General features: G+C 45.4%; 46 protein-coding genes, 3 tRNA genes and 1 rRNA gene. 9 read left to right on the top strand and 41 right to left on the bottom strand.

Annotated elements, in window-relative coordinates; translation table 11 throughout:
* Nucleotides 1-2,595, bottom strand: a 2,595-nt coding sequence (locus FFM73_RS06025) for a MucBP domain-containing protein (protein WP_137630883.1), incomplete at its 3' end; no start/stop codon positions are given.
* A gap of 480 nt (nt 2,596-3,075) precedes the next feature.
* On the opposite strand from FFM73_RS06025, the gene cbpA reads away from it, so the two are divergent.
* Entirely contained in the window at nt 3,076-3,717 is a 642-nt protein-coding gene (gene cbpA / locus FFM73_RS06030) for a cyclic di-AMP binding protein CbpA (protein WP_137630884.1), read from the top strand.
* A 101-nt stretch (nt 3,718-3,818) separates the two neighbouring features.
* On the opposite strand, the gene FFM73_RS06035 is transcribed toward cbpA, so the two are convergent.
* The 7 genes from FFM73_RS06035 to FFM73_RS06065 all read right to left on the bottom strand — a co-directional run bounded on the left by FFM73_RS06035 (nt 3,819) and on the right by FFM73_RS06065 (nt 10,283).
* Entirely contained in the window at nt 3,819-4,205 is a 387-nt protein-coding gene (locus FFM73_RS06035) for a type II toxin-antitoxin system PemK/MazF family toxin (RefSeq protein WP_089137320.1), read from the bottom strand.
* Nucleotides 4,206-4,231: 26 nt separating this feature from the next.
* Nucleotides 4,232-4,489 (bottom strand): hypothetical protein, encoded by a 258-nt coding sequence (locus FFM73_RS06040; RefSeq protein WP_137630885.1) that lies wholly within the window; start codon nt 4,487-4,489, stop codon nt 4,232-4,234.
* A gap of 106 nt (nt 4,490-4,595) precedes the next feature.
* A complete protein-coding gene (gene alr, locus FFM73_RS06045; RefSeq protein ID WP_137630886.1) occupies nt 4,596-5,708 on the bottom strand; it encodes an alanine racemase in 1,113 nt (370 codons plus the stop codon).
* Nucleotides 5,705-6,067, bottom strand: coding sequence for a holo-ACP synthase (gene acpS / locus FFM73_RS06050; RefSeq protein WP_089137296.1), 363 nt, complete (start codon nt 6,065-6,067; stop codon nt 5,705-5,707). The genes alr and acpS overlap by 4 nt, the downstream gene beginning before the upstream one ends.
* A 171-nt stretch (nt 6,068-6,238) precedes the next feature.
* A complete protein-coding gene (cshA, locus tag FFM73_RS06055; RefSeq protein WP_137630887.1) occupies nt 6,239-7,804 on the bottom strand; it encodes a degradosome RNA helicase CshA in 1,566 nt (521 codons plus the stop codon).
* Nucleotides 7,805-8,012: 208 nt separating this feature from the next.
* Nucleotides 8,013-9,383, bottom strand: coding sequence for a UDP-N-acetylmuramoyl-tripeptide--D-alanyl-D-alanine ligase (locus FFM73_RS06060; RefSeq protein ID WP_137630888.1), 1,371 nt, complete (start codon nt 9,381-9,383; stop codon nt 8,013-8,015).
* Nucleotides 9,384-9,497: 114 nt separating this feature from the next.
* A complete protein-coding gene (locus FFM73_RS06065) occupies nt 9,498-10,283 on the bottom strand; it encodes a hypothetical protein (RefSeq protein ID WP_137630889.1) in 786 nt (261 codons plus the stop codon).
* A 170-nt stretch (nt 10,284-10,453) separates the two neighbouring features.
* On the opposite strand from FFM73_RS06065, the gene FFM73_RS06070 reads away from it, so the two are divergent.
* Nucleotides 10,454-10,918 carry a low molecular weight protein-tyrosine-phosphatase gene (locus tag FFM73_RS06070; protein ID WP_137630890.1) on the top strand — a complete coding sequence of 155 codons (465 nt, stop codon included), beginning with the start codon at nt 10,454-10,456 and terminating at the stop codon, nt 10,916-10,918.
* Between the two features lie 95 nt (nt 10,919-11,013).
* On the opposite strand, the gene FFM73_RS06075 is transcribed toward FFM73_RS06070, so the two are convergent.
* Nucleotides 11,014-11,715 carry a class A sortase gene (locus FFM73_RS06075; RefSeq protein WP_137630891.1) on the bottom strand — a complete coding sequence of 234 codons (702 nt, stop codon included), beginning with the start codon at nt 11,713-11,715 and terminating at the stop codon, nt 11,014-11,016.
* A 164-nt stretch (nt 11,716-11,879) separates the two neighbouring features.
* Between FFM73_RS06075 and FFM73_RS06080 the strand changes: the two genes are divergently transcribed.
* On the top strand, nt 11,880-13,118 hold the full coding sequence (locus FFM73_RS06080; RefSeq protein ID WP_137630892.1) for a multidrug efflux MFS transporter: 1,239 nt from the start codon (nt 11,880-11,882) through the stop codon (nt 13,116-13,118).
* 237 nt (nt 13,119-13,355) lie between these two features.
* Here the strand turns inward: FFM73_RS06080 and FFM73_RS06085 are convergent, their stop codons facing one another.
* The 5 genes from FFM73_RS06085 to FFM73_RS06105 all read right to left on the bottom strand — a co-directional run bounded on the left by FFM73_RS06085 (nt 13,356) and on the right by FFM73_RS06105 (nt 18,187).
* A complete protein-coding gene (locus FFM73_RS06085) occupies nt 13,356-13,607 on the bottom strand; it encodes a type B 50S ribosomal protein L31 (protein ID WP_054656412.1) in 252 nt (83 codons plus the stop codon).
* A 103-nt stretch (nt 13,608-13,710) separates the two neighbouring features.
* Nucleotides 13,711-14,991: a UDP-N-acetylglucosamine 1-carboxyvinyltransferase gene (gene murA, locus FFM73_RS06090; protein ID WP_137630893.1), complete on the bottom strand. Its 1,281-nt coding sequence runs from the start codon at nt 14,989-14,991 to the stop codon at nt 13,711-13,713.
* A 213-nt stretch (nt 14,992-15,204) separates the two neighbouring features.
* Nucleotides 15,205-16,815 carry a CTP synthase gene (pyrG, locus tag FFM73_RS06095; RefSeq protein WP_137630894.1) on the bottom strand — a complete coding sequence of 537 codons (1,611 nt, stop codon included), beginning with the start codon at nt 16,813-16,815 and terminating at the stop codon, nt 15,205-15,207.
* A 235-nt stretch (nt 16,816-17,050) separates the two neighbouring features.
* The gene (gene rpoE / locus FFM73_RS06100; protein ID WP_054656413.1) at nt 17,051-17,692 is read right to left on the bottom strand and encodes a DNA-directed RNA polymerase subunit delta; all 642 of its coding nucleotides are present in this window, start codon (nt 17,690-17,692) and stop codon (nt 17,051-17,053) included.
* 45 nt (nt 17,693-17,737) lie between these two features.
* The gene (locus FFM73_RS06105) at nt 17,738-18,187 is read right to left on the bottom strand and encodes a YwiB family protein (RefSeq protein ID WP_137630895.1); all 450 of its coding nucleotides are present in this window, start codon (nt 18,185-18,187) and stop codon (nt 17,738-17,740) included.
* Nucleotides 18,188-18,426: 239 nt separating this feature from the next.
* Here FFM73_RS06105 and FFM73_RS06110 point away from each other — a divergent pair, with 239 nt between their 5' ends.
* From FFM73_RS06110 to yidA, 3 genes are read left to right on the top strand one after another with little or no spacing between them, the layout of a single operon-like run.
* Nucleotides 18,427-19,251, top strand: a complete 825-nt coding sequence (locus FFM73_RS06110; RefSeq protein ID WP_137630896.1) for a lipoyl protein ligase domain-containing protein — start codon at nt 18,427-18,429, stop codon at nt 19,249-19,251.
* Between the two features lie 23 nt (nt 19,252-19,274).
* Nucleotides 19,275-20,612: an HD domain-containing protein gene (locus FFM73_RS06115; protein WP_137630897.1), complete on the top strand. Its 1,338-nt coding sequence runs from the start codon at nt 19,275-19,277 to the stop codon at nt 20,610-20,612.
* A 19-nt stretch (nt 20,613-20,631) separates the two neighbouring features.
* Nucleotides 20,632-21,438 carry a sugar-phosphatase gene (gene yidA / locus FFM73_RS06120; RefSeq protein WP_137630898.1) on the top strand — a complete coding sequence of 269 codons (807 nt, stop codon included), beginning with the start codon at nt 20,632-20,634 and terminating at the stop codon, nt 21,436-21,438.
* 77 nt (nt 21,439-21,515) lie between these two features.
* Here yidA and FFM73_RS06125 read toward each other — a convergent pair whose 3' ends face one another.
* From FFM73_RS06125 to trpS, 23 genes are all read right to left on the bottom strand, one after another.
* Nucleotides 21,516-21,866, bottom strand: coding sequence for a DUF3899 domain-containing protein (locus tag FFM73_RS06125; protein WP_137630899.1), 351 nt, complete (start codon nt 21,864-21,866; stop codon nt 21,516-21,518).
* Between the two features lie 153 nt (nt 21,867-22,019).
* On the bottom strand, nt 22,020-24,350 hold the full coding sequence (locus FFM73_RS06130) for an ABC transporter ATP-binding protein/permease (RefSeq protein WP_137630900.1): 2,331 nt from the start codon (nt 24,348-24,350) through the stop codon (nt 22,020-22,022).
* A 302-nt stretch (nt 24,351-24,652) separates the two neighbouring features.
* Nucleotides 24,653-25,402 carry a glucose 1-dehydrogenase gene (locus FFM73_RS06135; protein WP_137630901.1) on the bottom strand — a complete coding sequence of 250 codons (750 nt, stop codon included), beginning with the start codon at nt 25,400-25,402 and terminating at the stop codon, nt 24,653-24,655.
* Between the two features lie 171 nt (nt 25,403-25,573).
* A complete protein-coding gene (locus FFM73_RS06140; protein ID WP_137630902.1) occupies nt 25,574-26,551 on the bottom strand; it encodes a ribose-phosphate diphosphokinase in 978 nt (325 codons plus the stop codon).
* A gap of 59 nt (nt 26,552-26,610) precedes the next feature.
* Nucleotides 26,611-27,990 (bottom strand): bifunctional UDP-N-acetylglucosamine diphosphorylase/glucosamine-1-phosphate N-acetyltransferase GlmU, encoded by a 1,380-nt coding sequence (gene glmU, locus FFM73_RS06145; protein WP_137630903.1) that lies wholly within the window; start codon nt 27,988-27,990, stop codon nt 26,611-26,613.
* Nucleotides 27,991-28,035: 45 nt separating this feature from the next.
* Nucleotides 28,036-28,881 (bottom strand): pur operon repressor, encoded by an 846-nt coding sequence (gene purR, locus FFM73_RS06150; RefSeq protein ID WP_137630904.1) that lies wholly within the window; start codon nt 28,879-28,881, stop codon nt 28,036-28,038.
* A gap of 231 nt (nt 28,882-29,112) precedes the next feature.
* Complete coding sequence (locus FFM73_RS06155) at nt 29,113-29,904, bottom strand: metal ABC transporter permease (RefSeq protein ID WP_137630905.1); 792 nt, start codon at nt 29,902-29,904, stop codon at nt 29,113-29,115.
* Complete coding sequence (locus FFM73_RS06160; protein WP_137630906.1) at nt 29,897-30,592, bottom strand: metal ABC transporter ATP-binding protein; 696 nt, start codon at nt 30,590-30,592, stop codon at nt 29,897-29,899. Before FFM73_RS06160 ends, FFM73_RS06155 begins: the two co-directional genes overlap by 8 nt.
* Nucleotides 30,593-30,698: 106 nt before the next feature.
* Nucleotides 30,699-31,622: an alpha/beta hydrolase gene (locus FFM73_RS06165; protein WP_171001221.1), complete on the bottom strand. Its 924-nt coding sequence runs from the start codon at nt 31,620-31,622 to the stop codon at nt 30,699-30,701.
* Between the two features lie 13 nt (nt 31,623-31,635).
* The gene (ispE, locus tag FFM73_RS06170) at nt 31,636-32,487 is read right to left on the bottom strand and encodes a 4-(cytidine 5'-diphospho)-2-C-methyl-D-erythritol kinase (protein ID WP_137630908.1); all 852 of its coding nucleotides are present in this window, start codon (nt 32,485-32,487) and stop codon (nt 31,636-31,638) included.
* A gap of 306 nt (nt 32,488-32,793) precedes the next feature.
* Nucleotides 32,794-33,867: a hypothetical protein gene (locus FFM73_RS06175; RefSeq protein ID WP_137630909.1), complete on the bottom strand. Its 1,074-nt coding sequence runs from the start codon at nt 33,865-33,867 to the stop codon at nt 32,794-32,796.
* A 153-nt stretch (nt 33,868-34,020) separates the two neighbouring features.
* Nucleotides 34,021-34,278 (bottom strand): Veg family protein, encoded by a 258-nt coding sequence (locus tag FFM73_RS06180; RefSeq protein ID WP_137630910.1) that lies wholly within the window; start codon nt 34,276-34,278, stop codon nt 34,021-34,023.
* Between the two features lie 170 nt (nt 34,279-34,448).
* Nucleotides 34,449-35,336 (bottom strand): 16S rRNA (adenine(1518)-N(6)/adenine(1519)-N(6))-dimethyltransferase RsmA, encoded by an 888-nt coding sequence (gene rsmA / locus FFM73_RS06185; RefSeq protein WP_137630911.1) that lies wholly within the window; start codon nt 35,334-35,336, stop codon nt 34,449-34,451.
* Complete coding sequence (rnmV, locus tag FFM73_RS06190; protein ID WP_089137311.1) at nt 35,333-35,902, bottom strand: ribonuclease M5; 570 nt, start codon at nt 35,900-35,902, stop codon at nt 35,333-35,335. Before rnmV ends, rsmA begins: the two co-directional genes overlap by 4 nt.
* Entirely contained in the window at nt 35,889-36,680 is a 792-nt protein-coding gene (locus FFM73_RS06195; protein ID WP_137630912.1) for a TatD family hydrolase, read from the bottom strand. Before FFM73_RS06195 ends, rnmV begins: the two co-directional genes overlap by 14 nt.
* 89 nt (nt 36,681-36,769) lie before the next feature.
* Entirely contained in the window at nt 36,770-38,821 is a 2,052-nt protein-coding gene (gene metG / locus FFM73_RS06200; protein ID WP_137630913.1) for a methionine--tRNA ligase, read from the bottom strand.
* A gap of 158 nt (nt 38,822-38,979) precedes the next feature.
* On the bottom strand, nt 38,980-39,825 hold the full coding sequence (locus FFM73_RS06205; protein ID WP_137630914.1) for a DUF72 domain-containing protein: 846 nt from the start codon (nt 39,823-39,825) through the stop codon (nt 38,980-38,982).
* 30 nt (nt 39,826-39,855) lie between these two features.
* Complete coding sequence (locus tag FFM73_RS06210; protein ID WP_137630915.1) at nt 39,856-40,440, bottom strand: TMEM175 family protein; 585 nt, start codon at nt 40,438-40,440, stop codon at nt 39,856-39,858.
* 53 nt (nt 40,441-40,493) lie between these two features.
* Nucleotides 40,494-41,192, bottom strand: coding sequence for an NAD-dependent protein deacylase (locus FFM73_RS06215; RefSeq protein WP_137630916.1), 699 nt, complete (start codon nt 41,190-41,192; stop codon nt 40,494-40,496).
* 27 nt (nt 41,193-41,219) lie between these two features.
* Nucleotides 41,220-42,179, bottom strand: coding sequence for an IpaB/EvcA family protein (locus FFM73_RS06220; protein WP_137630917.1), 960 nt, complete (start codon nt 42,177-42,179; stop codon nt 41,220-41,222).
* Between the two features lie 3 nt (nt 42,180-42,182).
* Nucleotides 42,183-43,451, bottom strand: coding sequence for a hydroxymethylglutaryl-CoA reductase, degradative (locus tag FFM73_RS06225; RefSeq protein WP_137630922.1), 1,269 nt, complete (start codon nt 43,449-43,451; stop codon nt 42,183-42,185).
* Nucleotides 43,452-43,470: 19 nt separating this feature from the next.
* Nucleotides 43,471-44,397, bottom strand: a complete 927-nt coding sequence (locus FFM73_RS06230) for a Ppx/GppA family phosphatase (RefSeq protein WP_137630923.1) — start codon at nt 44,395-44,397, stop codon at nt 43,471-43,473.
* A gap of 35 nt (nt 44,398-44,432) precedes the next feature.
* The gene (gene trpS / locus FFM73_RS06235) at nt 44,433-45,449 is read right to left on the bottom strand and encodes a tryptophan--tRNA ligase (protein WP_137630918.1); all 1,017 of its coding nucleotides are present in this window, start codon (nt 45,447-45,449) and stop codon (nt 44,433-44,435) included.
* 398 nt (nt 45,450-45,847) lie between these two features.
* On the opposite strand from trpS, the gene helD reads away from it, so the two are divergent.
* The gene (gene helD, locus FFM73_RS06240; RefSeq protein WP_137630919.1) at nt 45,848-48,157 is read left to right on the top strand and encodes an RNA polymerase recycling motor HelD; all 2,310 of its coding nucleotides are present in this window, start codon (nt 45,848-45,850) and stop codon (nt 48,155-48,157) included.
* Nucleotides 48,158-48,221: 64 nt separating this feature from the next.
* On the opposite strand, the gene FFM73_RS06245 is transcribed toward helD, so the two are convergent.
* Entirely contained in the window at nt 48,222-49,409 is a 1,188-nt protein-coding gene (locus FFM73_RS06245) for a cation:proton antiporter (RefSeq protein WP_137630920.1), read from the bottom strand.
* An 83-nt stretch (nt 49,410-49,492) separates the two neighbouring features.
* On the opposite strand from FFM73_RS06245, the gene FFM73_RS06250 reads away from it, so the two are divergent.
* On the top strand, nt 49,493-50,047 hold the full coding sequence (locus FFM73_RS06250; protein ID WP_137630921.1) for an NUDIX hydrolase: 555 nt from the start codon (nt 49,493-49,495) through the stop codon (nt 50,045-50,047).
* A gap of 15 nt (nt 50,048-50,062) precedes the next feature.
* Here the strand turns inward: FFM73_RS06250 and FFM73_RS06255 are convergent.
* Nucleotides 50,063-50,147: transfer RNA gene (locus tag FFM73_RS06255), tRNA-Leu, on the bottom strand.
* A gap of 65 nt (nt 50,148-50,212) precedes the next feature.
* Nucleotides 50,213-50,286: transfer RNA gene (locus FFM73_RS06260), tRNA-Pro, on the bottom strand.
* A gap of 164 nt (nt 50,287-50,450) precedes the next feature.
* Here FFM73_RS06260 and FFM73_RS06265 point away from each other — a divergent pair.
* Nucleotides 50,451-50,523, top strand: a tRNA-Thr gene (locus tag FFM73_RS06265).
* Nucleotides 50,524-50,667: 144 nt separating this feature from the next.
* Here the strand turns inward: FFM73_RS06265 and rrf are convergent.
* Nucleotides 50,668-50,766, bottom strand: a 5S ribosomal RNA gene (gene rrf / locus FFM73_RS06270); the annotation flags it as partial.

The following is a 50,766-nucleotide window of genomic DNA, read 5'->3' on the forward strand; positions in this document are numbered from 1 at the left end:
CGTGCCATCCGGATTAACCGTGGCCGGGACTGTTGTCTTATCTGGTGTGTACCCTTCAATTGGCGGCACATCAACATCAACATGCTCACCCGTCTTACCTGTTATATCAGGGACCGTTTGGTCACCTTGATTACTTGGAATCGTCACATTTGCTTTGGCATCATTTGGTGTGTAGTTAACTTTACCGGTTGTCGTTGGATTATCAACTGTAATTGTGCCGTCAGCATTTACTGTCGCGGGTACCGTCGTCTTATCTGCCGTGTAACCTGGCTTTACTGGTACCGTCATATCAACATGCTCACCCGTCTTACCTGTTATATCAGGGACCGTTTGGTCACCTTGGTTACTTGGAATTGTGACATTTGCCTTGGCATCATTCGGTGTGTACGTTACTTTACCGGTTGTTGTTGGATTATCAACCGTAATTGTGCCATCGGCATTTACTGTCGCCGGTAACGTCGTCTTATCTGGTGTATAGCCTTCAAGCGGTGGCACATCAACAGTGACTTTATTCCCACTCTTACCAGTTACGTTGGGGACCGTCTGATCACCCTGGTTGCTTGGAATCGTCACATTCGCTTTAATATCTTTAATATACTTAATCGTCACCGTTTGAGGGGAATCAGTAGCTACTTTATATGAAGTTTGAGCATCTGGGGCAATTTCATAACCATCCACGTTGTAATTTTTATCAGCCGTTGGCAAATCCAAGGTTGTATTGAACTTGGTCTGAATTGTTGAATCAGTTCCAATCGCTGCACCATCTTGATCAACATGTTTGACGGTAACAGTTTCAGAATTGGCTTTGTAGTGCAAAGTTACAGTGTTGGCATTGGTAAGATTTTTCACAGTAAATGAACTGGCATTGTCAGTGTCAGTTTTTGTAAAACTAGTATCGTAGGTATATCCAGATATTTCTGGTTGTGGAATTGTTGTTGCAGAATTAAATGAGCCATTGACTGTATCATCAGGCTGAATCGTGTTGCCTTTCTCATCAACATACTTAACGTTCACGTGCACTTGTGCAGCATCGTAAGTGTAAGTAATTGTTGTTGTTTGAGGAATGTATGGATTGATAATAGTATACGATTTGCCATTAAATGTTGTCGACCCCTTAACGCCCATTGCCAGTGACCCAGAACTCTTTGAGTTCGGATCCGGCTTACCAGATGGCAGTATTGATTCTGATTCCCAATCCATAGTACCGTCTTCCAAGTTTTTAACAGTGTAAGTCATCTGCCCCGTTTTCGTTCCATTCGCGGCATGAATAATTTGAACAATTTGCTGCCCATCACTTGTAAATGGTGACATATACCCATTTGCATTATCGGTCGCTTTAGGTGTATATCCGCTGATTTCATTAGAAGCTACAGTCGTATATTTTTGACCAGAAAGTCCTTGAATTGAGGCAGATTTAGCAACTTGTTTCCCACTACCATCCACATAATTAGTGATCTGTGTTTGAATAACTGGCTTGGTGACAGCATCCCCACCCCAAGTACCAGGTTCACCATTCAAATAATTATAGACATTGGAAAAAATGGTGTAATCAGATCCACTCGCATAGATACTAGTTGGGTCGTTATAAATTGTCATGCCTGAATGCGGATCCTTATAGCTGGAGTTATCAGCAACTGTTTTTTGATCCACAACTGTCCAAACACCATTTACTTTCTGAGTTACAGTCACAATTGTTTGCTTTGCAGTAGCACGGTCTGTTGAAACAGAAACATGGTAACCGCCATCTGAAGCTTCAAAATACACATAATCAGAAGGCTGCGTAGTTTCTTTGGAATGCTGAGCTGCATACGTATCTGGATTATATTCTGGATCAGTCACAGTAAATCCTGTTGGCAGTTCCGGACCGCTTTTCGGCGAACCCTGCTCAAGCTTTTTCACGGTTGTGACGGTATCAGCTATTTTGGATGTGCCCGTTGCCGCATTCTGAACTTTTCCGGCATTGTCTGCAGCATTAGTAGTATCGCTAACAGGCGCGTCACCATCAGTTGATTTAGCCGGTTGGTCACTTTCGCCATTAGCGGTATTTTTATTACTGTCTTCCAAGTTTGTACCATTTACGGAACCGCTTTCAGATTTTTGTTGATCAGCAGTTGCTGCATTGGTTTTGTCACCGATGCTGGTTGGTGCAATCTGGTCTTTATTAGTAGTTGATGGCTGAGTCACACTCGCATCAGTTTTGTTAGTTGATGCTGGTTGTCCTTTATCATCTGCTGACTGAGTAACAGTCCCATCAGTTTTGTTACTTGAGACAGGTTGTTCTTGATCAGTTGCTGGCTGATTTGCAGCCGCGTCAGTTTTCGACACACTGCTCCCATTATTACTATCAGTATTAGCTGGCAAAACAACTTTAGGCTGCTGCAAAGACTGCGTAGTTGTCACCTGCGCTGTTTGATTCTGTTCCGCTGTTGCATCGGCCTTAGCCTCAGCAGTAAAACCAAATTGAGCTAATCCAAAACTAAGTGTTGTTAGTCCGGCAATTAACCATAGTTTTCCAGCCTTATAAAGTTTATAATGTTCCTTTTTTGTACTGCAGTCTTGTTTTAAATCATGATTATCTTTTCCGAGATTCCCCATCAATGTCACGCCCCTTTTTAAAGCCTAAAAATTAAATCATCATACCAACTTATCCCCGATTACCAAACATAAACACCATCTAGCTTCCTGCATTGCTATTAATTTATGTCCTTAATAAGTTTTAAAGCCAAATCTTAACTGGTTTAAATGTATAGGGTAATAACTGTTGTAAGCTATTGCTAAATTTAATAGAGTTATTACGTATGCCTACTACCAGTAAAATAACCATAATACTTAAACCAAAAATTTACAATAATTAACCTCTTTTTCCTTTAAAGATTTACATTTATCACTTTTTGTCACCTGCATAGTCGCCCAATTTAAGTTTTCAAACGCAATAGTTGCTTACCTAGAATTTTAATCTAAATTAATCCTGACTTTTTGGCTCTAAGGCGCTATTCAAGTTGTTTCTACGCCTAATTTTATGGTATGATATTTTTAGTTTATTAGAGAGTTCTAATTATTAGGAGGTTACACCCAATGTTGTTGAAATCCTTGATCAAGCCTAAGGAGCGGCTGGTGACCGTTCAGGAAAACGTCACCTTAGAAGACGCTCTGAAGATACTTGAAGATTCCGGTTATCGTTGCGTACCAATTTTAGATGAAACCGGAACGATTTTCCGGGGTAACATCTATAAGATGCATATCTATCGGCACAAGTCGCGTGGTGGTGATATGCAGTTACCAGTCACGACCCTATTGAAAAATGCCACCAAATTCATCAAAATTGACGCTGCTTTCTTCAACGTCTTCTTCTCGATCAAGGACCTGCCGTATATCGCTGTTCTCGATGCCGAAAACAAATTTTACGGGATTTTGACGCATACTCGGTTAATGGATATGCTGTCACAATCGTGGAACGTTAATATTGGTTCTTATGTCCTCACCGTTGTTTCACCAGGCACTCGTGGCGACTTAGTTGGTATTTCGAAGATCATTACTAAATACACCAGTATCGCCAGTGTCATCAGCCTTGATGCTCGTGACGGTGAATTAGTTCATCGTATTATGTTCACTTTACCTGCCGATGTTGATCAATCAAGGCTCGACCGCATCGTACGCGCACTGAAACGTAAAAATTTTGAAGTGCCAGAAATCGAAAATTTAAACCACGAAATATAAGTTTTAACAGGCATCTCTCGTTTGAGACGCCTGTTTTTTTTCAAAAAAAGACGTCATCCTGTTTTAAAGGGTGGCGTCTTGCACTATGTAATTGACCAAAACTAGACTCGCTTATGCTGCTTATAATCACTTTTTTTATTTAAGCCGATACTGACTTCTAAACCGTGGTCAACTTGTTGCATCGTGACCTCATCCAGTTGGGCAACGTGGTCTTTAAGCCGCTGCTTATCAATCGTTCGAATTTGCTCCAGCAAAATGACCGAATCTTTTTCAATTCCTGTATGATGGGCCTTGATTGCCACATGCGTGGGCATTTTCGGTTTAGAGATCCGGGCCGTGATTGCAGCTACAATCACGGTCGGACTGTAGTGATTACCAATGTTATTCTGAACAATCAGCACCGGTCTCACGCCACCTTGTTCCGACCCGACCACGGGTGATAAATCGGCGTAATAAATATCCCCCCGCTTGATCTCATCATTTGCCATCTCTTCATCCCCTATCTTAACATCGCTCACAGTTGCGGGTCTTCTAAATATAACCGGGCAACTTCATTTTCACACGACAGATATTCTTGTGCAATTGCCGCGTTAACTTCGCTCATCTTCTGGTAACCGGCAATCAAAGATGCCGTTACGCTCACCAGATCAGCAGTCAACTGGCAATCAGGGAAGTTAGAGTTAGCTTTCAAATGTTTAAATTGTCGCAAAGATAGCCGAGAATGATAAACGCGCTGTTTGGTAATCATACCCGGTATGTTATAACTTCTCATGATCGACCCCTATTTCCCCGTTACTTATTCATATAATTCTACCATTGACGTCAACAAAAAAGAACCCCTTACCTAGTTTTGACTGGATTAGGGGGTTCATTTAACTTTAATTAATATAAGTTCGCTTTAATCGCTGGGTAAATCCGCAAGCAATTTCGTAATGGATGGTGCCGCAATAGTCAGCTACATCCTGCAGACTGATCTGCTGGCCATGATCTTCACCAACGAGGGTTACTGGCGTCCCAACCGGATACTGCCGTGGTAAGCGAATCATTAGCTGATCCATGCAGACCCGACCAATAATTTCACAAAAATCACCGTTGACTAACACATGAAAGCCTTGAAGCCGTCGCTCATAGCCGTCAGCATACCCAATTGGCAGGGTCGCTACCCATTCATCCTGCTGGGCAGTATAAGTCGCACCATAACTTACGGAGTAGCCCTTCGGCAGCTGTTTAACGTACACCATTTTAGTGGTCAGACTCATCGCTGGCTTTAACGTAAAGGGCGCAGTTAATTCCGTACCGGAAGGGTTCAGTCCATACGCTGCCACACCGTAGCGAATCATGTTGCCATTGCAAGCAGCGTGCCATAGACTGGTTGCTGAATTCGACACGTGCACGTATTTAGGACGCTTAGGTAAAACTTCCATAAAGGCTTTCCACCGGTCAATCTGCTGTTCAAAGTAGGCCGTGTCGGCTGCATCCGCCTTCGCAAAATGGGTAAAAATCCCTTCAAAATTAAATTGCGCTTGTTCATCAAGGTACTGAACCGTGGCACGTAACTCTGCGGGATGTTGAAAGCCAATGCGTCCCATCCCAGTATCCAGTGCTAAATGAACTGCTAATTGGTGATCCGCTGACAGAATATTAGCTGCTGTCTTTAGCCAGTCGATCGAACCCACCGTTGCTGAAATATGGTGGGCCGCCATTATGTCAGCATACTGCGGTTCAGTAATCCCCAACACGAGGATTGGCTGCATGAAGCCTGCCTCTCGTAGCGTTAACGCTTCATCTAAAATCGCCACACAAAACCCGGTGGCGCCTGCTTTTTCAGCTATTCTTGCTACTTGAATGATTCCGTGACCATACCCATTAGCTTTAACCACTTGAAACAGCTCAACTCCGGGCTTTAACCGGGCCTTCTCCGCTGCAATATTATGATAAATAGCCGCCTGATCGATCACGAGCTGAGTCGGTCGATGAATCCCAATTGTCATTTTGTGAACTCTCCTTCTAGCAAGACTTGCGTCATCACTAATTGACGTGTGTGCGAGATCGAAACAAACCCCTTACCTTTAAACGGCTGTTTCACCAGTTCGGGTTTGCCGAACTCATTATCCAGTATTTCCACATCTTGAAACGATACCGCTTTACCAATACCGGTTCCAAACGCCTTGCTATAGGCTTCTTTAGCAGACCAGCGACCGGCCAAAAACTCCGCACCGCGTTTATCATTCAACGTTTGATAAACTGCAACTTCATTTGGTGTCAGCACTTTTTTAACGAACCGTTCCTGATCAGCAACATCGACGATACGGCCGATTTCTTCAATATCTACACCAATTCCGTATATCAAGCCGAAACCTCACTTTCGCACTGTTTTCGTAGCTTTAATTTTACCACACTCACACATGGGGTAACATGACACCTACTCACGCTTGGTTGATGCTTTTTCACTCGCGGATTTTTAACGGCTAAACAAAAAATCCCTCAGGCAAATTGCCTAAGAGATTTCCTTTGTTATAGATTAGTCTTTTTTACGGATCGTAAACCCGTGCTTGTTGCCACCGCTGCTTCTATGGTCGCGGTGATCACGATGATCACGGTTACCGCCACGATCACGACGGTCCTTGCTAGAAGAACCATAGCGATGATGGGAATCGTTATTGCGACCACCATAATGACGGCTGTTACCGCCACGTCCATGGCCACCGCCATGACCGCCTCGGCCGCCACGATAGTTCCGGCTACCACCACCGCCACCTTTGTGACGAGGTAATGGACGTTCTGGAGTGATCTTAACGGGTACTTGGTTAGAGTTGTCTTTAGTTAAGTCGTTCAAAAGAGCAGCAACTAAGTCAACTGCTTCATACTGGTCAAGCAATTTAGAAGCCATATCAGCGTATTTATCAGTATCGGTCTTTTCAACCAGATCCTTAACCGTTTCTTCGGCATTGCTTAATTGTCCGGTGAAGGCATCTTCTTCCGAAGGTGGCTTCATTGGCAGCATCCGCACCTTAGTTAACTTTTCAATTTCACGCAGGTAATCCATTTCGTTTGGTGTGACGAAAGTCAATGACACACCATGGTGCCCGGCACGGCCAGTACGACCAACACGGTGCACATAACTGTCAGGATCTTGAGGAATATCGTAGTTAAAGACATGGGTAACATCTTCAACATCGATCCCACGAGCAGCAACATCGGTTGCCACTAAGATATCCAGTTTACCATGTTTAAATCGATTCAGAATTTGTGAACGGCTCTTTTGAGTCAGGTCACCGTGAATCCCGGCAGCGTTATAGCCACGGGCTTCAAGGCCACGAGAAATTTCATCCACCCGACGCTTAGTCCGAGTGAAGACGATACTCAAATCAGGTGCTTGCACATCAAAGATCCGAGTCATCACGTCAAACTTTTCGTAGTCTTTAGCACGAACATAGTACTGGTCGATCAGATCAGTGGTTAATTCTTTAGCTTTGATCTTTACGTGGTGTGGTTCGTGCATGAACTGCACACCAACCCGCTTGATTTCTGCTGGCATCGTAGCTGAGAACAGCATTGTTTGTCGTTCGTCTGGTGTTTCCTTGATAATCGATTCAATGTCATCTAAGAATCCCATGTTTAACATCTCATCGGCTTCATCCAAGACCAGCATCTTAACGTGGTCTAGTTTAACTGTCCGCCGGTTCATGTGATCCAGCAGACGGCCAGGGGTTCCGACTAAGACTTGGGGTTGGTTCTTCAAGCTGTTGATTTGGCGACGAATATCGGCACCACCGTAGACAACCTGAACCTTAGCATGTTCTTCTTTACCCAATTGGAAAATTTGTTCCTGGGTTTGAATGGCCAATTCACGCGTTGGTGAAATGACTAATGCTTGAATGTGGGGATCATCCCGGTCGATGTTTTGCAAAATAGGTAATGCGAAGGCCGCAGTCTTCCCAGTTCCTGTTTGTGCCTGACCAATAACGTCTTTACCTTCCAATACCATTGGAATGGTTTCTGCTTGAATGGGGGTTGCTTCCTCATAACCGTTACGTTCAACGGCTTTGAGTAAAGGCTTTGTTAACCCGAGTTCTGAAAACTTCAAATAAGTATCCTCCTAATAGGCTTTTGCAAAGGGAATAAGACTGTGAGAAATCCGTCTCGTGTTGCGTCATATTCCCCGTTAGAAATGTTTTAGTTCGAAAAAATTACAACTAGAGTATCATACATCACGCTACTGATAAAAGCAACAACTAATATTCATAACAATTGAAAACAACCGCTCCCAATTATTTTGGGGGACGGCTGTTAACTTATTTTAAGGCGGCCAACACGTTTTCAAGGTGGATGCCATGGCTGCCCTTGATCAACACAATATCGGTTGGTTTGATATCATCATTCAGCTGGGCAATTAACTTCGCCTGTTCATCGGTGCCATACAAATGAAGGTGAGCCGCGTCGAATTCATCCTGTAAGGCCGTGTACAAAGCTTTCATATGAGGACCAACTAAGTAAACATCCTGAATCAACTGTGGATCAAAAGCAGTTTGAAGTCCGGCGTGTAAGGCATCCGCCTGATCGCCTAATTCCAGCATATCGCCTAACACAACGCGGCGTTGACCCTGAGTTGCGACCTTAGAAAAAGCGGCCATGACTTCTTTAACGGCTGTCGGATTAGAATTATAAACGTCACTAAGAATCCGCTCACCAGCACTGCCGTCGATCCATTCAGCTCGGTTCTCCGTCAGATTAAGGTTCGTAAACGCCTTAGCAGCAGCTTGCGGTGAAATACGGTACAGTTTGGCAACACTTAAAGCTGCCAGCGCGTTATTCACGTTATAGTCCCCGATCATGGGAACGGTCATTTCCTGATCTGGCCACTCATTAGCGGTAAACGTTGTCTGGGTATCCGTGTCCTTAACAGTTATCGCATACATATCGTCATCTTTGGAACGCCCAAATGTCCGTTGCCGCTGAGCGACTTTTTTAGCCCGTTCAACTAGTAGTGGTTCGTCACCGTCATAAATAAACGTGCCGTCCTCTTTTAGACCGTGAGTGATCTCCATTTTAGCGTCAGCAATTTTATCCCGCGTACCAAAGAATTCAATGTGGGCTTCACCGATCATCGTAATAATCGCAACGTCGGGTTCCACTAAGCGACTCAAAAAGTCAAGCTGCCCGGGTCGATCCATCCCCATTTCAATCACCAGTACCTCGGTATTAGGTTCCATTGACAGAATCGTTACCGGAACCCCAATTTCGTTATTGAAATTATCCATGGTTTTTGTGACGTTAAACTGGGCAGAAAGAATCGCCGCCACCATATCTTTGGTCGTTGTTTTACCATTAGAACCAGTAATCGCCACTACCTTAGGATTGATTTTTAATAAATAATGTTGACTAAGCGCCTGTAACGCCTTTAAAGGATCGTCAACGACCAAAACCGGTAAATTCGTCGGTGCTTCACCGTGATCAGTCTTCCAAAGTGTCGCTACGGCACCATTTTTCAGTGCGCTTTGAACGTATTCATGACCATCACGTTCACCTTCCAAAGGCACAAACAATGCCCCGGAATTGAGATGACGACTGTCAAATGCGACACTGGAAATCTCAATTTCATTCCAAGCGCTCGTATCATTTTGAGCCGAAACTGCTTTTGCAATTTCACCAAGTTGCATCTTCATTGAAAACAATCTCCTATTTTTGTCTCGTTTTATATTGCACATCGCTTATCATTATACCACGACCAAGTCACCAAAAAACGGCGTATATCAAGCTGTAACCTTGACCAACTCCGCTTATAGATCCATTTCGTTTTCGGTAAAGGGCGTTTCATCAGTAATGGTAATTCCCCACTGTTTCTGTTCAACATCGTAACTCAGTGTACCGATCTGCCGGGTAGTCTCATACACGTCCATGCGATCATGCCACCAGTTTTGCCGTTCCGGATGCTCCTGCAGCCGCAGTGGGATCAAGTAACGCCGGTGTCGTTCAACCGCCTGATCAAACGCAAATATTAGGCCTTCCGAAAAAACCGTTTTTAGTTTCCGAATGATTTCATCGGGCACGTCGCTGACTGAGAACGGCCGGTTAAACATCATCCAGCGATTACTGTGCAGTAATCTGAGATGCCGCTTTAGTGACACATCTAAAACGTGCTCGAAAGTCTCCATTTTCCGGTAATAGACTTTTATGAACCCGCTATTGGTCGCCAAATAAGCATATTGATTTTGCAACTTCGAATAAAGCGGCAGATGATAATGCGTGCCCATATGCGCCATATATAATAGTTCCGCGATTTCACTGGGCATCATTAAATCAAGATCATCACTTTCATGATAATCTAACCACATCTTTGGCGAATCGGTTCTGGACAGTAAAAATTCACGCACCGAATTTTGACCGGTCACCGTTTGAAAGCGGGTATGGCCGTTAACTTGATTGCCCTCAAGCCGACCATCGATCAGTACGATTCGCTGCGGAACATCGGGCATGCCATTCACAAAGTCAGCCGATGTAATGCCATACGAAATAACGAGATTATTCACCTGTTCCCAGTTGATATAGATAAAATTACCTTGCATCACTTTTCCCACATTCTCTCACATTATAGACACTTTTATTGTACTACGAAACAGTGTTGAAATGGACGCTAAACAATTAATCCGCTTAAATTTGTCCCCTTACACAAGCGCTTGACGTTCCGGTCATTATCCAATAACATGGGGGAAATTACTCTAAAGGAGCCATCATCATGACCAACGTACTTTTTGTCTGTTTAGGGAATATCTGCCGCTCACCAATGGCTGAAGCTATCTTTAAAGACCTCGTTTTAAAAGCGGGACTGCAAGACCAAATTCAGGTGGATTCTTGTGCCACCAGTAGTGAAGAGGAAGGCCACAAGCCCCATCCCGGTGCCTGCAAAGTAATGGCCGCCCACGGACTGGACTACAGTAATATGCATTCCCGGCCGATTACCCGGCAAGACTTCGACTGGGCCGATTACATTATTACCATGGACAGTCAAAACCTCTTTAACCTCAACCAAATGGCACCCGCTGAAGATCGTAGTAAGATTCAGCTTTGTTTAGATATTCTGCCAGGAAAGCAGGGACAAGAGATTCCCGATCCCTGGTATACTCACCGCTTTGAATATACTTACCAAGTTCTATGTTCTGCGCTACCAGCTTGGCTGGATAAAATTAAGTCCGCTCGTTAATCTAAAAAGCCACCTAGTCAGTCAATTTTGACTGATCAGGTGGCTTTTGACTTGAAATAATGTTTACTCTTTGAACTGTTGGCTTTAAAACAGCATTACTTATTATTAAATTTAGAAGCAAATTCTTTTTGAACCTTGACCGGTGTGTCTGATAACTTAGCCGTATGTGTCAAGCGCCCACGAATCAGTAATCGCCGCGCTCCAGTAGCGTCACAGGTGACCAACGTAATGATGTTTGACTTCGTTTGGTCCACCACGTCAACCCGCGTTGCAGCAATGAATTCCCGCCGATAGACTTTAAACGTGTAGACCTTTTTCATATCCGTCGTATAGATCGTATCGCCCACCCGGGTCTTAAAATACAGCGGTGAAAACAGAATGTCTTTACGAACCATATGGTGCCCAGCTAGCGGGTAGTTGCCGTGACCCATCTTTTGATCAGCCCGCATGGTTCCAGCCGAAAGGGCTAACGTTGTGTTTGCTACCCCCTTGGCAATTGGCAGGTGAATTTGAGACTTAGGCACGACGATCTGACCCACTGGCAGGATCTTTTGCGAATTCAGCCGGGCGTTTGCTACAGTTGAAAAGTTCAGCGATTTCGCGTTTTTAAAGTTAAAATTGGCCTTTTTGCGGTCATTATTAGCGGCCGTTTTTGCCGTAATTTTCGGCTGATAGGAACTAACCATGTAGTTTTTGATCTGCTGGTTAAAGATCAGTCCCAAAGAAATCAGTACCAGTATTGTAAGACCAATTCGATACAGCCACTTTGTAAATTGGTTTCGCCCTTTATTTTTCATTAATATCCCCACTATCCCTATTGAACCGTTCATGTAAGCGATCCACATCATTTAGCACTTAATTGGTATACCTTGGTTATCAACAAGAAAAGTGCTACTCTTTATCTTACTGCTATATTTTACTCGATTGAAGAATTTTTTGAAAGAAAGAAGATTGATATTCATTGACTGAACCAGAACCTGCTGCCGTCAAACCGAAACGTCCTGTCTGGCGTCGCAACTTATTCGTCCTGTGGTTTGGTACCTTTATGGCTGGCCTTGCATTTAGCGAAATCATGCCGTTCTTATCCCTTTATGTGGATACGTTAGGTCACTTCACCAAAGATCAACTTAATTTATATTCTGGAATTATCTTTTCGGCAACCTATTTAGTTACTGCCATTGCTAGTCCAATCTGGGGCCGGCTGGCTGATCGTAAAGGCCGCAAGTTAATGTTATTGCGCGCCTCGCTTGGAATGGCTCTTGTCCTAGGACTCATGGGCGCCGTGACCAACGTGTGGGAATTAATGGCCCTGCGCTTTATTCAGGGAATTTTTTCCGGCTACATCAGTAACGCCAATGCGTTGATGGCCACTCAAGCTCCCAAGAGCAAAAGCGGTCAGGCACTGGGGACCCTATCCACCGGTTACGTTGCCGGCTCACTATTCGGCCCATTAGTTGGTGGTGCCTTAGCTGAAGTCTTCTCCTACCGGGTCACCTTCTTTATTACCGGTATCCTGTTATTATCCGTCTTTTTTGTCAGTTACTTTTTCGTTACGGAATCGTTTACCCCGGTTAAAAAGGAAAATATGCTGTCAAGCAAGGCTGTTCTGGGAGTGATCAACCATCCTAAATTGATCTTAGGGATGTTCATTACGACCTTGATTATTCAGGCCTCCAACATGTCGATTTCCCCAATCCTGTCACTGTATGTCAGAGAAATTATGCCGAAGGGGTCGGCAATTACGCTGTTTAGCGGAATCGTTGCTGCTATTCCAGGGGTCGCGACCCTCTTTGCGGCACCGCAGCTGGGCCGGTTAGGTGATAAGATCGGGACTGAATTGATTTTATCGATCGGGTTTATTTTTGCCATTCTGGTCTATCTGCCGATGGCCTTCGTGACTAACGTCTGGCAGTTGATGTTCCTGCGGTTTCTCATCGGTATTTCTAACGCAACGATGCTGCCAGCGGTTCAAACTATCCTGTCGAAAAATACGCCGCCGCAAGTCACTGGCCGAATCTTTAGCTGGAACCAATCCTTTCAAGCGGTGGGCAGCGTGCTGGGGCCCATGATCGGTTCAACGGTATCAACGGTCTTTGATTACTCGGGCGTCTTCATTTCAACTTCGATCCTGGTCCTGCTCAACTTCTTGTTAGTTTGGCATAATACGGCAAGTTTGAGGAGAGGGCATTTGAAACATTAGAGTGTGGAAGCAAGCGATTAGAGAGTGGAGTGCAAGCTGGCTTAGTCAAAAATCCCGAACTTGGATTTATGGCTAAGTCAGCTTGCATGCAACTCTCTGCTTGCTGGAGCACGTTTAGTCCATATAAAATAGAAGAGCCACATCTAACAAGTAACAGTGTGTTAGATGTGGCTCTTCTATTCTCTAAAAAGTCAAAAAAAGCCACCCACACCAAGTGTGAGCGGCTGATGATTAAGATTAGTCGTTTTTGAGACCGTACTTCTTGTTGAAACGATCCACAGCACCATCTGCTTGGGCAAACTTTTGCTTACCAGTGTAGAAAGGATGTGAGTCAGAAGAAATTTCAACACGAATCAATGGATAAGTGTTGCCATCTTCCCATTCGATAGTTTCGTCAGAAGTTGCGGTTGAACCTGACATAAATTTGTAACCGGTACTTGAGTCTTGGAATACCACTTGGTGGTAATCTGGATGAATTCCTTTTTTCATAATTACATTCTCCTTTGCCCTGAATCATGTACTGAAACAGAGATTGATTATTATCGTCAACCTAAATAGAATATCATAAGAATTAACCTAATTCAAGTCAGTCTTATAATTCTTCCACGCGATCAGTGTCTTCAATTTTCACGTCAGCATTCAGTGCCGTCAGCTTTTCAACGATACTGCCATAGCCACGTAAAATATTTTCGGCACTGGTGATCGTCGTTGTCCCATCTGCCATCAAAGCCGCAATCATTAACGCAGCACCGGCGCGAATCTCGCCGGCATCCACGGTAGCGCCGGTTAAATGGTCAGTATGATCAACAATGATCATATCTTTTTCAGGACGGATCTTAGCCCCCATTTTTTTCAATTCAGGGACGTGTTTTAACCGCTGCGGATAAATCGTATCAACGATGACACTGCTTCCCTTGGCCATCAGCAGCAACGGTGTAATCGGCTGCTGCAGGTCAGTGGCAAAACCGGGAAAAGGCAAGGTCTTGACCTGAATGGCTTTCAAATTTTTCGAAGGCCCCACGTAGGCAGAATCCTCACCGATCTGCAGATCAACACCCATTTCGATCAGTTTAGCCGTAAATGATTCCAAATGTTCCGGGATAATGTTATGAATCTCGACACCATCACCCATAGCGGCGGCCATGGCTAAATAAGTCCCGGCTTCAATCCGATCCGGAATAATGGTGTGTACGTTAGTAGCCCGTAAAACAGGGACACCTTCGATACGAATCACGTCAGTTCCCGCGCCGCGAACATGGGCACCCATATTATTCAAAAAAGTGGCGATATCAATAATTTCAGGCTCTTTAGCTGCATTTTCAATTGTTGTAAGGCCATTGGCTTTAACGGCTGCCAAAATGGTGTTGATCGTCGCCCCAACGGAAACCACGTCCAAAAAGATCCGTGCCCCGTGCAGCCCAGCTTCACCCGTCGTGATTCGAACAGTCCCGTGACTGTCCTCTACTTCAGCACCTAGGGCTTTAAAGGCCTTGATGTGCTGATCGATTGGCCGAGGACCGATGTTATCGCCACCGGGAAAGGTCAGGGTTGCCCGACCAAACCGCCCCAGCAGTGCGCCCATAAAGTAATAAGAAGCGCGTAAGCTCTTAATGGCTCGGCTAGGCATTGGTGCTTCCACGATTTCAGTGGGATCGATCGTCAAAACGCCGTCAACAAACCTAGAGTGCACGTTCATGGACTCTAGAATCAGCATCAGGTTGTGAACGTCTAAAATATCTGGTACCATATCAAATTTAACTGGTGTATCTGCCAGGATTGCCGCTGGTATTAGTGCGACCGTACTGTTTTTAGCACCACCGATGTTGACGCTGCCTGACAGGCGCTGTCCACCGTGGATTATCATTTTTTTCATGACATAATTTCCCTCTACTATAAAATCGTGCTTCGCTGCAGTCTTAACTAATGATAAATAATGAACAGTTAAAATACAATAGTTTACTGCTGATTCCCTTAAATTGTAATATTTGAAGCACGAATGTCATTGAAAATTATCCCAAATAACAAGCAAACGTCTTATTAACGGCAAAAAGCCACGCAATCATGTCGACCGCGTGGCTTAAATACGCTACTTTTCATCGTGCTGATGATTAGCAGCCGCAACAAATGCCTTGAACAATCCTTCAGGCCGATTAGGACGGGAAAGAAATTCTGGGTGATATTGCGCAGCAACAAAGAATTTGTTGGTTGGCAGTTCAATGACTTCAACCAAATGATCGTCAGGAGAAGTTCCGGCGAACACCAAACCCTTTTTACTCATCTCATCACGGTAAGCATTATTGAATTCATAACGATGACGGTGACGTTCTGAAATTTCGGCTTGATTATCGTATGCCGCCGCTGTAACCGTGTTCGGCTTCAGCTTGCATGGATAGGCTCCCAGTCGTTGGGTACCGCCCATATCCTCCACGTCTGTTTGATCAGCCATCAGGTCAATCACGTTGTGCGTGGTGTTAGGGTCCATTTCAGTTGAGTTAGCATCTTTGTAACCCAGGACGTGACGGGCAAATTCCACACTGGCCATTTGCATTCCCAGGCAGATGCCTAAGAATGGCACGTTATTTTCACGGGCGTATTGAATGGCCGTGATCATACCTTCGATACCGCGATCACCAAAACCACCTGGAACCAGTAGTCCATCGGCATCCTTTAAGGTGTCCGCCACGTTTTCCGGCGTTACTTTTTCAGCATCGATCAGGTGCAGATCAATCTTCGCATCCAGTGGATAACCCGCGTGTTTCAGAGCTTCTGCCACGGAAATGTAAGCGTCTTGAAGGGCCACGTATTTACCAACTAAAGCAATCGTGATCGTCTTCTTTAAATGATTGATTTTATTGATCATGACTGACCATTTAGACATATCAGAAACTGGTGCCTGCACGTGCAAATGATCTAAGACCAATTGATCCATGCCCTGCTTCTGCAGGCGCAACGGCACTTCATAAATGGTATCAACATCCATTGATTCCACCACGGCCTCGCGCTTCACATCACAGAAAAGCGCAATTTTATCACGCATGGCATCCGTAATTGGCTTTTCAGTTCTGACGACTAAAATATTCGGCTGAATCCCTAACCCTCGTAACTCACGAACACTGTGTTGGGTCGGCTTCGTCTTCATTTCACCAGCCGCACGTAGGTAAGGAATTAACGTTGTGTGAATGTAAACAACGTTATCATCACCAACTTCAGCCTTCATCTGACGAATAGCTTCTAGGAATGGCTGAGACTCAATGTCACCAACCGTCCCACCAATTTCGGTGATGACGATATCAGCGTTGAGCGTCTTCCCTGCCCGCATAATCTTTTCCTTAATCATGCCGGTAATATGTGGAATCACTTGAACCGTTGCGCCAAGGTAGTCACCGTGACGTTCTTTTTCCAGTACTTCTGAGTAGATCTTACCAGTCGTGACGTTAGAATACTTGTTGAGGTCATTGTCAATGAACCGTTCATAGTGACCAAGGTCCAAATCAGTTTCAGTCCCGTCATTAGTAACGAAGACTTCACCATGTTGATATGGACTCATCGTACCAGGATCGACGTTAATGTAAGGATCAAATTTTTGAATGGTCACATTTAACCCACGGTTCTTAAGCAGGCGTCCAAGAGATGCCGCGACAATTCCTTTACCAAGTGAAGAAACTACCCCGCCGGTTACAAAAATATATTTGGTCATTGTATAACTCCTCATAGATTAGTTTAGGGAAAACAATCGTAAACCAATAAAAAGCTCCCTATTCTATTGAATAGGGAGCGGTTGTTCCGAACGTTGACCTTGCGATTGCTCGTAAGGTGCCCAAAAAACATAATACCTTGTTGTTAGTTTTGCGTCAAGTCAAAAGTCATTAAGAATTTAAAACCGTGTAAATTAAGGCACAAAAAAACTCAGCTAATAGGCTGAGTCCATCAAACTATTTACCTGACTTGTCGTCGTCATCCGAGTCGTCGAAGTCATCATCATCTTCATTAAATTCTGACAATTGACCTTCAATACCATCTGGCATGGAGTCGTCATCGTCATCATCGTCGCCGTCATCGATATCTGCTAAATCATTCTTGTACTTACCAAGTTCTTTAGAGTTATCGTCGGTGTCATCATCGTCATCATCATTGTAGTCAGCGTCAAGATCGTCATCATCGACATCAACGTCGTCTTGATCTTCAGGATCGTCGTCATCGTAATCGATAACGTCATCATCATCGGCCGAATCAGCTAAGAAAGCATTAACCTTCTTGTGTTTCTTCGTCTTGGGATGATCTTCGTCTTCTTCTGCACCAACCGTTGCTTCATCGATTGATTCGAAGGGATACCAGGTCCGTAAACCCCAGACGTTATCACCTAACGAAATGAAACTGCCATCAATGTTCAAATCAGTATAGAATTGAGAAAGCCGCTCACGAATCTCTTTATCTGAGTCACCCAGGTATGCCTGAACCTCATTGGCTAAGTCAACAAACGACATGGCATCCCCACGTTCTGATAAAATGGCGTGAGCTACTTCAATCATCGATAATTCGTTTTTATTTTGGCCTTCTAAGACTTTTAATTCCAAACTGGTGCACGTCCCTTCTCACAGTCTACGAAATACTATACTCGATTAAACCGTAAATTGCAATCGAATCTTGTAATTTCCTAATAATTGTTCACCCGCATAAAGGAGGTAGTCAATTGCTGCTGAACCGCCAAATGGACGTTCATGAAACCCTACTCGCAACTGCGGTGTTACCGTTTCAACTGGCACCAATCCATACGGTGTCCGGTACGTTGCCCGAATCCGTTTGCCCGCACTAAAGTGCATCCGTAACCGGTTAGTGCCGTTACGGGTCAACGTGACGTCACCGTTAGGCAAAAATTTAATGGTCACCGGTACGTTACTATCTTCGTCTTCGTTATCAGACTCTGGCTCCTGATACCGTAAATAAATTGTCTCGCCGATTTGAACGATCTGGCCTTCGACATCAATTGCATAATCAGAGGCTTGGCCATCCTGCACGGTATGAGTCGTTAAGTGAATGCCAACTGGAATGCTGGTTGACAAGTCATCCATTGCAACCCTTCCTTTCCATTTTTAATACGCTGTGTTCATTATAACGCTTTTAACCAAGAATTTGCACGCTTAAGCTCTGCTGGTATTGAGCTGATAACTAGTCCGATAAACGCCAGTATCATCCCCTTTGTCACGAGTCAGACCAGCTAGATTAATGGGCTAGTCCAAAATTAGTGACGTATGCTTTGATTTCCGTTATAATGAATAAAGAACTGTTCTTATAATCAATGAGGAAAATTATGAAAAAACAAACGTTATTTTCATCTCTACAAGTAATTGATACACCTTTAACCAGTGAAAATAAACTGGCCGCTTTTGGTATGACTAATGCCTTATTGGATCTTTGCGGTGACACTAACCAAGCCTTACTGCATTTTTGGACGTTGCCGCCAACTTTGATTCTCGGTCTAAAGGACCGTCACCTGCCAGAGCTTTCGGCTGCTTTAAAAACCGTTGCCAGTAACGGCTACGACCATTTCATCCGTAACTCGGGTGGTTTAGCAGTGGTCAGTGACGGCGGTATCTTAAACGTCTCGCTGTTTATTCCGCAAACCGCTAGCCAACATTTGTCGGTGGATGACGGCTACGAACTCATGGAACAACTACTGCAACAGACTTTTCCCAGCCTTTCAATTGAGAATCATGAGGTTGCCCATTCCTATTGTCCTGGTGATTACGATCTCAGCGTCAATGGCAAAAAGATTGCTGGTATCTCCCAGCGGCGCAGTACTAAAGCACTGGTGGTGATGGCTTACATCAGCATCTTAGGTGATCAAATCTTTCGCGGGTCATTAGTGCGTGAATTTTACGATGCCGGCTTAGCTGGTCATACCAATGAACTGGGCTTCCCAGAAGTCTGGCCAGATACCATGATCAACGTGGCCGACGCCCTGCACCAGCCGCTCACCCTCGATGCAGTCAAAGGGGCGATGTTAGCTGCGTATCAGGCTCAGGGTATCCAACTGGATAGCGACACCCTGATGACCAGCACCCAGTCACCGGCATTTCGAAAAACTTATAACAAAGAACTCGCTAAGATGCAAAAACGACAGCTTAGTATTTAAACCTTAAGGAGGGAGCGTCGACATTGCCATATCGAGCAGAACGGTTGCCCCGCGAAAAAGTTTTCCGCGACCCCGTTCATAACTATATCTATATTCAGCACCGAATCATTTTAGATCTGATCAACACCAAGGAATTTCAGCGACTGCGCCGGATTAAACAGTTAGGCACCGCATCGTTAGTCTTTCATGGTGCTGAGCATACTAGGTTTACTCACTCACTGGGGGTTTACGAAATTACCCGGCGCATCTGCGATAACTTTCAACGCAATTACCCGACAAAAACACCGGGCGATGGCCTCTGGGACGATAATGAGCGCTTAGTTGCCCTGTGCGCTGCCCTGTTACATGATATTGGACACGGACCGTACAGTCATACCTTTGAGCACATTTTTAAAACCGACCATGAAGCAATCACGGCTGAGATCATCACGTCGCCTACGACTGAGGTTAACCAAGTGCTTCGCCGTGTCAGCCCAGAGTTTCCCGCCCAAGTGGCATCTGTGATTCAAAAGACCTACCCGAACCCGCAAGTCGTGCAAATGATCTCCAGTCAAATTGACGCTGACCGGATGGATTACCTGCTGCGGGATGCTTATCATACGGGGACTAAGTACGGTACCTTTGATCTGACCCGGATTTTGCGAGTCATGCGGCCCTACAAGGATGGTATCTGCTTTGAAATCAGCGGGATGCACGCGGTCGAAGACTACATCGTCAGTCGCTTTCAAATGTATCAGCAAATTTACTTTCACCCGGTTTCTCGCTCAATGGAAGTTATCTTAAATCATCTGCTGAAACGGGCAAAAGAGGATTACGAATCAGCTAGCAACCGAAACGAACCAGCTGCGCCTTACCTGCTATTTCCATTTTTTAACCACGAATTTAACTTAGAGGATTACCTCTTGTTAGATGATGGCACACTGACCACTTACTTTGCGCACTGGCGCCAATCTAGTGATCCCATTTTAGCCGATCTAGCGCACCGCTTTTTGGATCGTAAACCACTAAAATCCGTCAAATTCGATGAAAAGACCAAATCAATCATTCCTGAACTACGCCAATTGATTGAAAAAGCCGGTTTCAATTCCACTTACTATACGGCAATCAACGACAGCTATGACCTGCCTTACGACGCGTACGAAAAGCCTACAGCACAGATTGAACTGATGCAAGCCGATGGTCAGCTCATCGAACTATCCACTGTTAGCGCGCTGGTCAATGCCATTAGTGGCAAATTTTCAGGTGATCAACGGTTCTTCTTCCCCAAAGAAATGTTGTCTTCTAAGCAAGACAACGTCGAACTTTTCGACCCTATTTACAAAGCCTTTCAGACCCATCTGCACAATGACTATATCATTTAATTAATTAAGGAGCATACTCATGGCAATCAAACTTATCGCAATCGACATCGATGGTACTTTAGTCAACGACCAAAAACAGTTGACCCAACACACGATTGACACAATCGCCAAGGCCAGACAAAAGGGCATCAAGGTCGTCTTATGTACTGGTCGGCCCATCACTGGTGTTCAGCAATACCTTGAACCACTGAATCTTAGCGGCGACAACGAATACGTGGTAACGTTCAACGGTAGTTTGGCACAAACGATTTCGGGTACCCCAATTGTCAGCCACAATATCACTTTAGAAGACTACATCGACCTCGAAACATGGGCCCGTAAATCTAATATTCATTTCCATATGGAAACTTTGAACTACATTTACACGGCTAACCGCGACATCAGCCCCTACACGATTGCAGAATCGTTCATCGTTAAGATGCCGATTCGCTACCGGACGCCTGAAGAAATCACGAATAAACTCACCATTTCAAAGGGGATGTTTATTGATGATCCTAAATTATTGTCCGAATTCATTAAGAATTTCCCCCAAGAACTAAAAGACCGTTTTTACGTGGTCCAAAGTGAACCCTACTTCTTTGAAGCCATGAATAAAAACGCCAGCAAGGGAAATGCCATTGCTGAACTCGCCACTAAGTTAGGCATTACCTCAGACGAAGTGATGGCCCTTGGTGATCAAGGCAATGATCTGACCATGGTCAAATACGCTGGTACTGGTGTTGCCATGGGTAACGGGATTGATGAATTGAAGGCAAACGCCCAGTTCATTACCAAAACTAACGAAGAAGATGGCGTCGCTTATGCCATCGAAAAGTTTGCGCTTTAATAATTAAAAAACGCACTTACAAATAAAGAAGACTCATCATCACAATAACCGCGGATGATGAGCCTTCTTTTTCGTCTTCACATTGTAAAAACAATTCCCAATACGATGAGTCCAATGGCGTTGATCAAACAAAACCAAGCATACTTATTCACCACGATTGGCCCATTTTTAAGCCGGCCAACTTCTCGTACGGGCACCTTTTCTTCTGGTAATGGGTCTTCTCCCTTGTGTCGACGTCTCCGCCACCCGGCAAATAAATGACCTTTCTCTAACACAAAAAACGCAGCCCCCATCAAAAAAACGAGGCCCAGCATAAACCAGGCATTAGCGACCACCAATAGCGACTGCCATGGTGCCACTAATAGTCCCACCACAACAATGACTGCTAGGGTCAGTATTGCCCACCGATATCGTTTTACACTTTTCACTTCAACTCACCTATTCAACAGTTATTGTGCTCTAGCATAGTTGAGATTCAGTAACTGTGCAAGAGCTTTTAAAATTCGGCTGAATTCAAAAAGACTGACCAGTACATAGAAATAAACCAAGTACTGGTCAGTCTTTTATATCAGATAACTACTTTATTCACTACGTAATGCCGTTGCAGCATCCTTCTTAGAAGCCATTCGGGCTGGAATATGACCGCCTAAAATCGTCAGAACCGTACTAATAATAATTAAGATCAGCCCTGCCCACGGACTAAGCTGGGCAACGTTACTAAGATTAGTTAAGCTCTTGATTACCGAATTGATTGGGAAAGTAGCTGCCCAAGCAACCACGATACCGATCACCCCAGAGGCCACCCCTAAAATCGCAGTTTCAGCATCAAAGACCCGGGTAATATCCTTCTTACGCGCACCTAAGGCTTTCAAAACCCCAATTTCTTTGGTTCGTTCAAGTACTGAAGTGTAGGTAATGATACTGATCATGATCATACTGGTAACCAGCGAGATTGCAGCAAACGCAATCAGCACGTAGGTAATGGCATTCATCAAGCCACCGGTCAGTTTGGAAACTGAACCCGCCATATCCGTATAAATGATTTTATTGGACTTTGATTTACCTTGATTGTAACCATCCAAGTATTTAAGCACTTGATCTTTATTCTGGAAGGTATTTGGGTAAATCATGATACTTGATGGCATTTTAGAGCCACCCAATGCATTTACCACTTGATCTTTATCCGTACTGCCGTTCAAGGTCTGGCCAGTCATGACATTTCGTGAACTTGCCCTTTGTGCCTTCACAATTTGTGAATTCGTATTTTGAGCAACAATCGATTTGGTCAACCGATCACTGTAGACGAATCCGGGGGCTAAAATGTTCTCTTCATTCGCGGACTTGACCCGCAATACGCCCACTACTTTCAGTGTTTTATTGCTGGTATTGTTATACATCGACCGGTAGTTAGTGTTGGGCAAATACATGCCCATTCTCTGCGTATAATAGGCATTGTTATTCACGGTCTTGAAAGTAGTACCAACAATTTTATTGAAGTTGACTTTCTGACCATCTTTAACATTAAAGCCTAAATTCTTTAACGCGTTAACGTTTGTTGAATTATCCTTATTGACAACCAGCACGACATCCGTTGCTTTGCTTGGAAAGTGACCAGCCAAAGCCCTAAAGTGGGTGTGCAAAAAACTGACATTACCTTTATTATCAGTTGGGTAAGAAGAAACGCCAATCCCCGCGGAGCTAGCCATCATACTGGAAACGTTAGGTGCGCCGGCTTTTTTCTGATCTTGATTAGACAATTGAACCGGCTTGATTTTACCGTTCACGTTGCGTAATAAATTCATCCCAGTGGTGTAGGTGTAACCAATATTTCGGCCATACTTTGGATTTAAGTTCTTAACGTAATCAATATATTTCTGCGAGATTTTATTGGTATGCTGCGATTTATCAGCTTCGCTCATCTCAGCAATCACCGCTTTATCCTTGGAGAAATGCTCGGTTTTATCACCGTTATTTCCCGTACTCTGCGATGCCATCTGTGAAATCGTCACGGGATACTGGGCTAACGTATTAGACTGAGTTTTATCGATCTGTTTTTGAAACCCGTTGGAAAGTGATAACACAATAGCAATCCCAATAATGCCAATACTGGATGCGAAGGCCGTTAAGAATGTTCGCCCCTTCTTAGTTCGAATGTTGGTATACGACAGCTTAAGGGCCGTCCAATAAGTCATTTTAGTTTTTTTAAGCGAGAACTTCTGCTTTTCTTCCTGCTCGTCATACGGTCGACTGTCGGCCTTAATTTTACCGTCAGCGAACCGAATAATGCGATCAGCATATTGATCAGCCAGATCAGGATTATGAGTGACCATAATAACTAATCGTTCTTTAGAAAGGTCCTTAATGATCTGCATGATCTCTTGGCTGGTTTCCGTATCCAAAGCACCAGTTGGTTCATCACACAGCAAGATTTCCGGATCGTTGGCAATGGCTCGGGCAATGGCCACCCGTTGCATCTGGCCACCAGAAAGCTGATTAGTCTTCTTATACATATGTTCTTCTAGGCCAACACGCTTCAAGGCCGTTATCGCGCGCTGCTTTTTCTCCGCACTGGAAACACCACTCAACGTCATCCCTAATTCGACATTGTCAATAATTCCCAGGTGACCAATTAGGTTGTAGCTTTGAAAAATAAACCCAACGGAATTATTCCGATAAGCATCCCAATCTGAAGCTTTAAATTGCTTGGTTGATTTTCCTTTAATAATTAAGTCGCCGGAATCGTATACATCCAGGCCACCAATGTTATTCAGCAAAGTCGTTTTCCCAGAACCGCTGGGGCCCAAGATAGCGACAAACTCCTGTTTCCGAAACGCAACTGAAACGTCATCTAGCGCTTTGGTAACAGTATCGCCAACATGGTAATATTTTTTTAAATGTTTAAGTTCTAGCATATTAGTACCTCCATATCGTAAAGGTGATTATAAACTATAATTGATAAATGTCAACTATTGATTTGTATTTAATAATACCGTGCGTCATTTCAATAATCTTACCTGCCATACTTTCAAGGTTATTATGCACTTTTTTAGTGTTAATTGCGCTATTTAACGCTAATTAACACTAGTCAAGATACGTTAACGCTGCTAAATTCGACACTAACATCAAAAAACAACACCATTTTTCAGCCAAAATGATCGCTGAAAAATGGTGTTGTTTATTCTGATACTTTTTACACTGTCCGTTAATTCAATTTTTAAGCTCTCACACCACCGTCAACGGTAAATTCACCGCCGATAGCGTACTTGGATTCATCACTGCCAAGGTAAACACAAATTTCACCGATATCTTTGGGTTCACCCAAATGACCAGCGGGAATGGTCTGCAAGATCTGGGCTTTAGCATCATCTGGCACAATATTCGTATCGATCCAGCCGGGATGCACTGAATTGACCCGGATTTTGATGCCGCGCCGTGCTAATGATGAGGCAACTGCCCGGGTCAACAGCCGGGTACCACCCTTGCTAGCGGAATAATCGGGCGCCATTGGCAAGCCAACTAGGCCGGCAACCGAGGACACATTAATAATGGAACCAGTCGCATTGTTAGTCTGCTTCATGGCGTTAATGCCGGCTTTTATACCCAGAAAGTTACCGGTTAAATTGATATCGATCACCTGCTGCCAGTCAGCCAACGGTTTATCTTCGATCGGTTTACCATCGCCACCAACCCCAGCGTTATTGACCAAAATATCCAGTTTACCGAACTTGGAGACAGTCGCATCGATTACCTTCTGCCAATCAGCTTCTTTGGAGACGTCTTGTTGCACGAATAAAGCCCGGTCATCACCAAATTTTGCCACGGCCTTTTTCCCACCGTCAACGTTATGGTTAGCAGTTAGCACCACGTTGGCACCTTCCCTGATATAACATTCAGCAATTCCTAAGCCGATACCAGCAACGCCACCGGTAATGATAGCAACTTTATTCTTTAAACGATCTGTCAAATTGATCACTCCTTAAAATGAATTCGGTTTCATTAGCATCTTATATTGTACAGACTTACAGTCGCTGCCACAAACTTTATGACTTTATTTTTTTGCTACACCCGTTACCAAGCTCTAAAATCGGTCAAAAAACCGCAACCATCAAAAGACGGCTGCGGCTTAATGGTTCATTTAGTTATCAACGTGAAAACGGTTGTTAAATAGCGGACTAACTGGCCGGTTTTCGTGAATTCGGATAATGGCATCACCAATCAGCGGACCAACGGAAATCTGGGTAATTTTATCAATTTGCTTTTCTTTTGGTAATTGAATCGAATCAGTAACGATCAGCTGCTTGATCGCTGAATTTTTAATCCGTTCAATTGCAGGACCCGAAAGTACGGGGTGAGTTGCACTGGCGTACACGTCAGTCGCACCCGCATCCTTCAAAGCCTGTGCACCTAAGGTAATGGTACCAGCCGTATCGATCATGTCATCGATCATGATGCAGTGTTTGCCCTTCACATCACCAATAATGTTCATGATTTCAGCAACGTTGGCTCTTGGCCGGCGCTTATCAATAATGGCAATTGGCGCCTTCAAGAATTCGGCCAGTGCCCGGGCACGACTAACACCACCATGATCAGGGGAAACAACAACTGCATTCTTATCAATGCCGTGGTTAATAAAGTAATCTGCCAATAATGGCGCACCCATCAAATGATCAACTGGGACATCAAAGAATCCTTGAATTTGCGCAGCGTGTAAGTCCAGTGCGACTACTCGGCTGATACCAGCCTTTTCCAACATGTTAGCAACTAACTTAGCTGTAATTGGTTCGCGAGACCGTGCTTTACGGTCTTGACGGGCGTAACCGTAGTATGGAATAACGACATTAATCGTTGCAGCACTGGCACGACGAAGCGCGTCCACCATAATCAATAATTCCATTAAATTATCATTGACAGGAGCGGAAGTCGATTGAATCACAAAAACGTGGCAGCCACGAATGCTTTCTTCAATGTTGATCCGGATCTCACCGTCACTAAAACGGTCAACTGATGTTTTTCCAAGTTCGACACCGACTTCATCAGCAATACGCTGAGCAAGGGGTTTGTTGGAATTTAACGCAAAGATCTTCAACTTTGGGTCATTATATTTCTCTGACATGGGATCCTCCAATGGCTAATTTCTAGATACAGTTTACACTAACTCACAAATTGAGTACATTACTTTTCTGGGTCGTATGGCAACTTTTTGAAATACCCTGGCTTATTAGTCTGCCGTGAACGGGCAATCGCCATATCGTACTGCTTCACTTCATCCGTAATGGTTGAACCAGCAGCAATAAAGGCATGGTCAGCCACCGTTAATGGGGCGATCAAATTCGAATTGCTCCCGATAAAGGCGTCATCGCCAACCGTGGTCTCATGCTTATGCGCACCGTCATAGTTGACAAAGATCACACCGCAACCAACGTTAATGCGTTTGCCTAAATGTGCGTTGCCGACATACGTTAAATGACCGACCTTAGTGCCTTCATCAATCGTTGCCTTTTTAACTTCCACGAAATTACCTAAATGCACGTTTTTGCCAATGTGTGATTCTGGGCGTAGATGGCTCATTGGTCCAATATTACTGCCATCTTCCATCTCGGAATCTTCTAAGTAAGAAGACGTCACCGTCACATTATCATGTAACACGGTATCATGCAACTCTGAGTGAGCCCCAATGTAACAATTATCACCAATAACCGTCTTGCCCTTCAGCAAAACACCGGGTTCAATGATGGTATCAGAACCGATTTTAATATTAACATCGATATACGTATCTTCAGGATTGATCAGGGTCACACCATTGTTCATGTGATATTCGTTGATCCGGCGTTGCATCACCTTAGTGGCTTTGGACAAGGCCACACGGTCATTAACCCCCATGGATTCTTCAAATGAAGGCATCCGGTAAGCCGCCACAATGTCACCTTGCGCCTTCAAGATTTCAATGACATCCGTCAGGTAATATTCCCCCTGTGCGTTGTGGTTAGAAATCTTATGCAGCGCAGCAAAAAGGGCCTTATTGTCAAAAACGTAAACGCCGGTATTGATTTCGTCGATCTCTTGTTCCTGCTTCGTGGCATCTTTTTGTTCCACAATTTTTTCAACGATGCCAATATCGTTGCGCACGATTCGGCCGTAACCGGTTGGGTCTGGTGCCTTGGACGTTAAAATCGTGGCAACCGCCTTTTTGGCTTCGTGATATTTGAATAATTTTTCAAAGGTCTCAGCCTTAAATAATGGCGTATCACCACTTACTACTAAGGTGGTCCCCTCTTGATCCTTCAACAGCGGTTCCGTCTGTAAAACGGCGTGACCAGTCCCTAGTTGCTGCTTTTGCAGGACATACTTGGTCCGGTCCCCCAACGTCTCTTCTACTTGTTCGGCACCATAGCCGACAACGGTGACGATTTGATCCATGTGCGTTTTTTCAACTTGGGTCAACACGTGATCCACCATTGAACGACCGCAAACCTTGTGTAAGACCTTGTACAATTTTGACTTCATCCGGGTGCCCTTACCAGCAGCGAGAATAATCGTATTTCTAGTACTCATTTAGACGAACTCCTTAATTTTAATAATGAAACTCATTTTTTTATTTTAATCGACGAATTGGGCAAGTCGCTCTGGTGTATATATTTGTTCAGCAAAATTTCCAGGGGTGACCTCCACGTGATCGTTGGTCGCGTGAATCTTAAGCAGTGACGTATAATCCGGCACACGTCGTTCACCCGCAAAACTGCCTTCAGCAAAAACGGCCACACCAGCTACTTTGGCATCAAATTCTTTGACCAGTGACTGCATACCACCGACAGTGCCGCCGCCCTTCATGAAATCATCCACGATTAAAACTCGTGAATCAGGCGCTAGGCTGCGTTTAGACAGGGCCATTTTTTCGATTCGGCTACTGGAGCCGGAGACGTAGTTCACACTGACAGTGGACCCCTCAGTAATCTGAGAATCGTGCCTGGCAATCACAAACGGCACGTTTAAATAATCCGAAATGCTTTGCGCAATCGGAATGCCCTTAGTTGCTACCGTCAAAACGGTGTCGACTTGGTCTGCTAAATACTGGGTGGCAATCAGCCGACCGACCTGCCGTAAAACATTCGGCCGACCCAGTAGATCTGACATGTACACGTAACCGCCGGGTAAGAATCGATCTGCTTCAGACAGCGATTCAATGACGCCATCAACAAACTCAGTCGCTTCTTTTTCGGGGATATACGGAATAAACCGTGCCCCGCCAGCTGCTCCGGGTACCGTTTCTAACAGACCAGTTCCCCGAAACTTCAGCGTTCGTTTTAAGATCGTGAGGTCCTCACTGATCGAAGACTTGGCTGATCCATAACGTTCCGAAAAAAAGGTCAGCGACACTAATCGATGAGGCCGCTCTAAAAGATACCGGGTCATATCAATCAACCGGTCGCTTCTTCTTACTTTCACTTTGGTTTCCTCCATGTCATTTAACAGCATATTTAATATTATTATTCTAGCATAAATGTTCGGGTTTAAGGAACAGATTCGTTGAATCTCATGATTTTATTAACAAACCTGTGAAGTTTATTCCTTTTACTTGTAAACGTAACCCCCAGATATACGGATACGCTTATTAAGATATCATTATAACTAAAAAAGCCCCAGTAACAGCTCTAACACTGTACTGAGACTTTTAATCTAGGCTCGAATGCGTTGATAAACCAGTGCACTGAAGTAAAAGAGCACTTCAATCACTGCGATGAAGAAACTGACGGGCCAATTAGTTACGTAACTGAGGTAAAGGCCCAACCAAACACCAATCAGAGAGAACACCACGGCGACACTGATCATCATCCCCACCGTATGGGCAAAATACTTCGCTGCAGCAGCCGGTAGCGTTAGCAGAATAAAGATCAGTAACGACCCGACAATCTGCGCGGCAACACTTACTGAAAAGGCCAGCAGGACTAAGAAGATCACGGACAAGGTTCGGGTCCATAACCCCTTAACCTGAGCCCCGATTGGATCAAATGAATCAAATTTTAAATAACGGTAAATGACCACCACGACCACCAGCACCGAAATTGACAGGATCATCATTTGGACGACGTTGGCCCGGCTGATGCCGATCACACTCCCAAATAAAATGCCGGTCGCATAGCTGGCATTACTGTCTGCTAGTGATAAGAATAAGATTCCTAGGCCGATTGCTAAAGCCGAAATCGCCGTAATGGAGTTTTCACGGCGCGACGATTTGGCACCCAATTCACCAACGCCAATGGAACTGATGGTGGTAAACAGCAGCATCCCGTTTAACGGCTGCCAGCCCATAAAGATGCCAAAAGCGGCACCGGCAAATCCAATTTCGGATAAGGTATGAGTTAGAAAAGACATGTTACGGGCAATCACGAAAACGCCCATAATACCCGAAATAATCGCAATCAAGGTGCCAGCCATGTAGGCATTTTGCATAAACGGATAACTAAGCATTATTCATCGCGCCTACTTTCTCGTTGGTTAACTCTGAAATATTGCCCGCTTCATAATGACCGGGACTCAAAAACAGGTAATGGTCACCGTAACGACGGGCTAACGGGATGTCGTGAGTCACAAAGATCACGGTAAGCTGTTGCTGTTCATTGATCTGCTTGACCAAATCTAATAATTCCGTTTTGGCGATTGGATCCAGACTGGCAGTTGATTCATCGAGAATCAGCAGTCTTGGCCGGTCAAGCAAGGCTTGCGCTAGATAAGCCTTCTGCTTCTCACCACCAGATGCTTGTCCCAACGGCCGACGACGGATATCAAAGAGTTTGGTTTCGGTCAAGATTTCATTCACGCGGCGCCGTTCCTTAGCCGTTAACCACGGCAGCCCTATTTTGGCAAAGTTCAAGCCCACAAAGTCTTGAATACTCAGGGGATATTCTGCATCCACGTTGCGAAACTGCGGTACGTAGCCCACTGGCACGGCTTGCCGGTTCGGCAAAAATTCTAGGGTGCCACTGGTTGGCTTCAGCTCTTGTAAGACCAACCGCATCAACGTGGTCTTCCCCACACCATTTTCACCAACAATACTTAAAAAATCGCCACGTTTCAAATCGTAGCTCAAATCGTTTAAAACTTGCTTATCAGGAAAGGCGAAGGATAAATGTTTTAATTGCAATATCGATTCAGTCATAAAAGCTCCTCAACAAAAAAAGCACCTTGATGTGCTTTTTAATTTACTGTAAATGGTAATGGTTACTATTTTATTGTAAAGGTTTCTGTAAAGAAGTCAATCTATTTTAAAGATACTGCTCTAAAAAGTCCGTCAGTACTTGCTGATAACGCTTTGGATCATGGGCATAGGCTTGAATATGCTGGGCGTTGGGGACAATGTAAGCTTCTTTGGGTCCGGCAATAGCATCGTACAAAGCTTTCGCATGCTTAACGGGGACCACCTGATCCGCTTCACCATGAATGATCAGTATTGGGACCATTGCGTGCTTAAGCTGGTCATCCACCCGTTCCTGACTCAACCTCGAACCGGTTCGAAAACGGGCCAGCCAATCAGCAATTGGCACGATGGGGTTCGCTGGTAGATGATAATCACGCCGTAACGTGGTCTTGGCCATTTGATAAATGGAAGCAAACCCTGAATCAGCCACCACGGCCTTCACGTTTTGCGGTAAGTGTTCGCCAGCCGTTGCCAGAACGGTGGCTGCCCCCATGCTAAAGCCCATTAAAACAATTTTGACGTTCGGGCCTAACTCCGAAACCACCTTGTTGATCCAGCGCAAATAATCTTTGCGGTCTGGCCAGCCAAAGCCGATTCGGTGGCCATCGCTTTCACCCTGCGCCCGGGCGTCTGGCATCAGCACGTTATAGCCATGGTCATGAAATAACCGGGCCAACGGAATCATTTGTTCTCTGGCATGATTGATACCATGAGCCAAAATTACGGCGCGCTGGCTTTCCTCAGCTGCCGGAATGTAACTGGCCCGCAACGTTAGCCCATCCGGCGTTGTCTGGCGCCATTCTTGAATGGGCTGTTTGAGGTACCAAACGTTATCGGTCGCCGTATTCTCTGACACTGCCTTATGGTGGCCCTTTTCCTTTTCAGAATCACTAATGTGCGTCAAATTATGGTAGACCGCCACACTAGCCGCCACTGCAGCCGTTACCCCAGTAGCTAACGCTGCAGCTGAAATTTTAATCCATTTAGACAAACTGGTTGCCTCCTTATAATGAGCGGACAAGATAAGCTTCGGGACAGAACCCACGGATACTGTTAAAGACCCGCTGAGCACGGGATTCCTTATTAAACACTGAAAATACGGTGGGCCCAGTACCGCTCATCACGGCCGTCTCGGCCCCGTAGCCCTGCATTCGTTCTTTGATTTGCTGAATTTCTGGGTACCGATGCACCGAAATGGGTTCCAATGCATTACCCATACTAGCCAGTAACTGATGGTGATCACCAGCAGCAATCGCATCCAGCACGCCGTCAATATTGGGGTGTGCTAGGCCATCATAGTTGATCTGGCGAATAATACTGGGCGTGGATACGCTGACGTTGGGTTTAGCCAAAACGATCCAAACTGGTTTTAGCGCTGGGTCCAATACATCAACTTGCTCACCTAGCCCAGTCACATGGGCAGTTCTGCTATAAACGCAGTACGGCACATCCGAATCCACTTTTAGACTTAATTTAGCCAGTTCCTCGATTGGCAGCTGAATATCCCACAGCCGGTTTAACGCCCGCAATACGGCAGCTGCATCCGAGGACCCGCCACCTAACCCGGCTGCCACCGGGATGTTTTTTTGAATCTTAATGTGTGCGCCATGGTTAACCTTAAACGTACGCTGAAGCAATGAAGCCGCTTGAAACGCGAGATTACGCTGATCATTAGGCAAAAAGCCAGAGTTAGACGAGACCACGATCTGTCTTGATCCGGTTGAACGGACTTCAACGTAGTCTGCGAGATCAATGGAGGTCATCACCATGTTCCACTCAGGCTGCCCATCAGCATGGCGAAACGGTGTATCGAGGCCCAGGTTCACTTTGGCCGCTGCCTTTTCCACTATTATCAAATTTTGATCACCTACACTTCAGTCAGAATCGTTTACTTATAAGTTACTGCTCCCTTAAGTTGTGTTATTAGGGATATTATACTCGAAATAAACAAGGTGTGAAAGAGGGGTGTTAAGAGACTGGAGCCTAACGAAGAACGGGTGTAAATTCTGGTCTTGGAATTTATACTCGTTTTTCGTTAGGTGCAAGTCTCTGCCCCTCTTTCACCCGATTAGGCTATAAAGCAGTCAAAATGCACCAACCAAAAAATCCCCACTAGAAAATAGTTCCTAGTGGGGATCACTTAAATTGCTAATCAATAATTTTTAATAAGCTGTCGTACTCCGCAGAATTTCAGGATCCCGGTTGCTCATCAGCAAGCCGTGACCGCCGTTATCAAAGTTCAATGATTCAAATTCACGGTGGGAATTAAACTTTGTGTACTTAAAGTCGCTGGCCTTTAATGAACCATTTCCATTCAGCTTCTTAGCTGGGAAACTGGTAATAGAATCGTCGGCAACTAGGTAAAGCCGACCGTTGTGACCGTTGTAGCCCATAGCTTGTTCATGAGTACCAGGACGATGGTCGAATAATTGCTTGGTTAGCCGGAAATGAACTGACTTAGACCCAATTGTCCCTTTGTAGACTTTTACTCTGGAACCAGAAACGGTCCAGTAAAAGGCGTTACCACTGTGATCAAAGGTTAGATCATGGCCACCGGGAACATTAGCCCCGTGGTTTGACATATGGAACGTAATGGCTTTATTGGGTGTTAATGATGAGGTGCTGATCCGTTGCAGAGTCGACTCACGGGTGGCACTCATGGTTGTATCACGCCACATATAAAGTGATTTACTCTTCTTGTCATAGGCTAATGATTGGCCATGACCAGTAGTGAAGATACCACCGACTTTAACAGCAGAACTACCAGACTTGCTATCTAATAAACCTTGCTGTTTCTCAAGTGACATCTTGCCCAATTTGTTCAAATCATAACGGACAACAAAGCCCTTATTTTTCATTCCTGCTGCGTAATGCGGCTGGTAAACAACGTACAGATAATGACCGCCATCATAAGCAGATGACTGCGGATTAGTCATATCGTACTTGTCACTGTTCTTTGCGGCGTCAGCACGGGGAAAGACATACTTCGTTTTCAACGTCCATTTCTGGTTACCACTGACACTTTTAATCGTGTTACTGATACCCGAACCACCAGCATAATTGCCGGCCTTAACAAATCCCGTTGCTTTATTGTCCACAGTGCGCAGACTCCCTGAAGAATACTGCGTAATCGCGTTACTTCTTTGCGTATATGACGCCGCATTGGCAGTCATACCAGCACCGAATAAGGCAAGCGTACCAACCACGGCACTTGTAACGATCCCTAAATGTTTCATTTAAAAATTCCCCCCAGAATTAGAATTGGTTATAGCTTACCCATCTATAATAACGCTCTTGAACTCATTTGGCGGAACAAAAAAACCACTAAGGACAATTTTTCGCCTTTAGTGGTTAATTTATGTATAAAAAAAGGCCTCAAAGGCCCGTTTTTACTGATTGTCATCCTCACCTTCGTCACCGAAGTTAACCTGAATATTCTGAGTTAGGATATCAGTATAACTATAGGAAACGCGTTCGAATGAATTTTCATCTTGGTCCAGATCCACAACGAAGACGGCCGGATAAGTTTCCTTTAGAATTCCGTGTCGTTCCGTTGTCTTTTTGCGCCCTGCCTGGGCGACGACCATAAGCTCTTGACCAATATGCGTTGAAAGCCGGTCCTTAATAGTTGCTAAACTTGTTGGCATGACCTCACCCCTTGTGTGAAACATTTTAACATCGTTTCACAAAAAAGTCAAATTATACCACAACACTTTATTTACAACAAGTATTTTATTATGAAAAATGAGATTTAAATCCTTTCACGACAGGATTTTACCGGCTCAAAACACTGTTGGCCAAATTCAACCGCCTGATTCTAAAGCAAACCCTCTTCATGCAGAGCGTTAACCAGCACGATAAACTGCTCAATGGTCAGTCTTTCAGCACGAATTTGTGGCGAAATCTTCACCTTGTTTAACACGTTAGTAATGCGGTCCTTAACGTCCTGATCCTTACCAAAAATAGCGCACAGATTATTCCAAAAGCTCTTGCGCCGGTGCATGAAACTACCCTTCACAAATTTGGAAAAGGCTTTTTCATCAAACGGTGCCGGATCAAAGGGTGCCCGTTTCGTCATAGTCACAATGGCTGAATCAACGTTAGGCTGCGGGATAAAAGCTGTCCGCGGTACTGTAAAGGCCACTTGCGCGTCCGTTCGATACTGCACCGCAATGGACAGCGAGCCATACGCTTTAGTCCCAGGAACGGCAACCAGCCGGTCAGCCACTTCCTTTTGCATCATGACCGTAATTGAATCGAACTGAATACCGCTTTGCAGCACGTTCATCAAAATCGGCGTCGTGATGTAATAAGGTAAATTAGCGACTAATTTTAACGGCCGGTCTTGGTCAAAATTCTCCTTGATGACCTTGGGGAGGTTAGCCTTCAAGATATCCTGATTGAGAATCGTAATATTGTCGTACTGCGATAAGGTTTCACCCAAAATTGGGACTAACTGCTCATCAATTTCAAATGCTAGGACATGATGGCTGTTTTGAGCTAAGAATTCCGTCAATCCACCAATTCCTGGGCCAATTTCGATCACGTTATCTTTCTCAGATAGTTCGGCAGCCTGAACAATGTGCTCCAAAATATTAATATCGGTTAAAAAATTTTGTCCTAGGCTCTTTTTAATGTTTAACCCATAACGGTTGATAATCGCCTGCGTCCGAGCTGGACTGGCAATCAATGGTGTATTACTCATTGGCGTTCATCCTCCTCTTGGTCAATCTGTTTGATAGCCTGCCAAAATGTCTCTGAACTGATCTGAAACATCTGCAGTCGCTTTTTCAGTTGTTTGCCGTTCACGTAACCGATTCGTAGCAACTCGCCTAAGGCTTCACGGCGGGCTTTAGCTGCCGGGCCGCCAACTAGACGGGCGTGAATCAAATCGGCTTGGCTAATGTTTTCCACGGTTGAATCGCCTTCAGTATAGACGTGGGCTAAGGCTTCGCGAATTGCTTCTGGGCTGGCATGTTCTACGCCCAGCGACCCACCAGCTTTGGTTGGAACGCCCTCCGCTTTGGGTAAGAAAGCGTGCTTGGCATTAGGCACAACTTCGGCCACAATTTTGCGAATCTTTTCACCGGAAAAATCAGGATCGGTAAAAATGATGATGCCGCGCTTCTTAGCAACTTCGGCAATCAGATCTAAGGTTTCTTCCGGTACTGCCGAGCCACGGGTTTCAATCGTGTCAGCGTTGACTGCTTTGGCAATTTGTTTGGTATCGTCTTTTCCCTCGACTACGATCACTTCTTTAATGGTTTTCACTCTCAGACTCCTTAATCTTAAAAAATCGGTGTGCGTTTTGCCAAGTAGCTGTGGCAATCTCTTCTGCAGTCGTTTGGCGTTCTTTGGCTATAGCTTCTACGGTATAACGCGTAAAGCCGGGTTCGTTCTGTTCCCCACGATGGGGCTCAGGTGTCAGGTACGGCGCATCCGTCTCCACCATCATGCGATCAAGCGGTGTGGCCCGAACAGAATCATGGACTTCATGGGCGTTTTTAAAACTGGCAACCCCTGAATACGAGATCATCATCCCTAGATCCAAGAACTTCTTCAACCATTCCGGGTCCCCGTTAAAGCTGTGCATCACACCGCCCGTTTCTTGGATACCCACTGACTTGATGATGTTGTAAGTATCTTCAAACGCGTCCCGGTTATGCACCACGATGGGCAGGCCGTGATCCTTAGCAATTTCAATTTGGCGTTTGAAGACTTTCCGTTGAACATCCTTGGGTGAACTGTCCCAATGATAGTCCAATCCAATTTCGCCCAGTGCCACGACGCGGTCCTCTTCTAACTGCTGCTCTAAGATCTTTTCTTTGTCAGCATCGTAGAATTTTGAATCTTCTGGGTGCCAGCCAACAGCAGCGTGCAGTTGCGGATATTCGTGAGCTAAGCGAACCGCATTTTTATTGAGCTCGGTATTGGACCCAACAATGGTCATCTTGACCACGCCGAGATCAGCTGCCCGAGCCAAATAACGCGGCACGTCGTTAATAAATTCTTCGCTGTTCAGGTGGGTATGTGAATCAAAAATTTTCATTTTTTTCTCCTGCATTGAAACAAAAATCCGAATATTCAATGATCTGAATATTCGGATTTCGCCTTCCGCTAATTACGAAAGTTTAGTTATTATTCGACTGTGGACCCGTTCTTGATGCTTTCAGGCACCGTCACGAGTTGAACCTTGCCTTCAGAATCTTCTGAAGACAGTAACATTCCTTGGCTGACTTGACCACGCATCTTGCGAGGCTTCAAGTTAGCTACAATAATGACCTTTTTACCGAGGAGATCCTTAGGTTCTGGATAGTATTCCGCAATGCCAGATAAGATCTGACGGTCATCAGCATCGCCGGCATCCAAGCGGAACTGCAGGAGCTTATCGGCCCCCTGAACCTTTTGGACGTCAATAATTTCAGCCACTTTTAATTCGATCTTTTCAAAGGCATCGAAGCGGACCTGCTTTTTATCAGACTTCAATTCCGTGTTCTCGGGATTCCAAACACCAGAATTAGCTTCCTGCTTAGCAGCTTCCATGGCAGCCCGGCCCTTCTTCTTGTCAGACTTAGTCATCTGAGCGGCGATAAAGGCAACTTCTTCCTTAGCGTCGCGCCGTGGGAAGATTGGGGTGCCCTTTTCAACTACCTTGCTGTTCTTAGGCAGACTGTCCATGGTCAGTTCTTTCAAATTGATATCGGCATCAAACGTCAGCCCTAACTGTGACAGGATCTGCTTTGGTGCGTGGGTCATCACGGGGCTCAAGAAGTAAGCAATCACCCGCAGACTGGCTGCTAAATGCGCCATAACGGCACCTAACTGATGCTTACTGTCATCATCGTCATTTTTAGCCAAGATCCATGGTTCGGTCTCATCAATGTACTTGTTCGTCCGGGCGATCAGCTTCCAAATTTCAGCCAAAGCATCGGACAAATGCAAGTTATCCATTAATTTGTGATAGTTAGCCATCGTGGTTTCAGCAGTGGCTTCCAGTGATGCGTCAAATTCAGTCACGCCGGCTTCATAAGCTGGAATCACGCCATCTTCGTACTTGTTGATCATGGCTACAGTCCGGTTCAATAGATTCCCCAGATCGTTGGCTAAGTCGTAGTTCAACCGGTCAACGAAGTCTTCTGGTGTAAAGGTACCATCGTTACCATAAGGCATTGCCCGAATCAGATAATAACGGACGGAATCCAAACCATACCGGTCAACTAAGGTCTCTGGGTAGATCACGTTACCCTTCGACTTGGACATCTTACCGTCCTTCATCAATAACCAATTATGACCAAAGACCGTCTTAGGGAGTGGTAAGCCTAAAGCATGTAAGATAATTGGCCAGTAAATTGTGTGGAAACGCACGATTTCCTTACCGACCATCTGAACGTTGGCTGGCCAGAACTTCTTAAAGAGACTGTCATCGTCAGTGCCATAACCAAGTGCCGTAATATAGTTGGTCAAAGCGTCCAGCCAAACGTAAATCACGTGCTTTGGATTAGATTTGACCGGAATTCCCCAGTTAAAGGTCGTTCGTGAAACAGCTAAGTCTTCCAAACCAGGTTTAATGAAGTTATTGATCATTTCGTTCATCCGGTTTGCCGGTTGAATAAACTCTGGGTGCTGCTTGTAATAGTCTAACAACCAGTCAGCGTATTTGCCCATCTTAAAGAAATAAGACTCTTCTTTAACCAGTTGTACTTCATGGCCACTAGGCGCTTTACCACCAATAACTTTACCGTTATCATCGCGGTAAACTTCGGCCAGTTGAGTTTCAGTAAAGTACTCTTCATCGTCGACTGAATACCAGCCTTCATATTCGCCTAGGTAGATATCGCCCTGGTCTTGTAATTGCTGGAACATCTTTTGAACGGCTTTTTCATGATAATCATCCGTCGTGCGGATAAACTTATCATTTGAAATTTCCAGCGTCTTCCATAGGTTCTTGATACCGGCAGCCATTTCGTCAACGTAGGACTTAGGATCAGTCCCTAATTGTTCCGCTTTTTCCTCGATCTTTAGACCATGTTCATCGGTCCCCGTCAAGAAGAAAACGTCGTAGCCAGTGGCACGTTTGTACCGTGCTAAAGCATCGCAAGCAATGGTGGTGTAAGAATTCCCAATGTGCAGTCTCCCAGATGGGTAATAGATCGGTGTGGTGATGTAATACGTAGGTTTGGTTTCTGTCATGTAAAAACAGGCCCCTTTCAGTCAGTTTTATTTTTTAAATTAATTTCTTTTTGCTTCTAGAAAGTCTCCAATATTATAGCATATCTGACAAGTCTGAGAAACGCTTCTCAGGTATCGACGGCCAGTTTTACGCCAAATATCAAACGACTGCTTAATAATCAGAACAGACTCATTTGCTGAGGGCCTAATCCTGACCACGATAAATGCAGCAAGTCTCGCAGCGCCAGCGCGTTGGGGGCGGCGTCACCGCCAGAATTATTATTGAAAACCACGCACACTTCTTGAACCTGATCCGCTAATGCAGTAACGGTCTGCGCAAACGCTGCGAGTTCGTCGGCACTGTACTTATACAGCGTGCGAACGCCGCGCCAGTCTTTACCCTGATGAAACCAGCCCTGTTCGTTGCGGCCGTGCAGCCGCAGCAGTGCTAACGACTCATCCGCCACCTTGGCGACAAACGGGACACCATCGTTTAAACGATGCGGTTCATCCACGATTACGTGGGTCATGTTGAGGCTCTTTAAATAACGCATCAGATCAGCCGTCAGCGCTGGGTCGTACCAGCTAGGGTCACGAAACTCTACCGCAATGGGAAGATCAGCCATCTGGTCACGAATTTCAAACAGCCACTGCAGATTCTCAGTCGTCCGCTGGAAAAAAGGTGGAAATTGGAACAGCACCGTCTTTAATTGATGGGCATGGACCAGTGGCCGAACCATTCGGTGATACTCATAAAAAGCGCGTTTCCGGTCTTCATCACTGACCGCGTCTTGACCAATATCATGCTTGGTCATCAGTTTATTGGCTTTGAGAATAAACTGAAAGTTTTCCGGTACCTGTTTTTGCCAGTTGATCACGGTACTTTCCCTAGGAATCCCGTAAAACGGGGTGTCCAATTCCACCGTCGGCAAAACGGCGGCATACTCTGGCAGCGTCACATCTGACTTAGCGTTTTGAACTAAGGCTGGGTGCTCTTTGAACGTTGTTAACCCAATTGTAATCATCGCACACCCTCCTTTTTATTTGCGAAACGTTTATTGCTGCTTTTTTAAATAACGATCGACCCGGTGATCTGGCACGATCCAAGGAACTAGGCAGCCAAAACAAAAAATGGCTGAAAATGGTGGCCAGATGAACGCTAAAATGATGCCACCGAGCGCCATCCCCATTGAAAACCAGGACTTACGGCTTCCCTGACCAAAGAACTTAGTAAATACCGAATCTGGCTTGTGCGCAGCTAGAAGGGTCTTCACCAAAATATAAAAACTAATATTGACCGCCAAAAAGACGATTCCCATCGTTGCTTCCGGAGCAGCGTATTCCGTGTGGCTCCCAGCCCAGGCCGTTGCAATCGGCATCAGACTGATCGTCAGCAAGAAGAAATTATTCGCCCACAAAACGCCGCCGCTGATGGTTTTCGTAATTTGAAATAAATGGTGATGGTTATTCCAGTAAACCGTGACGGTCAAAAAGCTCAGCAAATACAAGATCAGCTTATACCGTAACGGCCATAGAGCCCCAAAAGTCGTTCCTTTAGGCTCCGGAATTTCCAGCACTAAAATCGTGACAATGATGGCCATCACGCCATCGGTGAACGCCTCTAACCGCGATTTACTCATAATCGTACCCCCGTGTTTATGTATGACCGGCTAAACCGGTCAAAATACTGTTATCACACCTGCAGCTGCTCGTAAAACTTCGCGGCATCTTCTTGAACCATTTTAAAACTAAAGGGAAACGACAATGCCTCATTGTTGATAACAATTACCGGTGCCTTAGGATTACGATAATCTAATAACCCAGCGAAGGGGTAGACCCGCATCGAAGTCCCGGTAATCACGATCAGATCGGCATTTTCCATGGCGTTGACCGCATTTGAAATATTAGTCTCATTCAAACCTTCTTCATAGAGCACCACGTCGGGTCTTAACTGCCCGCCGCAGTCCTCATGCACTGGCGACTTTAGATAAGTCTGCCAATCCACCGACTTGTGACATTTTTGACAGTAGACCCGGTACAGATTGCCGTGGAATTCCACTAAATGTTTCGCGCCGGCTTCACGGTACAGGTTATCAATGTTTTGCGTCACAATAGTGGCCCGGTCCTGCTGGGTCAGCGCTGCTTGTTTTTCATGAATCACGTTGGGCTTGGCATCCGGCTTATACAAATTGGTCTTCACGTAGTCGTAAAACACGTCTGGTTCCTGCGTTAAACAGCTATGGCTAAGATAATACTCCGCGTTTTTATGATGGGTATACAGCCCATTGTTTGACCGATAATCCGGTATCCCAGAAGGTGTCGAGACCCCGGCACCCGTCAAAAATACGATGTGCTTTGATTGTTCAAAAGCCCGTTGAATCGTTTCATCCATAAACATGACCCCCGATCATTGTCACCTTTATCTTAAACTATACGGCATTTCTAGTTTCTTAAGCAGGTCCTCAACTGAGAGTGAATAAATTGCCTTGTAGTAGTCGGGATTGTCGTTGTCCTTAGTGGGCGCTGAGATCACAAAGGAGTTCTGACCATCCGCGCGGTTAATGCCTACATAGGCGCGACGCTTGGTTTTTATATCCACCATGTCAGAATGGTACAGTTCAAACATTTGGCGGACTTCTAAGTGTAATTGACGCTTAGAAACCACATTGGAGATCGTGGCAAATTCCGTCATGTTGATTGGCGGCAATCCCCAGTCCTTCAATTGGTCATCAAACGCCTTAAATAATTTCACAACGTTACGTCGCAGTGTAAACGGTGAGTCCACCGGTTTTTCGGTGATGAGCGCATACAGTTTTTTAGCGGCAGCAAACGAAATCGGATAATCATTTTCTAGCTGATTATTGACCACTTTATTTTGGTCGCCATAAAAGACTAACGCATCCAACACGACCAGCAGCCGCAACGTCATTTTATCATCTACCGGGGTAGGTTCTGGGTCGATAGTGGCCCGAACCCCCTTCATGTACATCTGTTCGATTTCGTCATTGATCAGATTGTGCTTACGCTGTTCACTCACAACCACCATATGACTGACAGTATCGTATAATTCCGTCCCCAGCATCATCAACTGCTGGTCTAACTGCTCTTCACCAGTGGAAATGGCAAAGAAAATCTGCGGAAAACCGCGCAGCGTCATTAACAGGTGCAGGAGTTCATGAGAAGCCGTGTAGTCGGGCGCTGAAAGGTCGCTGATCTGAATCATAATGTGATCTTTGTCCTGAACCGCCTGTGCTTGATCATGGCGAACGTAGCCGCTTTGAAGTTGCCCGATAAATTGCAGTTCAACTTTACCGGGGGAAATTTCATTGACTGCGTCTAATAAGGATTGGGTTTCCGAATTAATTTCAACGTTTTGCATGCTTTATTCTCCTTGCTTTTCTCGAATTTGCTTCAATAACTGGGTTGCCTGTTCTTCATTAGGATCTGATAATTTCATTAATTGCTGCGTCAAGGCCGGTGTTTCAACGGCCGTGGCCCCAACTGACATGGCCAGCGAGCGCATTTGCATTTTCATGTGCCCCTGCTGAATACCGCTTGTGACCAGTGCCTTTAAGGCCGCAAAATTCTGAGCTAAGCCCACGGCAACAATCAGCTTCATCAGTTCTTCTGGCGATTTGATCTGGGCAATTTTTTGGTTAATTGCTACCAAAGGCAAGACCTTCGTGGCACCGCCAACCACCCCGATGGGCAGCGGCAACGTCAGCGTCCCCGTCAGCTGATTATCTGCTAGGTGCCATTGACTCAGGCCACGGTACTGACCATCCGTGACGGCAAAGGCATGGGCTGCACTCTCGATAGCACGCCAATCATTGCCCATTGCGAGCACCACGGCATCCACACCGTTCATGATCCCTTTATTGTGTGTCACTGCACGCATGGAATCAAGCTGGGCGATTCGGCTAGCTTGTTCGATCCGCTTGGCCACCCGTTTAGCATCATCAAGATCGTCGGCTAACTGGCCCACTGGAATCGACACGGTGGCCGTCGCGAGGCTTTGATCACCAGCGTTGGACAGAATACTAAACAACGTGGTGTGATGCAGCTTATTTTGAATCACATCCGCAATGGCTTCTAGCATCGTGTTCATCATGTTAGCACCCATTGCCGACTGAACGTCAACCGTCAGATCAATTGACACGAATCCTTCACCCAGATCACGGGTCCGAATCGTTTGGGGTCCGCCACCGCGTTTCACGATGGAAGGATGCGCCTGTCTGGCTACTTCCAGTAATTCATTTTGGTGCAGGGCGACCCAATCGTCGATGGAAGCGTACACCCGCACATCGCTCAGTACTACCTGTCCCGTCAACAATCGTGAGTGAACAGTGGCAGCAATCCCGCCAGCCTGGGCTAATTGCTTAGCCCCATTACTGGCGGCCGCAATCACGCTGGGCTCTTCGGTCACCATCGGAACAACGTATTCGTGCTGGTTGACCAAAAAGTTGACCGCCACACCCTCAGGTAATTGATACGTGGTTAAATAATTTTCAATCAGTAACGGCGCATCGCCTTGATCTGCACGCCGCTGCAGTTCTTGCTGCTCCGTTTCAGACAGTCCTAATGTTTTCGCTAAAATAGCTAATCGCTGTTCCGGTGTCCGCTTATAAAACTGTGAAAACGCCGCATTCATGTTCATCTATCCTCTATTATTAATTATAGTCGTGATTAAGATATGCGTGAATGATTCCCTCACGCACACCGCTTTCCGAGAAGATCACTCGGTCTGAATCTAACATCTGCAGTAAGATCACCAGTGGCATGATCCCGCCGATGATAATGTCCGCCCGGTCTGGTTCGAGGCCAGAGAGCTGCTGGCGCTCAGAACAGTTTTTCTGCAGTAACGTACTAAACAGCCGAAAAACTTCCTGAGTCGTCAGCTGGTAGCCATGAATCTGGTCGACATGCAGTATCTGTTGCTGACGCCGGCTCATCCGTGCCAGCGAGCGGTGAGCACCGCCCAGCAGGATCAAGGGTTTGGCCTGTGCTTCTCGCAGCCACCAGATATCTCTCAGCCGCTGCCGTAAAAAGACCGTGGCGTCGAAAAAGTCCGCTGCGTCAACTTTGTCAGATAAATTAAACTGTTCTGACAAATTGACCGCGCCAAACGGAATACTGATCAGATCACTTGCTTTGCCAGCACTAATGTTCACCATTTCCAGACTGGCACCGCCAACATCCAGCATTAGGGCGTCTGCTACCCGTAACCGGTTTTTCACGCCGAGGTAGTCATAGTAAGCCTCGTCATCACCAGATAAAATATCTAGTTTAAGCCCAACTGTCTGTTGAACCCGTGCCAGAAATTCCGCTTGATTTTTCGCCTGACGAACGGCTGCCGTGGCGATCGCTTTGACCGTCAAATTAGGCAACGACTCGTAGTGAGCCTTAAATTCCTGCATGGCGTCTAACGTCCGCTGAATGGCTGTCTCTTGGAGAATCTTTTCATCGCCCATCCCCTCGGATAAACGGGAATCTTCCTTATACCGAGCCACTTCACGAAAGGTTTTATCCGGCCGAATTTCATTAATCGCCATGCGGACTGAATTAGAGCCCAGATCAACGATCACTAAATTCTCCATCACCCGACGCCCCCTCCTATCATCGTTAACATTTTCTAGCCGAAGTAGTTTAGTCCCATTTTTTCCACGACTTCTTTTAACGTCTGGTTGGCAACGACATTGGCCTTTTCGCTGCCGTCCTTCAAAATCTGGTAAACACCTGGAATATCTTGAGCATACTGTTCACGGCGGGTCCGAATTGGGTCCAATACTGCTTGCAAAACATCGTTTAGATACCGCTTAATTTTAACATCTCCAAGACCACCATGTTGATATTGGGCCTTCAAATCAGCAATCTTTTGGGTATCCTCACCAAAAATATCCAGGTAAGTAAACACGGTGTTGCCTTCAACGTGGCCAGGATCTTCCACGTGAATATGGGTTGGATCAGTGTACATTGACATGACCTTCTTTTGCACCGTATCAGCATCATCTGACAGGTAGATGGCGTTGTTTAATGACTTACTCATCTTAGCGTTGCCATCCAGTCCAGGAATGCGGCCTTCCCCTTCTGGTGGGAAGTAGCCTTCAGGTTCAACCAGTACTTTACCGTAGATACTGTTAAAGCTCCGAACGATTTCGCGGGTTTGTTCCAGCATCGGTTCTTGGTCTTCACCAACGGGAACCGTAGTAGCTTTAAAGGCCGTGATATCAGCAGCTTGGCTAACGGGATAAATGAAGAAGCCCGCTGGCACACTTTGACCAAACTTCTTTTGTTTAATTTCAGTCTTGACCGTTGGGTTACGTTCCAAACGTGATACCGTAACTAAGTTCAGATAGTGCATGGTCAGTTCACTTAAAGCTGGGATCTGTGATTGTACCAGAATGGTTGACTTCTTAGGGTCAATGCCCACCGCCAAATAGTCCAAAGCCACTTGGATCAGTGAGTTGCGGATCTTTTCTGGATCCCGGGCGTTATCGGTCAAGGCCTGTTGGTCGGCAATCATAATGAAGGATTCGTAATCACCGGAATTTTGTAACTTGACCCGGTTTTGCAACGACCCCACGTAATGGCCAATATGCAGCTTACCAGTTGGTCGGTCACCCGTTAAAATAATTTTCTTATTGCTCATCGTAATCTCTCCTTTGTATTTGTGCCCGTCTTTTGGCGTGGTGATTCGGCTACTAAAAAGACGCCCCATTGCGTATGCAATAGGACGTCAACCGCGGTACCACCTAAATTTGTGACTAAAAGTCACCACTCTTGCCGATAAGGAGGCATCCAAAAATTCACTTGTCAGCTCCAAATTGATCATCGTGGCCATTTTCAGCAATCATGGTCTCTCTGCAGTGAAGATCTCGACGCACTGACGAATTTTTCAGCTATATAAAAGTTCCTATATAATGATTTCTATTTTAAGCAATTTAGCGGGTGTTGTCAAAGTTCAATTGGTCACGAGTTTTTCCAATTGACACAAGTACCTAATCACACTAAAATGGTTCAAGCACATTAAACGAAAGAGGCGGTTCTTTGGAATCACATGAACAAAAAATTGAACAGCAACGCGTCGATTCGGTGATTCATCAAATTACCGCAAAAATTAAGTCAGTCTCCATGGAGTACAGTAAAGCCCATGCTGAAATGAAGCTGGTTCAGCAAAACTACAGTGCCAACACCTCCGTGAACTACGTGGAAGTTGATGACCGAATTGATACCTCGGCAGAATTGCAGCAACAACGGGCCTTAGCTTCCCGGCTGATTGAAAATGAACAGATTATTTCCAATCAATTAAACGTTTATCAAGAGCTCGAAAAATCCCCCTACTTTGGGCGGATCGATATTCAAGACCCCGGTGAAACGGAACAGGATCGGCTGTACATTGGAACGGCCTCCTTTACCGATAAAAACGAAAACTTTCTCGTGTACGATTGGCGGGCACCGATTTCCGCCATTTACTACAACGGGACGTTAGGTGACGTCACCTACGACACGCCAGCAGGTAAGCAACTCACTAAGCTGACTAAGAAGCGCCAGTTCCTTATTCAAAACGGTCAGATTGAAAGCATGTTTGACACCAACGAAACCGTGGGTGATGAGATGCTGCAGCACGTGTTGGGCCAGCAAAACGACGAAACCATGCAAAACATCGTGGCGACGATTCAGCACGAGCAAAACGACATCATCAGAGATACCCGTTCTGACTTACTGGTCGTCCAAGGAGTCGCCGGTTCAGGCAAAACTTCCGCGATCTTACAGCGGATTGCGTTTCTGCTTTATCATAGCCGCCAGGAACTGCAGGCTGATCAAATTGTTTTATTTTCACCTAACAAACTGTTTAGCCATTACATCTCAGACGTGCTGCCCAGTCTCGGTGAACGCAATATGCGCCAGGTCACCTTAGCGGACTTTCTCACCCAGCGGCTACAAGGTCTGAACGTGGAATCACTATTTGACCGTTACGAAAAAGATTTGGATTTGACCCCTGAACAGCAGGCACTGGTCGACTATAAATCTTCGTCACAGTATATGCACCAAATTGCGGACTACTGTCAGCATTTGGCACCGACCCACTTTAAATTTAACCATATTTACTTTAACGGCCGAGTGTTCTTTGATAAGGCAGATATTGAACAGATCTATCAAGGCCTGCCACAGCTGCAGCCAGCTGAGCGCTTCTTACGCACGAAAAACATTTTGATCAAGCGTCTGAAGCACCGAATCGGTCAAGAAGCTAAATCCGACTGGGTCGCAGAAGAAATCGACCAGCTCTCAGATGAGCAGTATCACAATTTGTTAGGTTCCAAACGGCGCCACGATTTTCAGGAAATCGATGCTGAAACCAACTACATTGCCCGCAAAATTGTCACCCGGCGCCTGCGAAAAGTGTACGATGCCATCTATAATAATTACTTCTTGGATATTTACAGCCAGTACGCTGACTTCATGGATACAGTGACTCTTCCTGACAGCGTTTCTGCTAAGATCATGGCAACCGATAAGCAGAACTTCTCCCACGATATCGAATTTCACCGCTGTGAATTAGTGGATGCCGCCCCGTTACTCTATATTCGCGACATTCTCACCGGCGGCGGTCAGAATCACGCCATGCAGCACCTGTTTGTGGATGAAATGCAGGATTATTCGATTGCGCAGTTGCAGTACCTGCACCACGCGTTTCCTAAAGCCCACATGACTTTCTTGGGTGATGCTGAACAAGCCCTCTTTAAGGCGGTTCAGACGCCGGAAGAATTACTGACGAGCTTGCGGGATGCTTTTCAGGTCCGGCGGCCACGGCTATTAAAATTAAACCGCTCCTACCGGTCAACGTTACCGATTACGACCTTCGCCAAGGCACTCTTACCAGACGGTGACCAGATTGAAGCGTTCAACCGGCCAGGCCAATTACCGCGATTAGTTATCCGCTACGATGCTGAGAGCGGCTATGAAGCTTTAGCGTCTGAAGTAACCAATTTACGCGCTGATTACGGTACAGTAGCCATTTTAACTAAGAACTTGGAACAGGCACACGAGGTCTATCAAAAGCTCCACCATCAAGCTAGCGATGTGACTTTGATGACTGATGCTGACCTCTCTCTACCAAAGGGAACTCTGATCATGCCGATTTACCTGGCTAAGGGGCTGGAGTTTGACGCTGTGATTGCCTGGGACGTTTCTGCCACTAACTTTCCTAATGAGCGCTTCACCGGGACCTTATACACCATTGCGACCCGCGCCATGCATCAATTGGTTTTGATGAGTCTCGGCCCAGTATCACCACTGATTGCATCGGATAAAATGCCGAAATCGGTTCTGCAGATCGAACATGAATTAACGAATTAAATTTTAACGCTAATAAAGCGTCCTGAAGATAGTCGTAACCGGCTGCTTTCAGGACGCTTTTTTATTAAACCTTTTCGTTGATAGGTTTAACTGACTTGTTACTGGGTTTTAACGCCTGCTTAAGCATAAATGGTGCGATCATCGTTGCTAAAATGATGACCAGTACCATTTTGGAATAGGTGGCATTGGAGAGTAACCCCGCTTGCAGGCCAATCTGCACGGTGATCATTCCCATTTCACCGCGGGAGATCATCCCAGAGCCAATCACATAACTGCTGTGCCAGCTAAACCCAGTCAGCCGAGCACCTAATCCGCAGCCCACTAATTTAGTTAAACAAGCAAGCAGCGTCATCACTGCAATCAACCCCAGCGACTGTCCCAAGTAACGAAAGGACATACTTAAGCCGATGCCCACGAAGAACAGCGGAATGAAGGCCGCGTAGCCGATGGGTTCCATATGAGCTTCAATCACTTTTCGATATGAGGTGTGAGCAACTGCGATTCCCGCAAAAAACGCCCCAACAGCACCGCTTAACCCAACTGCATCGGCTGCCCAAGCCATGCCTAGACAGATCACCATAGACATGATCGTGACACTGGAATTCATGAGTAATTTTTCACTGATGCTCATTAAATAAGGGGCGATCCAGCGCACCACCAAATAAGTTCCACCGAAAAAGGCTACCTGTTCCAGTAAAATCAGGCCAATAGCTGTATGCTGGCCACTAGTCTTCAACCCTTGAGCTCCCATGAGACTGATCATAACGGATAACAGGATTACGCCGACAATATCGTCAGCTACCGCCGCACCTAAGATGGTTGCCCCCTCTGAGGTATCTAAAGCGTGATAATCTCGTAAAACGGCCACCGATATTGAAACTGATGTGGCACTAAAAATAACACCTATGTATGCTGCTTCAAATACTGAAAAATGAAAGGCAACTGCCGCGCCGCCCATACAAACAACTGGCATAACAACCCCACACAAGGCAACGATAATTGCTGGTTTAAAGAACCGCCGTAACAGCGCTAAATTACTTTCCAAGCCACCAATAAACATCAGCATGATAACCCCAATATCTGAAAAAGCATTCAGTAATTGGTTGGGCTGCACCCAGTTAAGCATGGCTGGTCCCACTACGATTCCCACTAAAATTTGGCCAATGACAGACGGCATTCCCATCCGGTTTGAGAAGTGTCCGGCAAAGGTCGTTAACACCAGCAGGAGGCATAATGTTCCTATAAAGTTCACACTTATCACCTCTTGTAGTAAAATAGTGCTGCATATTCGGCACTAAATAAAATATAACACTAACCAGAAGGGAAATCCTGTACATGTTTAAAAATTGGCGTCAAGCTGGACACATTAAGAAACAGACAACACAATATCAAGGGCGGGTATTCTCCGTTTCTCAGTGCCATATTGAGACACCAGATGGTCTTTCAGTTGAACGAGACCTGATTCACACGGCACCAACGGTTACGATCTTAGCCCTCACGGACGATCAGCGTATTGTGCTGACTAGTGAGTATCGGGTGGGAATCAATGCTGATTCCGTTTCACTGCCAGCCGGCATTATTAATTCTGGTGAGTCGCCAGAAACCGCTGCCAAACGTGAATTCCAAGAAGAAACTGGCTACCTCGCACGATCCGTTCAAGAGATGACCACCGTGACTTCATCTGAAGGCTTCATGGACCAAACGGCAGCCCTCATTTTATTACGGTTTGATCCGGCCAAGCGGACTGCCACCAACTTTGACGCAGACGAATTCGTGACAACTGAACTCGTTGATTTGAACCAAACCTTAGACTGGATCAAAGCCGGCAAGATCAATACTGCTCAGGCTTTAGCAGCAATCGGTTATTATCAGCTTTACTTAGCGAATTAAAAAAGCAACCTATGATACCGGAGGTGGGGTTCGAACCCACACGTCCTCAACGGACACTGGATTTTGAGTCCAGCGCGTCTGCCAGTTCCGCCACTCCGGCATATGCTCATTAGTTACGATAGCATATCGAATCTGTACCTGCGATACAAGACATATGATTTGCTATCGGGAAGACAGGATTCGAACCTGCGACCCCCTGGTCCCAAACCAGGTGCTCTACCAAGCTGAGCTACTTCCCGAAGACGTTTTATAAATTACCAACTATATTAGTATACTACTCTGATTTAGTTTTGACTAGCACCTTTTTAAGTCATTATGCAATCAATTTGACTTTAATCATATTTAATTGGTTTTGATCAATTGCCAGGTTGTGAGAATGGTGGCATGTAGTATAATATGAATTGCCGCTGTAGCTCAGGAGGTAGAGCACTTCCATGGTAAGGAAGAGGTCATCGGTTCAAATCCGATAAGCGGCTTTGGGGTATGCACAACTATGATAAATAATAAACCGGCCACAGTTCAATCAGGCAATGATACCAACTGAACTGTGGCCGGTTTATTATTATAAATTAAAAGACATCAAAAAAGCAGCCATCGATTACTCGATGACTGCTTCGTTTGCGTGGCAACGTCCTACCCTCGCAGGGGGCGATCCCCCAACTACTCTTGGCGTGCTGAAGCTTAACTACTGTGTTCGGCATGGGAACAGGTGTATCCTT

Source organism: Secundilactobacillus hailunensis (assembly GCF_005405185.1).
Classification (GTDB): domain Bacteria; phylum Bacillota; class Bacilli; order Lactobacillales; family Lactobacillaceae; genus Secundilactobacillus; species Secundilactobacillus hailunensis.

Excerpts from the sequence above, each read along its gene's own strand:
- FFM73_RS06225 (WP_137630922.1), bottom strand. The coding sequence starts at position 43,451 with ATGAATGCGGCGTTTTCACAGTTTTATAAGCGGACACCGGAACAGCGA.
- pyrG (WP_137630894.1), bottom strand. The coding sequence starts at position 16,815 with ATGACCAAATATATTTTTGTAACCGGCGGGGTAGTTTCTTCACTTGGT.
- FFM73_RS06180 (WP_137630910.1), bottom strand. The coding sequence starts at position 34,278 with ATGCCAACAAGTTTAGCAACTATTAAGGACCGGCTTTCAACGCATATT.
- glmU (WP_137630903.1), bottom strand. The coding sequence starts at position 27,990 with ATGAGTACTAGAAATACGATTATTCTCGCTGCTGGTAAGGGCACCCGG.
- FFM73_RS06220 (WP_137630917.1), bottom strand. The coding sequence starts at position 42,179 with ATGCAAAACGTTGAAATTAATTCGGAAACCCAATCCTTATTAGACGCA.
- rsmA (WP_137630911.1), bottom strand. The coding sequence starts at position 35,336 with ATGAGTAATACACCATTGATTGCCAGTCCAGCTCGGACGCAGGCGATT.
- FFM73_RS06195 (WP_137630912.1), bottom strand. The coding sequence starts at position 36,680 with ATGAAAATTTTTGATTCACATACCCACCTGAACAGCGAAGAATTTATT.
- FFM73_RS06160 (WP_137630906.1), bottom strand. The coding sequence starts at position 30,592 with ATGACTGAATCGATATTGCAATTAAAACATTTATCCTTCGCCTTTCCT.
- FFM73_RS06155 (WP_137630905.1), bottom strand. The coding sequence starts at position 29,904 with ATGCTTAGTTATCCGTTTATGCAAAATGCCTACATGGCTGGCACCTTG.
- FFM73_RS06040 (WP_137630885.1), bottom strand. The coding sequence starts at position 4,489 with ATGAGAAGTTATAACATACCGGGTATGATTACCAAACAGCGCGTTTAT.
- FFM73_RS06065 (WP_137630889.1), bottom strand. The coding sequence starts at position 10,283 with ATGCAAGGTAATTTTATCTATATCAACTGGGAACAGGTGAATAATCTC.
- FFM73_RS06130 (WP_137630900.1), bottom strand. The coding sequence starts at position 24,350 with ATGCTAGAACTTAAACATTTAAAAAAATATTACCATGTTGGCGATACT.
- FFM73_RS06215 (WP_137630916.1), bottom strand. The coding sequence starts at position 41,192 with ATGGATGAAACGATTCAACGGGCTTTTGAACAATCAAAGCACATCGTA.
- trpS (WP_137630918.1), bottom strand. The coding sequence starts at position 45,449 with ATGAGCAATAAGAAAATTATTTTAACGGGTGACCGACCAACTGGTAAG.
- murA (WP_137630893.1), bottom strand. The coding sequence starts at position 14,991 with ATGAAAAAAATGATAATCCACGGTGGACAGCGCCTGTCAGGCAGCGTC.
- FFM73_RS06035 (WP_089137320.1), bottom strand. The coding sequence starts at position 4,205 with ATGGCAAATGATGAGATCAAGCGGGGGGATATTTATTACGCCGATTTA.
- FFM73_RS06230 (WP_137630923.1), bottom strand. The coding sequence starts at position 44,397 with ATGGAGAATTTAGTGATCGTTGATCTGGGCTCTAATTCAGTCCGCATG.
- cbpA (WP_137630884.1), top strand. The coding sequence starts at position 3,076 with ATGTTGTTGAAATCCTTGATCAAGCCTAAGGAGCGGCTGGTGACCGTT.
- FFM73_RS06075 (WP_137630891.1), bottom strand. The coding sequence starts at position 11,715 with ATGAAAAATAAAGGGCGAAACCAATTTACAAAGTGGCTGTATCGAATT.
- FFM73_RS06140 (WP_137630902.1), bottom strand. The coding sequence starts at position 26,551 with ATGTCAGAGAAATATAATGACCCAAAGTTGAAGATCTTTGCGTTAAAT.
- FFM73_RS06250 (WP_137630921.1), top strand. The coding sequence starts at position 49,493 with ATGTTTAAAAATTGGCGTCAAGCTGGACACATTAAGAAACAGACAACA.
- FFM73_RS06085 (WP_054656412.1), bottom strand. The coding sequence starts at position 13,607 with ATGAAAAAAGGAATTCATCCAGATTACCACCAAGTGGTATTCCAAGAC.
- FFM73_RS06110 (WP_137630896.1), top strand. The coding sequence starts at position 18,427 with ATGAAAAAACAAACGTTATTTTCATCTCTACAAGTAATTGATACACCT.
- FFM73_RS06105 (WP_137630895.1), bottom strand. The coding sequence starts at position 18,187 with ATGGATGACTTGTCAACCAGCATTCCAGTTGGCATTCACTTAACGACT.
- FFM73_RS06175 (WP_137630909.1), bottom strand. The coding sequence starts at position 33,867 with ATGAAACATTTAGGGATCGTTACAAGTGCCGTGGTTGGTACGCTTGCC.
- FFM73_RS06205 (WP_137630914.1), bottom strand. The coding sequence starts at position 39,825 with ATGATTACAATTGGGTTAACAACGTTCAAAGAGCACCCAGCCTTAGTT.
- FFM73_RS06060 (WP_137630888.1), bottom strand. The coding sequence starts at position 9,383 with ATGAAGATGCAACTTGGTGAAATTGCAAAAGCAGTTTCGGCTCAAAAT.
- yidA (WP_137630898.1), top strand. The coding sequence starts at position 20,632 with ATGGCAATCAAACTTATCGCAATCGACATCGATGGTACTTTAGTCAAC.
- alr (WP_137630886.1), bottom strand. The coding sequence starts at position 5,708 with ATGACAATTGGGATTCATCGACCGACTCAGCTCGTGATCGATCAGGCG.
- metG (WP_137630913.1), bottom strand. The coding sequence starts at position 38,821 with ATGACAGAAACCAAACCTACGTATTACATCACCACACCGATCTATTAC.
- FFM73_RS06210 (WP_137630915.1), bottom strand. The coding sequence starts at position 40,440 with ATGAGTAAATCGCGGTTAGAGGCGTTCACCGATGGCGTGATGGCCATC.
- FFM73_RS06070 (WP_137630890.1), top strand. The coding sequence starts at position 10,454 with ATGACCAACGTACTTTTTGTCTGTTTAGGGAATATCTGCCGCTCACCA.